Genomic DNA, 56,638 nt, shown 5'->3' with positions numbered 1-56,638 from the left:
CGAGATCCGGCTTCCCTTCCGGCAGGTCGGCCGCCTGCTGGTGGTCTCGGTCGGGTGCGCCGCCGCCTGGTACGTGATGATCATGCTGACCTCCGGGGCCGCCCTGGGCCCCGAGGAGCTGACCGCCTCCGACCTGGCCTCGGCCGACGCCATGGCGGCCCTGTGGGACAGCGCCGCTATGGGCAACGTGCTGGTCGTCGGGGGCCTGGCCGGGCTGCTCACCAGCTGGAACGCCTTCCTGATCGGGGGCAGCCGGCTGCTGTACGCGATGGCCGAGTCCCGCATGGTCCCCGCCTGGTTCGGACGTCTGCACCCCCGCTACCGCACCCCCGGCAACGCGCTGCTGTTCATCGGCGCGCTGTCGGTGCTCGCCCCGCTCTTCGGCCGGCCGATGCTGGTGTGGCTGGTCGACGCCGGCGGGGTGAACATCGTCATCGCCTACATCGTCGTCGCGGTCTGCTTCCTGGTGCTCCGACGCCGCGAGCCGGGCATGGAGCGCCCGTTCCGCACCCCGGCGGGTCCCGCGGTCGGCGCCGCGGCGCTGGTCCTGAGCGTCGGGCTGCTGGCGCTCTACCTGCCGGGCATGCCCGCCGCGCTGGTGTGGCCCTGGGAGTGGGCGATCGTCGGGGCGTGGTGGATCGCCGGACTGGCGATGATGGCCCGCCTGCCGAAGGTCGCCCCGGGCGAGGGCGCCGAGGAGCGCCTGATCGCCGAGATCGAGCGCCGGTCCCGGAGGGGGTAGGCGGAGAAGGAGTTCGACACTGTCGGCGAGGAAGCAGCACGTGCCGGCGGTCTCCCAGTCGCGAGAGCCCGGCCGTGTCCCGTGGACGTTCTCCATGTGCCCCCGCCCGCACTCAGGCGCGCCGGCGCTGTCAGGGCGTCAGCTCGGCAGTGTCAGCTCGTCAGCGTCAGCTCGAAGGAGTACCTCGACGCGCGGTAGACGTGCGAGCCGACCTCGGCCACGCGGCCGATGTCGTCGTAGGCCGTGCGGTCCATCGTCAGCAGCGGCGCCCCCTTCGCCTCGCCCAGTGACGTGGCCTCTGCGGCGGTCGCGCCGCGCGCCCCGATGCTCTGCGAGGCGATCTTCAGGGTCACCCCCGCCGCCCGCAGCACCCGGTACAGCCCCGTCTCGGCCAGGCCCTCGCGGGTCAGTTCCACCAGGCCCAGCGGCAGGTAGTTGTGCATCAGGGCCAGCGGCTCGTCGCCCACGTGGCGCAGGCGCTCCAGGAAGTACACCTCGGTCCCCGGCTCCACCTCCAGGGCGCGGGCGATCGACTCCGGTGCCGGCCGCACGCTCAGGTCCAGGATCCGTGTCCACGGGTGCTGGCCGGCCTGCACCAGGTCGTCGTAGAGGCTGGACAGCTCCACCGGCCGCCGCACCCGCGGGGTGACCACCTGGGTGCCGACGCCGCGCTTGCGCACCAGCAGCCCCTGGTCGACCAGGTACTCGATGGCGCGGCGCAGGGTCGGGCGGGACAGGCCGAGGCGGTCGGCGAGCACGATCTCGTTCTCCAGGCGGGTCCCCGGGGGCATCTCGCCCTCGCGGATGCGCCGCTCCAGCTCCTGGGCCAGCTGGAAGTACAGCGGCACCGGGCTGGTGCGGTCGAGCATCACCTGCAGGTGCGATTCGGCCACGCGGCTCCGATCTTCGGCGGACGGGGGCTCTCCGGTCGCGGGACGGCCCGCGCGCCCGCCGCGGGGCGGGTCCTCCCGTGCGTCCTCCCGAGTCTACGCCGCCGTCCTGTTGATGGAAGATTAAGAGGTGCATATGTCTAGACATAATGTTGACATGGGGTGCCCGGGAGCGTAGAAACGGTGTGATCCGGGCCACGCGGCCCGCCCCGTACGGAGGGAGGGCGCACCCCCCATGCGCATCGGACTCGTCGGCGCCGGACGGATCGGCGCCTCGCACGCCGCGGCCGTCGCGGCCCGCCCCGAGGTGGACGAACTCCTGGTCGCCGACGCCGACCCCGCACGGGCCGCCGCGGTCGCCGGCGACGCGGAGGGCCGCCCGGCCGGCGTCGAGGACCTGCTCGCCCCCGGAGCGGTGGACGCCCTGGTCGTCGCCTCCGCCACCGCCTCCCACCCCGACCTGATCCTGGCGGGCGTGCGGGCCGGGATCCCCGTCTTCTGCGAGAAGCCGGCGGCCCCCGACGTCCCCGGAACCGTCCGCGTGCTGCGCGAGGTGGAGAAGGCGGACGCGGCGGTGCACATCGGCTTCATGCGCCGCTTCGACGCCGGGTACGTGCGCGCACGGCAGGCGCTGCGCGGCGGCGAGCTGGGCGAACTCCACCGCGTGCACGCCGTGACCTGCGACGCCGCCCCGCCGCCCGCCGGGTACGTGCCGGCCTCCGGCGGCATCTTCCGGGACTGCCACGTCCACGACTTCGACATCCTGCGCTGGGTCACCGGCCGCGAGGCCGAGGAGGTCAGCGCCTACGGCGCCAACCGCGGCGCCGCCTACTTCGCCGAGGCCGGGGACGTGGACACCTCCGCCGCCCTGCTCCGCCTCGACGACGGCACCCTGGCCACCCTGCAGGGCTCCCGCTACAACGGCGGCGGCTACGACGTGCGGATGGAGCTGGCCGGGACCCGGGGCACCATCGCCGTCGGCCTGGACGACCGCGTCCCCCTCGTCTCGGCCGAGCCCGGAGCCGGCTTCCCCGGGGACGAACCCTGGCGGGAGTTCTGGACCCGCTTCACCCCGGCCTACGAGGCGGAGATCGCCGCCTTCCTGCGGATGGCCGCCGAGGGCGGACCCAGCCCGTGCACGGTGGCCGACGCCCTGGAGGCGGTGCTCATCGCCGACGCCGCCGACCGCGCGATGCGCCGGGGCCGACCGGTCCGCCTGTCCGAGGTGCGCGAGGACCTGCCGCTGTGACCCGGCTCATGACCGGGGAATACCGGAGCCCGCCCGACCCGGGCGGACGCGCCGGCGCCCGCCGCAACCGACGGAGGTCCGAGTTGAGCGCCACCGACCGCCGCCCCGATGACGGCCCCTCCGAGCGATCCGCGCCGTCCGCGCCCTTCGAGGTGGTCACCATGGGGCGCGTGGGCGTCGACGTCTACCCCGAGCAGACCGGCGCCGGCCTGGAGGACGTGCGCACCTTCGCCAAGTTCCTCGGGGGCAGCCCCACCAACGTCGCCGTGGCCGCCGCCCGGCACGGCCGGCGCACCGCCGTGGTCACCCGCACCGGGGACGACCCCTTCGGGCGCTTCGTCCGCACGGCGCTCGCCTCCTACGGCGTCGACCCCCGCTACGCCGCACCCGTCCCCGGCGCCGCCACACCGGTGGCCTTCTGCGAGATCTTCCCGCCGGACGACTTCCCCCTCTACTTCTACGGCCGCACCCCCAAGGCCCCCGACCTGGAGATCCGCCCCGAGGAGCTGGACCTGGAGGCGTTGTGCGGGGCCGACGTCCTGTGGGCGACGGTCACCGGCCTGTGCGCCGAGCCCAGCCGCACCGCCACCCTGGAGGCCTTGCGGGCCCGGGGCCGCCGCGGCGCCACCGTGCTCGACCTGGACTACCGCCCCGTGTTCTGGGAGTCCCGCGAAGAGGCCCGGCGCTGGACGGCCGAGGCGCTCGCGCACGCCACCGTCGCCGCGGGCAACCTCGACGAGTGGGAGACCGCGGTGGGCACCCGCGACCCCGAGGCCGCCGCCGACGCCGCGCACGACCGCTTCGGCGTCCGGACGGCCGTGGTCAAGCAGGGCCCGAAGGGCGTCATGGCCTCCGACGCCTCCGGCCGCACCACCGTCCCGCCGGTACCGGTGGAGGTCGTCAACGGCCTGGGCGCGGGCGACGCCTTCGGGGGCGCGCTCTGCCACGGCCTGCTGTCGGGCTGGGACACCGAGCGCACCATGCGCTTCGCCAACGCGGCCGGGGCCATCGTCGCCTCCCGCCTGGCCTGCTCGGACGCGATGCCCACCTCGGACGAGGTCGAGGCCCGCCTGGAGGAGGCGCGCCATGCGCTCTGAAGAGCTGCGCGAACTGACCGCCGTGCGGATCGAGCGCCCCGAGGCGATCGCCGAGGCCGCGGCCGCCCGCACGCGGCCGGCGTCCCTGCTGGGCGAGCACGGCAAGGCGATGATCATCGCCGCCGACCACCCCGCGCGCGGCGCCCTGCGCGCCGGGGACCGCCCCATGGCCATGGCCGACCGCGCCGACCTGCTCGACCGGCTGTGCACGGCCCTGGCCCGGCCCGGGGTGACCGGGGTGCTCGGCACCGCCGACATCCTGGAGGACCTGCTGCTGCTGGGCGCCCTGGAGGGCAGGACCGCCATCGGCTCCATGAACCGCGGCGGCCTGACCGGCGCCGCCTGGGAGGTCGACGACCGCTTCACCGGCTACGACGCCGCGGGCCTGAAGGCCATGGGTTTCGAGGGCGGAAAGATGCTGCTCCGCCTGCACTACTCCGACGGCCGCACCCCCGACGCCCTGGAGTCCTGTGCCCGCGCGGTCGACGAGCTGAACGCCGCCGGGCTGACGGCCATGGTGGAGCCGTTCATCGCGCACACCGCCGACGGGGCCGTGAAGAACGACCTGTCGACCGGGGCCGTCGCCCGATCGGTGGCCATCGGCTCCGGCCTGGGCCGCACCACCGCGCGCACCTGGCTCAAGCTGCCCGTCGTCGACGGCATGGAGCGGGTGGTGGCCGGGTCCACGCTGCCGGTGGTGCTGCTGGGCGGGGAGCTGCCCGCCGACCCCGGCGCCGCCTTCGCCCGCTGGGGCGAGGCGCTGAAGCTGCCCACGGTCAAGGGCCTGACCGTGGGGCGCTCCCTGCTGTACCCGGCCGACGACGACGTCGTCGGCGCCGTCGACACAGCCGTGGGGCTGCTGTGAGACCGCCCACGACCGAGGAGGCAGCACGGATGACCGCGAACCACCACGTCCCCGCGGGCTCGACCGCCCAGGGGCCCTACGCCGCCGTCGTCACCCCCGAGTCCGCCGGGTGGGGGTACTCCGGCCTGAAGGTGCTGGAGCTGGCCCCCGGCCACAGCGCCGAGGTCGCCACCGGCGACGCCGAGACCCTGGTCCTGCCGCTGAACGGCGCGTGCTCGGTGGAGTGCGGGGGCGAGCGGTTCGACCTGGCCGGCCGCCCGGACGTGTTCTCCCGGGTCACCGACTTCGCCTACGTGCCCCGCGACGCCGCGGCCACGGTCGTCAGTGCGGAGGGCGGCCGGTTCGCCCTGCCGTCGGCGCGCTGCGGCCGGCGGCTGCCGTTCCGCCACGGCAGGGCCGAGGACGTCCCCGTCGAGCTGCGCGGGGCCGGCGGGTCCAGCCGCCAGGTGAACAACTTCTGCACCCCGCAGGCCTTCAAGGCCGACCGGCTCATCGCCTGCGAGGTGCTCACCCCCGAGTCGAACTGGTCCTCCTACCCGCCGCACAAGCACGACGAGGCCACCGACACCGAGTGCGAGCTGGAGGAGATCTACTACTTCGAGGTCGGCTCGGGTCCCGCCGGGCCGGGCGTGGCCTACCAGCGGGTGTACGGCACCGAGGAGCGGCCGATCGACGTGCTCGCCGAGGTGCGCACAGGTGACGTGGTGACCGTCCCGCACGGGTGGCACGGCCCGTCCATGGCCGTCCCCGGCTACGACCTCTACTACCTCAACGTGATGGCCGGCCCCGGCGAGGAGCGGGCCTGGAGGATCTGCGACGACCCCCGCCACGGGTGGGTGCGCGAGACCTGGGAGAAGCAGGAGGTCGACCCCCGCCTGCCCCTGTACACCGCCGAGGGCCCGAGCGCAGCGCGCGCGGGGAAGGGGGAGTGGTCCCGATGACCTCTGAGCCCGCGACTGAGCCCCCGACGGCCGACGCGGCGCCCGCCGGAACCGTCCGGCTCACCGTCTCTCAGGCGCTGGTGCGCTTCCTGGCCGTCCAGTACACCGAGCGCGACGGCGAGCGGCAGCGGCTCGTCCCCGGCGTGTGGGGCATCTTCGGCCACGGCAACGTGGCCGGGCTGGGGCAGGCGCTGCTCCAGGCCGCCACCACCGGCGAGGCCGACCTCCCCTACTACCCGGCCCGCAACGAGCAGGCCATGGTGCACGCCTCGGCCGCCTTCGCCAAGATGCGCGACCGGCTGCAGACCTTCGCCTGCACCGCCTCCACCGGCCCCGGATCCACCAACATGGTCACCGGCGCCGCGCTGGCCACCACCAACCGGCTGCCGGTGCTGCTGCTGCCCGGCGACATGTTCGCCACCCGCGCGCCGGACCCGGCGCTGCAGCAGCTGGAGGACGCCCGCGGCGGCGACGCCACGGTCAACGACGCGCTGCGCCCGGTGTCGAAGTACTGGGACCGCCTCACCCGCCCGGAGCAGCTGGTCCCGGCCGCCATGGCCGCGATGCGGGTGCTCACCGACCCGGCCGAGACCGGGGCCGCCACCCTCTGCCTGCCCCAGGACGTGCAGGCCGAGGCGCACGACTGGCCCCTCGCGCTCTTCCGCGAGCGCACCTGGCACATCGACCGCCCGCAGCCCGACCCCGCCGCGCTGAAGCGCGCCGCCGAGGCGCTGCGCCGGGCCCGGCGGCCCCTCATCGTGGCCGGCGGCGGGGCGGTCTACTCCCGGGCGACCGAGGAGCTGCGCGCGTTCGCCGAGGAGACCGGCATCCCCGTCGCCGACACCCACGCCGGGAAGGGCGCGGTGCCGTGGGACCACCCCTGCGCGGTCGGCGGCGTCGGCTCCACGGGGACGTCGGCCGCCAACGCCCTGGCCCGAGAGGCCGACGTGGTCCTCGGCATCGGCACCCGCTACAGCGACTTCACCACCGCGAGCCGCACCGTGTTCGCCGACCCCGACGTGGAGTTCGTCAACCTGAACGTGGCGCGACCGGACGCCGCCAAGCACGCCGCCCACCAGCTCGTCGCCGACGCGCGCTCCGGCCTGCAGGCGCTGCGGCGGGAGCTGTCCGGCTGGCGGGTCGAAGCCCCCTACACCGAACGCGTCCGCGCGCTGGCCGCGGAATGGGCCCGAACCACCGATGCCTGCTACTCGGTGGACGACGGCGCCCTTCCGGCGCAGACCGCCGTCCTGGGCACCCTCAACGACGCCCTGGACGACCGCGACGTCGTCGTCAACGCCGCCGGGAGCCTGCCCGGCGACCTGCAGATGCTCTGGCGGGCGCGCGACCCTAAGGCCTACAACGTCGAGTACGCCTACTCGTGCATGGGCTACGAGGTCGCCGCCGGGCTGGGCACCAGGATGGCCGCGCCCGACCGCGAGGTGGTCGTCCTCGTCGGCGACGGCTCCTACCTGATGCTCTCCCAGGAGATCGCCACCATGGTCGCCGAGGGGATCAAGGTCGTCATCGTCGTCCTGCAGAACCACGGCTTCGCCTCCATCGGGGCCCTCTCCGAGGAGCTGGGGTCCCAGCGGTTCGGCACCCGCTACCGCTACCGCGACCCCGTCAGCGGCCGGCTCGACGGCGACCGGCTGCCCGTGGACCTGGCGGCCAACGCCGCCAGCCTCGGGGCGAGGGCCGTCCGCGCCGAGAACCTCGAGGAGCTGCGCGAGGCGCTTGAGGCCGCCAAGGCCGCCGACACCACCACGGTCGTGCACATCGAGACCGACCCGACCGGCCCCGCCCCGCCCTCCAACGGCTGGTGGGACGTTCCGGTGAGCGAGGTGTCCGAGCTGGAGAGCACCCGCGCGGCCCGCCGCGCCTATGCCGAGCACAAGCGCGAGCAGCGCCACCACCTGTGACGTCCCCTGGGGACGCCCCCGCCCTTCGGCTTCAGTAAAGGACGGCAGCGATGAGCACCGTGAAGGACAAGCTGGTCCTCGGATCCGCCCCCGACTCCTGGGGCGTGTGGTTCCCCGAGGACGAGTACCAGACCCCCTGGAACCGCTTCCTCGACGAGCTGGCCGAGGCCGGCTACACGTGGCTGGAACTGGGCCCGTACGGCTACCTGCCCACCGACCCGGACCGGCTCGCCGACGAGGTCGGCGGGCGCGGCCTGAAGGTCTCCGGCGGCACCGTCTTCGGCGCCCTGCACGACGACGACCGGTGGGACGGGATGCTCTCCACCGTGCGCAAGGTCGCCGGGCTGACCCGGGCCATGGGCGCCCGCCACCTGGTGTTCATCCCGCCCATGTTCCGCGACGAGAGGACGGGCGCCTTCACCGAGTCGCCCCATCTGGGGGACGGCCGGTGGCGGACCCTGCACCGCAATGCCGACCGGCTCGGCAGGCTCCTGCTGGAGGAGTACGGGGTGCGGCTGTGCCTGCACTCCCACGCCGACACCCACATCCAGACCCAGCCCGAGATCGAGCGGTTCCTGGACGGCACCGACCCCGAGTACGTGTCCCTGTGCCTGGACACCGGGCACGTCGCCTACGGGGGCGGCGACGCGGTCGACCTCATCCGCCGCTACTCCGAGCGCATCGGCTACGTGCACATCAAGCAGATGGACCCGCAGGTGCTGCGGGAGAAGGACGCCGAGGAGCTGTCCTTCGGCGAGGCGGTCAAGCGCGGCGTGTGCGTCGAGCCGCCCGCGGGCGAGCCGGTGCCCTCCAAGGTCCTCGACGCGCTCGGTGACGCGGACGCGCGCGTCTTCGTCATCGTCGAGCAGGACCTCTACCCCTGCGCGCCCGACGTCCCGCTGTCCATCGCCGTGCGCACCCGCCACTACCTGAACAGTTGCGGTCTCGGGGCCCGCTACCAGCGGGACTGACCCGTCCGCCCCCACCGCAGCACGCCCTGACAGCAGAGCAGAGGTACCGCCCATGAACCGAACCCCGAAGATCCCCGCCCTCGTGGCGGCGGCCTCGGCCCTGGCCCTGGCCGCGACCGCGTGCAGCTCCGGCGGCGGCGCACAGCAGGAAGACCGGGGCGGCCATGCCGAGGCCGCCGGCCTGACGATCGCGATGATCACGCACGAGGTCCCCGGTGACACCTTCTGGGACCGGATCCGGGCCGGCGCCGAGGACTCGGCCGCCAAGCACGGCATCACCCTGGACTACAACTCCGACCCCAACGCCTCCGAGCAGGCCACCCTGGTGCGGACCGCGATCGACAAGGGGGTGGACGGCATCGCCGTCACCCTCGCCAAACCCGACGAGCTCCAAGGGGCGGTCCAGGAGGCCCAGGACGCCGGCATCCCCGTGGTGGCGTTCAACTCCGGCATCGAGCAGTGGCAGGACATGGGCGTCACCGAGTACTTCGGCACCGACGAGTCCCTGGCCGGGGAGGCCTTCGGCGAACGGCTCGACGAGGCTGGGGCGCAGAGGGCGCTCTGTGTCATCCAGGAGCAGGGGCACGTGGCGCTGGAGACGCGCTGCTCGTCGCTGGAGGAGGCCTTCGACGGGGAGACCGAGACGCTCTACGTCGACGGTTCCAGCATGCCCGACGTCAAGTCCTCCCTCACCTCCAAGCTCCAGTCCGACGAGGACATCGACCACGTCGCCACCCTCGGCGGCCCCTACGCGATGGCGGCGCTGGACGCGGTGTCCGACGCCGGCAGCGACGCCCGGGTGGCCACGTTCGACCTGAACGAGGAGGTCGTGGCCTCCATCGAGGACGGGACCGTCGAATGGGCCGTCGACCAGCAGCCCTACCTGCAGGGCTACATGTCCCTGGAAGGCCTGTGGCTGTACAACGCCAACGGCAACGCGATGGGCGGCGGCACCGAGCCGGTGCTCACCGGGCCGAGCTTCGTGGACTCCGGCAACGTCGACCGGGTCGCAGAGTACGCCCAGAAGGGAACCCGGTGAGGCGCCATGGCGAGCACCGCCGCGCCGCGGCAGCAGCCCGCGGCCGCACGTGAGAAGGGACTGCGGGCCCGGCGCCGCCCCCTGCTCAACCGCCTGCTGAGCCGGCCCGAACTGGGCTCGCTCATCGGCGCCGTCGCGGTCTTCTGCGTGTTCTTCGCGCTGGCGCCCGCCTTCCGCCAGGGCGACTCCTTCGCCACCGTGCTCTACGCCTCCTCGGTGGTGGGCATCATGGCGGTCGGCGTGGCGCTGCTGATGATCGGCGGCGAGTTCGACCTGTCCGCCGGGGTCGCGGTGGTCACCGCCGCCCTGGTCGCCGGGATGGCCGGGTACTACCTCAACCTGAACGTGTGGGCGGCCGCCGGCATCGCGCTGGCCGCCTCCCTGGCCGTCGGGCTCGCCAACGGCGTGGTCCTGATCCGCACGCGGCTGCCGAGCTTCCTGGTCACCCTGTCGATGTTCCTGATGCTCCAGGGCCTGAACACCGCCGTGACCAAGCTCGTCACCGGCAGCGTGTCCGGGCCGAACATCGCCGACATGGACGGCTACGCCTCCGCGCGGGCGGTGTTCGCCTCCTTCGTCCCCGTGCCGGGGCTGGGCGATGTCCGCATCACCGTCCTGTGGTGGCTGGCCTTCGTCGCCCTGGCCACCTGGGTGCTGACGCGGACCCGGGTCGGAAACTGGATCTTCGCGGTGGGCGGCAGCGCCGAGAGCGCCCGCGCGGTCGGCGTCCCGGTGGCGCGGGTCAAGATCGGGCTGTTCATGGCGGTCGGCTTCTTCGCCTGGTTCAGCGGCATGCACCTGCTCACGGCCTCCGGCCGCCAGCAGTCCGGCGAGGGCGTGGGCATGGAGCTGCTCTACATCATGGCCGCGGTGGTCGGCGGGTGCCTGCTGACCGGCGGCTTCGGGTCCGTCATCGGCGCCGCGATCGGCGCCTTCATCTACGGCATGACCACCATGGGCATCGTCTACGCCGGCTGGGACAACAACTGGGTGATGTTCTTCGTCGGGGCGATGCTGCTGCTGGCCGTGGTCGTCAACGCCTGGGTCCGCCGCCAGGCGGGCAAGAGGTGAGCACCATGACCGGTACCGTGCTGCTGGAGCTGAGCGGCGTCGGCAAGTCCTTCGGCACCATCACCGCCCTGGCCGGCGTGGACCTGGCGGTCGGCGCGGGCGAGGTCACCTGCATCCTGGGCGACAACGGGGCGGGCAAGTCCACCCTGATCAAGATCCTCGCCGGGCTGCACGCCCCGACCGCCGGGGAGTACCGGGTGGACGGGGAGCCGGTGTCCTTCTCCTCGCCCCGCGACGCGCTGGACCGCGGCATCGCCACCGTCTACCAGGACCTGGCGCTGGCCCCGCTGATGCCGGTGTGGCGGAACTTCTTCCTCGGCTCGGAGATGCGCAAGGGGCGGGGTCCGCTCTCCCGCCTCGACGTGCGGGCGATGCGCCGCATCGCCGACGAGGAGCTGAAGAAGATGGGCATCGACCTGCCCGACATCGACGCCCCCGTGGCCAACCTGTCCGGCGGCCAGAAGCAGGTCGTGGCGATCGCCCGCGCCGTGTACTTCGGTGCCCGCGTGCTGATCCTGGACGAGCCCACCGCCGCGCTCGGCGTCAAGCAGTCGGGGGTGGTGCTGAAGTACATCACGGCTGCCCGGGACGCCGGGCTGGGCGTCGTCTTCATCACCCACAACCCGCACCACGCCTACATGGTCGGCGACCGCTTCGTCGTCCTGCGGCTGGGCGAGGCGGAGCTGGACGCCCCGCGCTCGGCCCTCGGCCTGGAGGACCTGACCCACCACATGGCGGGCGGGGCCGAGCTGGACGCCTTGGAGCACGAGCTGTCCCGGGGCGGGGGAGGCCCGGAGCCGTTCAGAGCCGGTCGACCTCGGTGAGGTCGATGTCGATCGGGAAGGGCCTGCCGAGCTTCAGCCGGTCGTGGTGGATGCCGGTCAGCGCGTACGAGGATGCGGACGGGTCGAGCTCGTAGACGTAGACGACGGGGCGCTCTTCGTCCGCCTCCACGCGCCAGAAGTGCCGGATGCCGGCCTGGGCGTAGAGCTGCGGCTTGCGTTCCCGGTCCCGGACCCGCGATTCGGGGGAGACCACCTCGACCACCAGCTCCAACGACTCGGGGGGGAACGACGTCTGCTCCCCGCCTGTGACCGCCGAGGCATGGACGACCATGACGTCGGGTTCAGGTCTCTGGCGGGGCCCGAGCGTGGTCGTCATCTCACGGCGGACCCTCAGGTGGTCCGGAGCGCATGCCCGCAGTGCCGCGACGAGGAGGTCCATCATGAGCGTGTGGAAGCTCTTCTGCGGACTCACGAGAACGAGGCTCCCGTCGATGAGCTCGGTGTGCGGAGGGAGGTCGGGAAGTCTGTCGAGGTCTTCGGCGTGGAACCCGTCCGAAGGCGGAATCATCCACTCGGGGACCGGCTGGGCGCACACGGCCGCCACCTCCTTAGCCATCGGCCTGGGAGTACAGGTTAGCCGCAGAGCGGCCCAGGCGCTCGGTGCCACCGCACGCTCTGGGCCACTCGTGGGGTCCCTCTCTACCTCGGCTCCCCGTTCTCCAGGTGCAGGCGGTCTCCCTCCCAGGTGCGGCGGAGCCACCGGTCGTGGCTGGCGACCGCCACCGCGCCCGGGGCCGTCTTCAGGGCCTCCTCCAATTCCTCGCTCAGTGCCAGCGAGATGTGGTTGGTCGGCTCGTCCAGCAGCAGCACGTGCGGGGCCGCGGCCACCATCAGGGCCAGGGCGAGCCTGCGCCGCTGGCCCACGCTCAGCTCGCCGACGGGACGGCGGACGTCGCGGCGGGCCATCAGCCCCAGCTCGTCCAGCGACGGCGCGTCCGCGCCCTTCAGGACGCCTTGGTCCGCCAGCCGGCCGACCGCCGCGGTGTAGATCTCCTGCGGGGTGCGCTCCGGGTCGGGGAACTCCACGTCCTGTTCCAGCAGCGCCACCCGGGCGCCGCCGTGGACGTGCACCTCGCCCGACGCAGGGGCGACCTTTCCGGCCAGGACGAGGAGCAGGGTCGACTTCCCGGCGCCGTTGGGACCCGTGACCAGGAGCCGCCCGTTCGACAGCAGGTCGAGGCGGTCGAGGCTCAGCCGGCCGGGGACCTCCAGCCCGCGCGCGCTTAGCGCCGGGCCCCCGCCGGCGGTCGCACCGCCGGTGAGCGTCCCTGAGAACGCCAAGGGCTTGGGAGGCCTGCGCACCTGGGTGCCCTCCAGCTCGTCGAGGCGCCGCTGGGCGTTGCGCACTCGGCGTGACAGCTGCTTCTGCACACGCGCGCCCTTGAAGTCGTAGAGCATCTTGCTGTTATTGCCCAAGGGGCGTCCCGGAGCGACCTGGCGTGCGGTCACGTCCACCGACACCCGCAGGGCGCGCAGCTCCTCCTGCTCGTCCCGGAAGCGCTGCTCCCAGCGCTGGCGGGCCTTGCGCTTCTCCTCCAGGTAATAGGTGTAGGCGCCTCCGTAATAGGTGGGCCCCCGGTCCGAGGAGGGGTCCAGGTCGAGCAGGCCGGTGCACACCGCGTCCAGGAAGGCGCGGTCGTGGCTGGCCAGCACCACTACTCCGGGGAGCTTCGACACGTACTCCTCCAGGAAGGCCACCGCGTCGTCGTCCAGGTGGTTGGTCGGCTCGTCCAGGAGCAGCGCGCGCGGGCGCCGGATCAGCAGCGCGGCCAAGGCCAGTCGGCGGCGCTGTCCGCCGGACATGGCCGACACCGGGCGGTCGGACTCCACCTGTGCGAGCCCCAGCCCGGAGAGCACCTGCCCGGCCCGGCGGTCGGCCTCCCACACGTCCAGGGCCTCCGCGCGCTCCAGCGCCTCCGCGTAGGCGCGCTGGGACGCCGCGCTCCCGTCCTCCAGGGCCTCCGCCCGGGCGGTCAGCTCCCGCTCGGCCGCGCGCGGCTCGGACAGGGCCTCCTCGACCGCCGCCCCCAGCGTGGTGTCCTCGCAGAAGGGCGGCTCCTGGGTGAGGTAGCCGGTCTCGGGAGGCCGTGAGACGGCCCCGGCGTCGGGGTCGGTGGCCCCGGCCAGCAGCGACAGCAGGGTCGACTTGCCGGCGCCGTTCTCGCCGACCAGGCCGAGGCGCTGCCCCGGGGCGACGTCGAGCCACAGCCCGTCCAGGACGGCGCGGGCGCCGTAGGCCTTGGACAGGTCGCGGGCGCTCAGCAGTGGTGTCGGCCCTTCGGCCACGCCCCCTTCAGCGGGGGACCGGTGGCCGCCGAGTCGCGGTTCGGTCGTACGAGAGGTCAAACGCCACCTCCGAAAGGGTTCGGGGCGGGCCGTGACGCCGGCGTCAGGGTGCCCGAAAGCGGGCCCGGGCGCAGAGAAGTGCGCCGGACACCGTCGTCGAGACCACGCCGGATGCAGGAATCACCGGACAGGAAAGCGCCGGGAGGGGGTCTGCTCCAGCCTCTGCGGGCGAGCTTCCGCTGCTCCCGGCGCGTGGTCTCGACGATCAGATGCGCACGGATACGACGCTACTCGCGCCCCCGCCCCGGGGCAACGGGTTTTCCGGCGGGCTGCGCGGCGCCCCGCCGGATGGCAGGCTGCAAGGGAGCCCACCGCCCGCAGGCGCACCGACCCCGGAGGAGCGAGAGCCATGGCCTGGCCTCCCACGGACCCGCTCGGCAGGATCCTCACGGACCTGGCCGGAGCCAAGGTCATCGAGTACCACGGCACCGAGCGCACCGACAGCGGCCGGCTGCACCGGATCACCACGGCGCACGGCTACGAGATCGCGCTGGCCGATGACGAGGTGCTGCCGTTCGCGGTGGGGGCGGGCGCCGCCGACTTCAACCGCACCCACGCCTACACCCTGGCGGCCGAGCTGGTGGACGAGGCGGTCTACCAGCGCTGGCAGAGCGGCCCCGAGCAGGACTGAGCACCCGCCCCGGAAAACCGAACCCGGTTCTAGTCCCCGCGGGGGCGGGTCTGTAGGGTTCCTCACATGGATCTCAACGGAATTTCCGCCGTCGTCACGGGCGGCGCGAGCGGGCTGGGTGAAGCGACCGTCCGGCAGCTGGCCGAGGCCGGGGCGACCGTGGTGGTGGCCGATCTCAACGCCGATCGCGGCGAGGCCGTCGCCAAGGAGGTCGGGGGGCGCTTCGTGGCCACCGACGTCTCCGACGAGGACCAGGTGAAGGCGGCCGTGCAGGCCGCGGTCGACACCGGGCGCCCGCTGCGCGCGGCGGTGGCCTGCGCCGGGATCGGCTGGGCGACCCGCACGGTGAACCGCGAGGGGCAGCCGCACGACCTGGCCAGCTACAAGAAGGTCATCGAGGTCAACCTCATCGGCACCTTCAACCTGCTGCGCCTGGCGGCGGCGGCGATGAGCGAGACCGAGCCGGTCGGCGAGGACGGCGAGCGCGGGGCCATCGTGAACACGGCCTCCCTCGCCGGCATCGAGGGCCAGATCGGGCAGATCGCCTACTCCTCCTCCAAGGGCGGCGTCATCGGCATGACGCTGCCGGCCGCGCGGGACCTGGCGGCGATCGGCGTCACCGTGAACACGGTCGCCCCCGGCATCCTGGACACCCCCATCTACGGGCAGGGCCCCGAGTCCGAGGCCTTCAAGGAGCGCCTGGCCGCGCCGGTGCCCTTCCCCAAGCGCCTGGGCACCGCCGATGAGTTCGGCCGCCTGGTGCGCTCGCTCCTGGAGATCAGCTACATCAACGGCGAGGTCGTGCGCATCGACGGCGGCCTGCGCATGCCGCCGAAGTAGGAGGGCGCATGGCAGCGGAAGAGGGGACCGGCCCCGAGGTCCGGTTCGAGGCGGCCGACGGGGTCGCCGTGATCACAATCGACCGGCCCAAGGCCAAGAACGCGGTGAACGCCGCGGTGGCCCAGGGCATCGCCGAGGCGCTCGACGAGCTGGACTCCCGCAAGGACCTGACGGTCGGGATCCTGACCGGCGCGGGCGGCACCTTCTGCTCGGGCATGGACCTCAAGGCGTTCATGAAGGGCGAGGTGCCGGTGGTGGAGGGGCGCGGCTTCGCGGGCTTCGCCCAGCGCCCGCCGCGCAAGCCGCTCATCGCCGCGGTGGAGGGCTACGCCCTGGCCGGGGGGTTCGAGGCGGTCCTTGCCTGCGACCTGGTGGTGGCGGCCGAGGACGCGCAGTTCGGCATCCCCGAGGCCAAGCGGGGACTGGTGGCCGCCGGCGGCGGGCTGCTCCGGCTGCACCGGCGCATCCCCCGCAACATCGCCATGGAGTTCGCGCTGACCGGCGACTTCGTCGGCGCCCCGCGCATGGGCGAGCTCGGCCTGGTGAACACGGTCGCGCCGAGCGGCGGCGCCCTGGAGGGCGCCCGCGCGCTGGCGGCGCGCATCGCCGCCAACGCGCCGATGGCGGTGGCCGTGTCCAAGGAGGTGATCACGGCCTCCGACGACTGGTCCACCGAGGAGATGTGGACCCGCCAGGACGCGATCACCGGCCCGGTGTTCGTCAGCCACGACGCCATGGAGGGCGCCGCGGCCTTCGCCGAGAAGCGCAAGCCGGACTGGAAGGGCGAGTGACGGTCGGATAGCACTGTGGAGCACGGGATCCGCGCCTGAAGAGCAGAGAGGTTCCGCCGAGACGGCGCCAATGGGCCGCACCGCGAGACGGGTGCGGCCCACCTTTCGTGCGCTTCCTAGCCGTGACCAGGCAAGAGTCGCGAATCGTGCATGTCTGGTAAACCTACTCCCTCCGGGTGGCATCCTACGTATGACGCTGGGGAAACGTTCGGTCCGTGTGGACTGGGCTCCGGAAGTGGGAGGGAGCGCCGAGTCACTCACGTGTGGCGGCAGCAGGGGGCGATGACCCCAGGTAACACGGAGAGGAACGAGGCGTGTCTCGTTGTGTGCGGTTTGGTTACATTGATCCATTACCGTTGATCCGGGATGTGAGCCGCCCATCCTGTCCCGTCGTGTCCTGCGGTGGAGTGCTGCCGCTCCCGGTGAAGAAGTACGTGCCCCAGGGCGGTCTGTTGCTTCGTGTGATCGACGAGGAGTGTGACCATCCTGGCGGCCGCCAGGTGGAGGGGTGATTCGCCGCATGAGGATCCTTCGGGACATCTTTGTCGGTGCGCGGCGCTTGCGCAGGCGGAGGTCGTCCCGGAGCGGCGGGTGGGTCGAGTGGGCAGGCGCCGGGGGCGCTCCCCTATCGCCGTCATCGCACTTCACAACCGCACAGGGTGGGTCGCTCCTTGTATCCAATTGAAAACGGAGATCGATGAAATGACATCAAATGGATTTACACTCGCGGATGTTCGCGAACGAACATATAAGCGTCGGGATTCCTGGTGGACGGTGTACCTGGTTGATCCTCTCGCTTCCCGCATGGTCAGAGCTGTGGCGAACCGGAGTTCCATCACCCCTGACCATTTGACGATCGGAGCGCTGCTCCTCGGGCTGGGGGCGGCGTGGTCGTTCAGTCGGGGGGACTCGATCGGCCTAGTGGTTGGCGCCGTGGTCTTCCACGTCAGTTTTCTGCTGGACTGTATGGATGGTAAAATTGCTCGGCTCAAGGGCAATGGAACTGTCTTCGGTTCGTGGCTGGATTACGTTTTTGATCGTGTTCGCGTCCTGATCTGTACCATCGGACTGATGTGGGGACAGTACGCGTCCACGGGCGACGCGGTGTTCGTGTGGTTCGCACTTGCCGTCGTCTTCACGGACATGTTCCGTTATCTGAACTCGCCTCAGATGGCGAAGGTCCGCAAGAAGATGCGCCGCTCTCAGAAGTCGCGTATCAAGTATGCGCTCATGGAGTTGGGGGTCGAGGAGAGCCGGATTCAGCAAGCCATTGGAGAAAAGCGTTTCAGCGAGCTCTGTCCGCGAATTGTGGCGGATGTCGACGCTGGTGGCGATGGTGATGGCGAGGCCGAAGGAAGAGATATCGAAGAGCACCAGGAGCAGGCTCGTAAGCAGTACCCTTCCGGTAGCCTCGCAGAGCGGTTCGTCTTCTATGCCCGGTTCCGAGAATTCCTGCTTCGTCATCGCGTCCGCCCGCATTTGTTCAGCGGTATCGAGTTCCAGATGGGCGTCTTTATCGTCGCTCCCCTGGTGGGGACGCTCTTCCCTGTGGCAATGCTCTGGATCATCGGTGCGTCGTGTGCCGGCCTCCTGCTCTTCGAAGCCTTCATCGTGACGAGGCTCTGGCAGGCTACCCGTAGGTATGAACGGGAGAAGAGAGCCCTGGACGAACTCATCATGAACGCCCCTGTGCCGACAGCGGAGGAGGCCGGGCGCTGATCGGAGTCCCACCGCAGCGGGGGGAGCCCGTCAGTATCCGGGGCGTGATCGTGCGAGTCTAGGCGTTCGCCTGCGATTGTCTCTATCGCTGAAATGCTGCGAGCGTCGGCGACGCCGCCCGCTCCTCTCCGCGGCAGCAGACGACACAGGCATATACGGAAACGCTGAGGTGTGGAGCGTCGCGAATGGTGATGGCCGCGCGCGTTCCTCCAGCAGCCCGGCTAGAGCTTCAAGGGTCTGTGCAGAACCTTCTTCGACCCATAGCCGTCTTGGCCTGAGCAGAAGCGTGCATGCCCGTGAAGCCAGGGCCGTTGTCGACGCACTATTCTGGCACCCGACCGCTCTACTCGACGGGCCTCCTGCCTCCCGCGTCACCGCCCTCTCAGAACGCCGCATCTCGAGGACGTCTGAAACGGGTCAGGGCGTCCCCGGCACATCGACCATGATGTGGTGCTTGTTCTCCGCCCCCTTCTTGGCGCCGTCGTATCCGTGCTCCCCGCCACGGTCGGCGGCCCGCACGCTCGGGGAGCCGATGGCGTCGGCCGAGGGCTCCGGATCGCGCCCGAGGCGCAATTGTTCGCGTCCGCGCAGGTGGTACAGGATCTGCTCCCTGCGGCCCGGGATCCTCCACAGCCTCCAGTGGTGGTAGAGCGTCTTCCAGGGCAGCAGGTCGTGAGGCAGCGGCCTCCAGGCGCACCCCGGCCTGACCCAGCAGGCCAGGGCGCCTGCGATGCAACGGCGCTCGTGCACCGGCGGGCGCCCGCCGGGCTTGGGGCCGGGGACCAGCGGGGCCATCAGTTGCTGGAGCTCGGTCACATCGAGGGACGTCCCGGGGGCCGGCCGATGGGCGGCAGACGCGGCTGGCCCCAGGGGAGGCCCAGGAGAATGCAGGATCCGAGCCGGTCATCCCTAAATCTGTCAGTCAGGCGTTCAGCGGTTCGCCGGAGGTACTCGGCAATGTAGGCCAATATTTTCTGGTGTGCGATGGCCTGCATGGATGCAGTGCCTCCGGAGGAAGTCACGGCCTCCACTTGCGTGGCCGGTCGATCGCGTGGCACGATATTTCGCAGCACCACAAGTGTGCCCAAGGCTCGGCGCCGCGCCGGGCCTTTTTTGTTGCCCTGGTCTCCTCCGCTCTTTCAGGGGGCGCATCCGACCACGGCCCCTCTTCGCGGAGGGGGCGCGTCTCATCAGCCGTCCGGACGGTCCGGGCGGCTTTTCTTATGGCCGAGGGCGGGGGGACGGAGAGGAGGACTATGGCGACGGCGGCCCAGTTGGATCTGGGCATCGACTTCGAAGCGGTGGGCGCGCAGGCGGGCGACGCGATCAAGAAGGGCTTGGAGAAGTTCTTCGAGAACGCCCAGATCACGGTGGGCGAGACGATCGGGGAGAGCTTGGGGGCCGGCCTTGAGGCCGGGTTCCAGGCCGGCCTCGAACGGCTTCCGGGGGCGGCCGACAAGGCCTTCGGGGCGGTGGGCAAGGCCCTGGACACCCTGGAGGACCGCGGGGCGATCGCCGCGAAGCTGCGGGACGGCCTGTCGAGCGGGGCCCAAGGGCTCGTCAGCGGACTGAAGGCGGCCCCGGGGGCGGTCAAGGGCGTTCCCGGCAGGATCGGCGCGGTGTTCTCGGGCGGGCTCCCCACGATCGGCCTGGAGCAGGGGAAAGCGCTGGGCAACCAGTTGGTGTCCGGGGCGGCGGTCAACGTCGCGGACGGCCTGGACGCCATCCCCAAGGCGCTGGGCGGGATCGGCACCAAGGCGCAGGCGTTCCTCGCCCCCGCGATCTCCGAGGCCGGGAAGGTGACCGGCCAGCAGGCGGGGGAGAAGCTCGCGGAAGAGGCCAATTCGGCCATCGAGAGCGGCCTGGAGAATGCGCCGCCGATCGTTCAGGCGATCGGTGGGAAGGTCGGTGAGGCGCTCACCGAGCACTTGCCGGAGGCCGGTGCCCAGGCCGGACAGATCCTCGCGGACAAGAGCTTCGAATTCTTCTCCGCGCGCGCTCAGAAGCGGTTCACTAAGGCGACGGAGAAACTCAACAACTTCACGACACGGCTGCGGGGCTTCGGCCAGGACGTCGGCAAGTCCGGCGGCGCCATGAAGAAGATGGGCCGCGCGGTCGTGAGCTATGGCAAGAGCACCAAGATCGCCTCGGTCGGGCAGAAGGCGCTCAACGTCGCGATGAAGGCCAATCCCATCGGACTGATCGTGACGGCGCTCACCGCCCTCGTGGCCGGTCTGGTCTACGCCTACAACAACAGCGAGACGTTCCGCGAGATCGTCCAGGCCGCGTTCGCGAAGGTCAAGGAGATCGCGGCCGGGGTCATGGAGTTCTTCACCGAGACCCTTCCCGCGATGTGGGACGTGCTCAAGGAGAAGGCCCAGGCCTTCTGGGACGGGCTGGTCGCGCTGATCCAGACCGCGTGGGAATGGATCAAGGAGCTCATCGCCAACCACCCGTTCGTCCTGCTGTTCACCCACTGGGAGCTGATCAAGGAGTTCATCGCCACGACCTGGGAGACCATCAAGGAGCTCACCGGGCAGGCGTGGCAGTTCCTCATCGGCCTCATCAGCAGCGCGGGGGAGACGATCGCGGGCTTCCTCACCGGGCTCTGGGAGCGGATCACCACCGCGTTCTCCACCGCCTGGCAGTGGATCAAGGAGACCGTCGGCGCCGGGGTGGAATGGGTGGTCGCCAAGGTCACCGGGTTCCGCGACCGGGCGGTGGCACTCTTCACGGCCGTGCGGGACCGGATCGCCGGGATCGTGTCCTCCGTCAAGGAGCGGATCACGTCCGCGTTCGGCCGGGCCAAGGACCTGGCCGTGGCGGCGTTCCAGCGGATGAAGGACGGCGTCAGCGGGAAGATCGGCGCGCTCATGGACTTCGTCCGGGGCATCCCTGGCAAGGTCAAGGGGGCGTTCTCCAACGCCAAGGACTTCCTCCTCCAGGCCGGCAAGAACATCATCAACGGCCTGATCGACGGCATCGGAGCGATGTGGGGGAGCCTGAAGAGCAAACTCGGCGAGGTCACGGACGTCATCCCGGACTGGAAGGGCCCGCGCCGGGTCGACATGGCGCTGCTCAAGCCCAACGGCCGGATGATCATGGACGGCCTCATGGACGGCCTCGACGACCGCCTGCCCCGGCTGCAGTCGCAGCTGTCGGGGATCACGGGCGACATCTCGGCCGGCGTCGCGCCGGTCCCCCCGTCCCCGGAGGTCGTCCGGCACGCGTGGGCCCAGAGGTCCGCGCCCGCCGCGGCGCGCCCGGGGCCCGCGGTCAACATCGAGCGGTTCGAGGCGACGGAGCGCATGTCGCCGCACCAGGTGGGCGAGCGGCTGATGTTCCTCGCCCGTTCGAGGGGGATGTGATGGCCCAGATCGCCGAAGGACAGATCCACTGGGACGGGAACCCGCTGTTCGACGGCCGGGTCCTCGCGCTCACCGAGATCGAGGGCTGGGACGACCTGCCCGACGTGGACTCGGGCAACGTCTCCCGGTCCTCGCGGCACGGCGCCTGGGCGGGGCGCTCTCTGGCCCAGCAGCGCACCGTCACCGCCACGGGCGTCGTGGTCGCGGGCGGGGGGCTGCACCGCCTGGACGACCACCTCGACCGCATCCGGCGGGCGACGGCGGTGCGGGACGACGCCCGCGAGCGTCCGCTGACCGCCCGCATCGGCGGCCGCACCCTGACCGCCTACGGGCAGGTGGCGGCGCGGTCCATCCCCGGAGGGGCCGCTTACCAGGCGGGGCGGCCGGTGGTCTCCCTGCAGTGGACGTGCGCGGACCCGCGCCGGTACGGGCGTGAGCGCACCGCGGTCGTCAAAGCGCCGGTGAGCATCGCGGGCGGACTGGAGTATCCCCTCGACTACCCGCTCGACTACGGTGCGGCGGCTGCAGGGGGTGCGGTGACCGTTCTCAACGCCGGCGACGCGGTCGCGCACCCGCGCATCGACATCAGCGGTCCCTGCGACCGCCCGCGCGTGGTGAACGCGGATTCCGGGCACGTGATGGAGTTCGCCATCGCCCTCACGGCAGGGGACGTCCTGACCGTGGACTGCGAGGCCGGGACGGTGCTTCTCAACGGCGCCGACCGCTTCTACACGCTCACCCCGCGCTCGGTCCCGCCGGAGGCGTGGACCGTCCCGCCAGGCCGGTCCGCGATCACCTTCCGCGGCGTCCCGGCGGGCCCGGAGGCCCGCCTGCGGATCGGTTGGCGGGACGCCTACATGTAGGCCCCGGCCGGAGAACGTATTTCACCGCCGTATTCGGGTCCGCTGGTCGGGCGGTCCGTACATCGATCCCCCCCCCGAAGTGCGACGGGGATGTGCGCCTGCTCCGAAGGCGTCTGAGAGAAAGAGGAGAGAATGACGATTCGTGCACTTGCTCTGACATCGGGAGAAACCGGGCTGGAGGACCACAGGCTGCTGATCGGTGCGCTGCTCGGGGCCACCGACGGTCAGTGGCCGCTCGACAGACGTGGGGGGATCTTCTACGCCCCTGGCGCCGCTGACCTCGCTGGCGAGGGGATGACGGCCCGCATCGCCCCGTTCGCCGCCGTCGTTCCTGGAGGCAGCTCCCCGCTGCAGGGCGCCTACGTCGTCGTCAACACCGACACCGTCGAGGTCGTGATCGATGATGGTGATGGCGACGGCACGCGTACCGACGTCATCGGCGTCGTCGTCAATGACGACCGCTTTGACGAATCCGGGAATACCGACGCTGCCGTGAGGGTCATCGACGAGGCGGTTGATGCCTCGTTCATCCCGCTCCACGCGGTGGACATCCCTCAGGGGGCGAGCGCCGGAACCGGCGGCATTCCCTGGGGAAGCGCGGTTCAGGACATGAGGACGTACACGGCTACGGCCGGTGGTGTCGTGGCGGTGCCGGATCTGGCAGCACGTGCGAGGCTCGACAGCGTTCCGGAGGGGATGCTCGTTCATGTCAATTCCGTCGGCGACCTCTACCAGCGAAATGGTGGGGATTGGAGAGGGGTAGTCGGGGCAGAGGCGAGGCGTGCGCTGCTGCAGGAGCTTGATGAGCGTTACCTAGGGCGTCCGGGGGAATGGCGAAGGGTCGAGATGACCGAGGGTGTTACACACAAACCTGATGACCCGGTCGAGATGCGTGCAACTCCGCAAGGTCTAGTGTTCATGCGGGGGACATTTGTGGTCGACGACGATAGGGAGGTCAATGCAAGCAAGATCGCCAGAGCTCCGAGTGGCTTTGAGCCCCCGGCGCTTGTCCGGTGGTCCACGGCATCCGGGCAGAATCGCGATGCGGGATTCAACTCCTCCCGGCTGGAAGTCAGGAGTGATGGGGATATCTATGCCTATAACCTCTACGACACGGGGTGGATCAGTGCGGACAACCTTGTTTACTGGGCGTCGTGATGACGGTTTATAGGTACCAGTTCTGCGACCTTCTCACCGACCGCCCCGTCGCCGAGCTCGACCTCTCCGGGGTCTCCTTCGACCGGAGGATCGGCCAGCCTGGTTCCTTCTCAGCGTCGTTTCCGATTACCAACCCCGACTCGGCCGAACTCGCGGCAAAGGTCGCCGGCCGGTACGACGGGCGCCTGCGCCGCGGCCCCGGGCGGACCATCGTGCACGTATGGCGGGGATCGGAGATCTGGGGCTCGTACATCATCTGGTCCGCCGAACCGTCCTGCGATGAACGTGGCAGGATCTCTCTGTCGCTCGACGGCGCTTCTCTCGAGAGCTACCTCTACCACCGGGAGATCCGCGAGGACCTGGAGTTCCGCAACGCCGACCAGCTCGACATCGCACGCGGACTCGCGGCCCACATGGAGCGCGAGCGCCCGATCGGACTGGAGCTCAGCGGGCCGGAGATCTCCGGCGTGTACCGCACCCGGCGCTACCGCTCGTCAGAGGCCGCGACCTACGGCGAGCGGCTGGAGGAGCTCGCCGAGGTCGTCGACGGCCCCGAGTGGATGATCCGCACCCGCCCCGAGCGGGACAGGAGGGTCCGGGAGTTCGTGGTGGACCTGCGCATGGGGCAGGACATCACCGAGCACGTCTTCGCCCAGCCGGGCAACGTCCTCTCGTGGTCGTACCCGGCGGATGCCGGCGACACGGCGACGTCGTGGCGTGCGCGGGGCGACACCCCCAACGACGACCTCAGTGAGGAATCCGAGCCGTCGCTCTCGGACACCTGGGAGGACCCCGCCTACCGGAAGGCGGGGTGGCCTCTGCTGGAGCGCACCGTCGACTACCAAGGCATCACTGACACCGATGTCTTGGACGACTACGCGCGCTGGCGGGCGAGCCGGACGCTCGGCGCGTCCCGGTTCCCGCAGGTGACCGTGCGCCTCGGTGAGGACACCTCCTTCTCCCCGGCGAACCTCGGTGACCGGGCCCGGCTCACGCTCGTCAACGACTGGTTCCCCCTGGTACGGGGGCGCCCGTCGTTCTCCAAGAGCTGGCGGGTCATCGGAATCGAGGTGACGCCGGTGTCTCGGGACGACGGGCAGGAGGCGGCGACGCTGATCTTCCAAGAGGAGACGGAGGCCGACCCCGAGCGGTTCGAGTCCGAGGACTCCGGGGCGACAGCCGTACTGAGCCCGGTGCATCCGGAGGCGGCCTGATGTCCCCCGCGTACCCGCCTGACTGGGAGAGGTCATGGAAGGACATCCGACGCCGCGCCCGCCAGGCCTATACGGCAGCGCAGTCCCGGGTCCGGTTCGCTGCCATCAAGGCGGCCAGGATCTTCGTGACCGGAGGCGGGGCGCTCACGGTCGAGGCTGAGCGCACAGGCAGTCGGACGCTGCATGTGGGCGCCGATGACGAGGGCGGTGGTTCGCGGTTGTGGTTGGGCCGTCCTAAGGACGGATCGGCGGTGTTGGACCTGCGTGAGCAGGAGGGCGAGACCGGTCAGTGGGCACTGCGCGACCAGGAGGGCAATGCCGTGGTGGCCGAGGGGCCCACGGGAGTCGGGCTGGCTCGGCCTGTCATGCCGGTCGTGACCCACTGGGTCGACGGCCTCGTGCAGACATGGCCGGCCACGGAATCCCGATCGTGGGAGCCGATACTCGCAGCCTGGGCGATCTTCCAACACACCGTGGTCACCTTCTACTTCCAGGCGGCTGCGCTGACCGGTGACTGCCAGATCCGGTTGCGTATGGACGGAGACACCATCGGTACCCGAACCATCAAGGCGCGGGTTCCGGCGGAAACGGTGACGGAACGCTTCGTCGTCGACGGGAGGCCTTTCCTGAACCGGGAAGGCCCGGTGCCGGTCGTGCTCGAGGGCCGGGTGGTCGGCGAGAACGCCGGGTTGTACGCGATCCACTTCTACAACGAGGGTGCCGGTTCGGTTCCTGAAGCGGAGCCGCCGGCGTGACCAGGCCGCTGACCGTGCGGGTGGGACCGATTCCAGAACATCTGCGGCAATACAGGCAATACATAGGGCGAGGGGCGGCGCACCGGCGCCGCCCCTCGCGCCGTCCTGCCCCTGACCCAGAGGTTGCAGGACGGGGATGAATGAAAGGAGAGCGTAATGCCCCTCCCCGCCTACCCTCCGGACTGGGGTACCTCATGGACGAGCCTCCAACGCCGCGTGCGAAAGGCCTACACGGCGGCGCAGTCGCGGGTTCGGTTCGCCGCCATTCGGGCAGGCGGAATCCTGGTCGGTGGCGGGGGCGCACTGCGTGTTGCCGGACGCCGCGAGACCGACCGGATGATGCACGTGGGCGCCGACGACGAGGGCGGTGGTTCGCGGCTGTGGTTGGGCCGTCCTAAGGACGGATCGGCGGTGCTGGACCTGCGTGAGCAGGAGAGTGAGAGCGGTCAGTGGGCGCTGCGCGACCAGGAGGGCAATGCGGTGGTGGCCGAGGGGCCCGACGGCGTCGGTCTGGCCCGCCCTGTCATGCCGGTCGCCACCCATTGGATCGTGGATGATCCCGACTCGTGGTTCCTGTGGAACCGCGACTTCTGGGGCCCGGTCATCTATGCCTGGGCCGTCTTCCAGCACACCGCGGTGACCTTCTACTTCAAGACGAGGGGCACCTACGGCGGCGGGGACGTCCGCTTCCTCGTCGACGGTGAACTCATCGACACCCGCCCGGTCGAGGAGGGACGGACCCGTACCGAGCGGTTCGAGGTGGACGGTCGACGTTTCCTCAATTTCGACGGCCCGGTCCGCGTCGAACTGCAGGGGCGCTGCCAGAACGACCCCGGGGCCATGCGGGTCGCCCCCTTCTACAACGAGGGCGCCGGCACCCCGCCCGCCCCGCCGGAGTAGCGCGGCTCCGGATCCACGCGCGCGAAGACGCGCACGCGCGCACTCCCACACGCACACACGAGAGGAGAAGTGTGTCCACGATCGGAAACAGACACGACGCGCGGACGGTCGCGCTCCGCTCCCTGGGGCAGGGCACGGCCGTCGCCGCGCTGACCGGTGCCGCCGCGGCGGTCGCCGAGCTGGCGGGCCCCGTGGAGGCCATCGGTGCGGGGACGGTCGCCACGACCGCCCTGGCCGGTGCCGCCTACGCGGTGACCGCCTACCTCCACAAACGGCTCGATGGCGTCCTAGGACGGCGGCGCCGTGGGAAGGAGGACCACTGATGGCCGAGTCCGAACTGAGCGGGGTCTGGACGGCCGGCGACGTGCTGGGGGTCCCCGGCGGCCTGGCGACCCTGGACGAGGACGGCCTGCTCGATCCCGAGCAGCGCCCCCTCGGCGGTACCGAGTACGGCATCATCGACGTTCTCGACCACGGTGCCGCAGGTGACGGGGAGCAGGACGACACCGCCGCCGTCCAGTCCGCCCTGGACGAGGCCCGCGCGGCCGGCGGCGGGACCGTCCGGATCCCTTCCGGCACCTACTCCGTGCAGAACCCGCCGCTGAGGGTCTACTCCGGCACCCGCGTCGTTCTCGCGCACGACGCCGTCGTGCGCCGCGACCGGGCGGACACCCTGCTCACCAACGGTGATCCGGACCAGGACCACCCCGGCCACACCGGACACGGCGGGATCGTGCTCGAAGGCGGCACCTGGGACGGCAACGGCTCGGTGGTCACCTCCTACAACAACATCCTCTCCTTCGGCCACGCCGACGGCGTCACCGTCAAGGACACGGTGGTCCGGGACGTTCCCGGCTACCACGCGATCGAGTTCAATTCCACGCGCCGGGCGCGCGTGCGCAACGTCGCCTTCCTCGGGTTCTTCGATGCCGAGGGCGACCGGTACTTCAGCGAGGCGATCCAGCTCGACCTGGCCAAGGGGAGCGCGTACTTCGGCGAGTTCGGGCCTTACGACGACACCCCGTGCACCGACGTCGCCATCTCCGGTTGCGTCTTCGCCCGCTCCGGCACCCCGGGCGCGGAGCCGTGGCCGCGGGGCGTCGGGTCGCACTCGGCGACGCGCGGCCGCGCCCATACGCGGGTGCGGATCACCGACTGCCACTTCGAGGAGTGCACCCGGGAAGGGGTGCACGCGTACGCATGGAGCCAGGTCGCCGTTTCGGGCAACACCTTCTCCGGCTGCCAGGGCGGGGTCACGGTGGCCGCCATCGACGACACGAAGGAGAACGACACCCGCCCGCCCGAGTGGGGCGCCCCCACCGGGCTGTCACAGGTGCAGAGCGGTATCGCGATCTCCGGCAACACCTTCCTCGATTCGGGAAGCCTCAGCCCGGTCGCGCTGCTCGGCAGGCCCAACGGGGGATGGATCGAGGGGACCGCGATCACCGGGAACGCGATCGACGGGACCGGCGGGCCCGGGAGCTACGGCGTCCGGGCCGAGCGCGCCCGCTGCTCGGTCTTCTCCGACAACGCGGTCCGCCGCACGGCCATCTCCGGGATCCACTACCAGGACTCCGCTTGGGTGGTGATCGCCGGCAACAGCGTCGCGAACGCGGGCACGACCGGCATCTTCCTGCACAGAACCGACGAGGTCCAGGTGTGCGGGAACACTGTGAGCGACGCTGAGAACAACGGGATCCACACGATCGGGGGCGTCTGCGTCACGGTCGACGCCAACCGCGTGGCGCGTGCCCACAATTTCGGGCTGCGCGCTTCGACGGGCGCCGAGAAGCTGCGCATCACGGGCAATCAGCTCGTGGCCGAGAACGTCGGACTCTCCGTCACCGAAACCTGTCGCGATGTCGTGCGCTACGGCAACGACGCCCGAGGGTCGGGCGGCATCGACGATCTCAGCCCCGATCCGCACACTGACGCCGGCGACCTGGCCTGAGTCCTCGGACCGGCCGGGCCGGCATGGGCCTGGCCCGCTGAGCCGGTCTGACCCGGAGGTCATTGCAGGACCTCCGCACACACGTGTCCCTGCCCCCTGCCCTGTGCGGGGTGCGGTCACCTCCCGCCTCAGCGCTCGGCAGGCCCCGACCATGTGAGCCGAGCCCGGTCCCGGTACCCCATCACCACTAGAACACCGCTAGAACCAAGGAGGAACGGTGTGATCGTCCAGCCTTTCGCGGACGCCGAAGGACTCGTTGCGGACTATCTCCGCGGGCGGGTTCCCGATTTCCCGGAGGAATGGTCCTCCGTGGAGGTCGCAGAGGAGTCCTTCCCCGACCGCGACCCCGGGGAGCCGCCGCGGCTGAGCGTCCGCTGTGAGGACGCCGGCGGCGAGTACCCCATCACCCAGACGAGCCTGGTCCGGGTCTCGGCATGGACCGATGACCGGGACGGGGCCAAGGCGCTGGCGCAGCTGGCCCACGCCGCGCTGCTGGAGCACGCGGGCGACGCGGACGTCATCGCCGTCCGCCAGGAGGCCGCTGTGGTGGCCGGGTTCGACCCCGAGGTCCCCGAACCCAACGCGGCCTTCAGCGTGCTGGTCACCCAGCGCCCCCGCTGAGGGCCCGCCCCTGAGGCTCTGTTCTCGACGGATCCCGCGGCCGGGCCTGCAGAGCCCGGCCGCCCACCGACCATGCCTCCGGCCGCGCCGCGTGCCGGGGGCCTTCCTGGGCCGCCGATGCGGCCCGAACGCCGGACGCCCGCCCCGTGTAGGCGCCGGCCGACTCCGCCCGACAAGGGCGAGATGACGAACACGATCAAAGACACGACGGAAAGGACGCTCCGAGTATGGGCAACGCGAAGAACGCCAACGTTTGGGCCTACGCCGACGTCTACATCGCCCCCGTGGACGCGACGATTCCCGAGGGCGGCGCCGACTTCAGCAACGAGTGGGAGCAGGTCGGCCTGCTCGACGGCGAGGAGGGCATCACCGAGGCGGTGGAGGTCGAGACCGAGGACCTCTACGCCTGGGGCGGTGTGCTGGTGGCGACCACGCACAACAACTTCAAGCTGACCCGCACCTTCCTGCCCTTCGAGGACAACAAGGCCGTCTACGACCTGATCTACCCGGGGCACGACGTGACCTTCGGCGACGACGGCACCTTCGAGGGCGACGTCAACCTGCCGGATCTGCAGGCCAAGTTCAAGATCGCCTTCGAGACCCGCAGCGGCGACACCATCAAGCGGACGATCTCGGCCAACTACGCTCAGGTCGCCGAGCGCGGTGAGGCCACCGAGAACGCCACCGAGCTGGCCAAGCGCGAGATCACCGTCGCCATCTACCCGACCGACCCCGACTCGGACGGCAAGTCCGTGCTGTTCAAGACCTACAAGGGCAAGGCCGGCGCTCCGGCCGACGGCACCACCTGAGCCCTCTCCTGAACGGCCGGGCCGGGGAGTTCACGCGGTTCGCCCCGGTCCGGTCGGCCCCGTGGGCCCGATGAGCACAGATGAGCAGAACCGCGCAGCAGGCGGGGGTCGGACGGCCCCCGCCGAGGACCGAGCACAGCACCGGCCGCAGTGCCGCCCGCCGCACCGGCGGCACGGGCGACCGCATTTCGAAGGGAACCGCGCGATGAACGACGACCGCACCACGACGACCGCAGGGGTGCTCGCCTCCTCGGAGGCGGCGGCCGCCGTCCGGAACGAGGCCCTGGCCGGGAGCGGGGCCGTGGACAAGCGCCTCGCCCTGGGCGGACGCGAGTACCGCATCCCCGCCACCTCGGACGCCTGGCCGCTGGAGGCCGCGGAGGCGTTCGAGGAGGGGAAGGTGCTGGCCGCCCTTCGCGCCCTGCTCGGAGCCGAGCAGTGGGGTGCGCTCAAGGCGTCGGGGGCCACCCTGAGCGACCTCAACGCCCTGGCCGAGCAGATCGCGGAGGCCTACGGGTTCGATTCCACGGGGGAATAGTGCGCCTCCTCCGCCTCATCCGGGACGCCCCGGGCGCGGTGGAGGCCGACCTCGCGCGCTTCTACGCGCTGGACCTCGCCGGTCTCTGGCGAGGGGACATGAGCCTTCGACGTCTCGCGGTACTGGTCCGGCACCTGCCCCAGGAGGCGGCGGTGCACGGTGTCGGGGGAACGGGCGGCGGCTGGTCGGTGGGGGACTACCTGGCCGCCGACCTGGTGCACGCCATGACCGGGCACCCCCACCCGGCCGACCCGCGCGTGCGCCGGGCCGAGGAGGAGAAGAGGGCGCGCCTGGCCGAAGCCCAGGCTCGGGCCGAGCGCAGGCGCGCCCGCATCGCTCAGGACGCGCCGACGCGGGACCCGGCGGGCCGGGAACAGGAGAGGAAAGGGGATACGGGGGAGGAATGACGGATCCGTTCGCCTCGGTCGTCTCGGCGCGCGACGTCTACGACGCCACGCGCGAGACGCAGTCCGAGGTCCGGGCCGCCGTCGCGCGCATGGACCGCATCGAACAGGCCCAGGAGTCGCTCCGCAGGGAGCAGGAGCGCCATCGTGCGCGCTTGGACGCCATCGACCGCTGGCGCTACGCGCTGCCGGTCAGCGCGCTGTCTGCGGTTGTCGCCGCGTCCGCGGCGATCGTCACCGCCTTGCTCGGTTGAGAGGGGGGCGGGCCGGTCCTGATGACCGGCTGACAGGGCCAGGAGGGGCGGTGGCGAGGAGCCCGCATGGAGAACACACGAACGTACACAACCAGCGGAACGGAGGACAGGGGCCGCAAGCCCGAGGACTCGTTGTGACAGCCGATCAGCCACCGCACGGCGTACCTCACCCGCATCGGAACCGGGAGCACCGGAGGACTCGCTCCCCCTGTCGGTGGAGACCGCGTACGGGCCGTGACCGAGGACGACATCGACCGCGCGGTCCGTGCCTTCTGCGCAGATCCGGACCGGTTCAACCCGGTCGGAGTGACCAGGCAGCAGCCGGTGCTGGCCCGCCGCCCCGGCCTGTTCTACTCGTGAGGCCGACCGCGGAAGCCGTGTACGGCGCGTACGGCCGGTGATCGTCGGCGGGGCCCCTGAGACGGGGCCCTCCCCGGAGCGCCGTGTCAGGTCGGCCGTTCAGCGTAGACGGGTCGACGACCATCGGGCCCGCCCTTAGGGGCGGGCCCTTTTTCTGTTTCTCCAGTTCCTTTTCTTTTGCAAGCGTTTTTTGAATACGGGAGTTATTCATGGTCCATATCATCGGGCGATCGCAATGGGGAGCTCGCTCCCCGCGCTCTCGAGCCACGACGGACTGGTCGCGGCGCACCGAATTCACCGTCCACTACTCGGCCGGCCCGCCGACCCAGTCCGTCCGTTCGATCCAGGACTTCCACATGGACGGCAACGGATGGGCCGACATCGGCTACAACTTCCTCGTCGACCGAGACGGCACCGTCTACGAGGGACGGGGGTGGATGGTGGTCGGGGCGCACGCCGCACCACGCAACACGCAGGGCATCGGGGTGTGCTTCATCGGTCGCGACGGCGACGCCACGCCGAAGGCCGAGGCTGCGATCCGGGCACTGTACGAGGAGGCCAACCGCCGGGCGGGCCGTGTGCTGGCGCGCAAGGGGCACCGCGACATCAACTCCACCTCCTGTCCTGGAGACCAGCTCTATGCGTGGATCAGGGCGGGCATGGACGCCGCCGAAGGAGCGGAGGCCGGCGACGGCGGAGGGGGCGCCCAGGCGGCGCCCGCCTTCCCGCTTCCGCGCGGATGGTACTTCGGCCCCCGCAGCGGGCCGGTGTCCTCGGTATCGGGGTACTTCTCGCACCGCTCGGGCCTGAGGCGCTGGCAGCGGCGGATGGCGGAGCGCGGCTGGAGCATCGCGGCGGACGGGCTGTACGGCTCGCGGACCGCCGGTGTCGCGCGGGCCTTCCAGGCGGAGAAGGGGCTGTCCGTCGACGGGCTCATCGGCCCCCGGACGTGGTCGGCGGCCTGGACGGAGCCGGTCACCTGAACCGCTCGTCCGGGTGAGGCCGCCTTCCGGCGACATTGTCCCCGCGCGCCCCGGGGGCGGCGGAAGGTGTTGATGACAGCCGCGTGCGCTGCACTGTTACAACAAGTGACCGATAGGAGTCTTTGTCGTTTTATGGGGCTCTTACTATAGAGCGGTCGCTTGTGTCCTGACGGCACGCGTGGAGACCGCAGGTACGGCGCCCGCTCCGCATGCCCGTGATGAGTCCACCACGTCTATGAGCGCTTCCCGTTCCCCCACGACAGGAAGTAGGAGACCAGTGCTCGGTGACCCCGAAAGCTGGGACGTGATCGAGGAGGACGATGACCTCCTGGTCGGAGAAGAGAACGACTACCAGGAGGGGGAGGAATTCTCTTACGACGACGAAGGGGCCTTCGGCGTCAGCCCGCCTCCGCGCAGGTAGGCGACGCAAGGCGCGTACACCGACTACGGTGGTCGTCCTCGCAGGGAGATAGGCGGGGCCCGGTTCAGGCCGGGCCCCGCCTCCTCTTTTTCGTCCTCTCTGCTCCTTCGCTCCCCGGGCTCGTGGTCTCCGAGGTCTGTCGGGGCTTGAGAGCGGCCCTCCGTGCCGACCCGGTCAGGCGGCCCCGTCGATCCTGGAGGACGTGTCGTGCGCGGCGGAGGCGTCCCTTCCGCCGGCCGCCCGGCCCTCGGCGACCGCGAAGACGTCGCCCAGCCGGTAGAGGGGCCGGTCGGCGCTGCCCGTCCCCGAGGCGCGTACGTGGCCGCGCCGGGCGTAGCCGCGGACCATCGCGGGCGTGATCTCCCTGCCGACCGCGCGCAGCGCGCGGGCCGCCTCCGCCGCGGTGACCAGGCGGTCGGCGGCGTCCCGAAGGAGCCGTTCGCGCTCCTCGGGCGGCCGGATCAGGGCCCCGCACCCCGAGCACGCGGTGCTCTCGACTCCGGGCCGGGTGTAACAGGCCGTGCCGCAGCCGCGGCACCGCCCCGCGAACGCCGTCGGCCGGGGGAGGTCGACCGCCTCCTCGGCCGCCTGGACCGCGGCCGGTACGTCCTGTGCGCATTCGGGCCCGTAGGGCAGCATCCGGAGCCAGTCGGAACGGCGGTCCAGCCAGGCGGCCATGTCGGTGAGCGTGTCGCGCGGCGGACGCCCGCCGATGTCCTCGTGCAGCAGGCGGACCCAGGTCGACAGGGTGGCGCGCAGGTGGTCGGCGGCCCGCGAGGCGGCCTGGTCGTACGGGAGCGGGGTGGAGGCCGAGCGGCGGCCCATGCTGCCGGGGCCGGAACGGGTCTGCCGGGCCAGGGAGGTGTCGAGTTCGCCGGCCAGCGCGGGGACCGACACGAGTGCTCCGGACAGCCGGTGCGCGCAGGCGGGGCACACGGGGGCGCCGTCGGGCGAGGACCGCGCACAGTCGGGGACGAGGCAGGCGGAGGAGCGATCACTCATCGTGCGCTCCCCTGCGACCGGGGCGCGCTCGCCAGAGCCGCTCGCGAGGGAGGGGCGTCGGCGCGCAGCAGTGCGCCTTCCGGGAGGTCGAGGGCGGTCAGGAGGGCGTGGTAGAGGGCCGGTGACGGCTGGCGGCGGCCCCACTCGATCCGGTAGAGGTGCTGGCTGCTGGCGCCGACCTTCCGGGCCAGGGCGGGAACGCTGAATCCGCGGCGCTCCCGCGTCGAGCGCAGCGCCGGACCGTCGACGGTGTGACTGAACATGCAGCCAAAGTTAGCCACAATTTGGCTTGGATGCAACCAGTAACCCAAAGTTGAGCAAAATCTAATCGGACATACGGGGCGTGAGCAGTAGAATCAGGCAAAGAAAGAAGCAAATGGCGCTACTTTGGCCTAGAGTGAGGCCATGGTGAACACTCCCGCTCCCGATGACGCCGCCGCCCGCCTCTTGGACGCCGCCATGGATCGGCGCCGACTCGAACTGGGGCTGCGCTGGAGGGACGTCGCGCTCAGGGCGGGCGCTTCCGACCAGGCGCTCAGGGACATCAGGCGCGGCCGGACCAGTCCGCGTGCGCTCACGGTGCGCAGGCTCGAAGAGGCCCTGGAGTGGCGGGCGGGTTCGGTGAGCGCCGTTCTCGACGGCGGACAGCCGGTTCCGGGCGATGGTGCGGCCGCCGACGACGATGCCCCGGCCGGGGAGTCGGCCGAGGGAGGGGGGCTGGTTCTGGCGATCCAGGACGGCCATCCCGTCTACAGGCTCACCCGTGTCGTCGACGGCAACCCGCTCACGGTCTCCCAGGTCGTCCGGGACGGACGCTCGCGTGAGCAGGTCGAGCGCGAACTCAACCGCCTGCTCGACATGGCCGAGATCGTCATGGGGGAGTGACCCGTACCGGCCGGCCTTCCGGCCGGTACGGGTCACCGGCTCCGGGCGGGGTGGTGCAGAGCCGATCGGCTCTGCACCACCCCGCCCGGAGCCGTTTCGGCGTACCCTTCCCGCCACGCCGGCGTTCGACCGGAAGGGGCCGGCCGGCGCGTCCCCAGGGGATCCGCCGCGCGCATCGCCGTCCTCCAGGGGGGCGCTCTCGGTGTTCCCTCGGTACGGCTCAAGACCCTCCAGGAGGGTTTACGCAAGCGGGTGACCTGATGTGGCCACGCGCTGCAGATTATGCATCACTCCTGGCTATCGGTGTCCCCGGTGCGGCGACATGGATGACGGTCATCGAAATTATGTTCGAAAAGCGCGAGAATCCTTGCGCGGCGGGGGATTTCGATGATCATCTTTGAATCGGGCGCCCCCGGAGCGGTGGTGCGAAGCGACCGAAAGATAGGGATCGGCAGTGGAGGCAGGTGGCGTGCGCGAATCGGTGGACGGCGACGGGGGTCCGGAGGGTCCCGGCGGGGTGCGGGTGCGTGCCGACAGGGACGCGACGGCCCCGCTGACGGTCGTGCGCGGGTCTGAGGGTGTGGTCGTCCTGGTGCACGCCGATGCCGCTCCCGAGGCCGTCCTCGGTGACGGCCGGGTCCTGCTCGCGTCCGAGGAGCTCGTGGTGGTGGAGCGCTGGTTGCGCGGCCGCCCCCGGGGCGGAGCGGCCGGACGGGCGGCGTGACGTCGGGGGTGCGTGCGGCGCGGTAGTGGGCCGGAGCCTCCTCTGTGGTCGAGGATGGAGGGAGGGGGAAGGAAACAGTGGTGGACGCCGTCGCCCCCTTAGGGATCGATGGCGAAACTGGATTTTTACAACGGAATCCCTTGTAGCGGATCAGTGTGCTCTGTCAAGGTACGCAGGACAGTGAATGTGCCCTGCATCACCTTCGTCAGGAGTGCCACGCATGACCGAGCAGTCCAGGCCGCGGCAGCTGCGGAACTTCGTCAACGGGGGGTACGCCGACACCGCCGACGGGCGCACCAGTGACGTCGTCGACCCCGCGACCGGGCAGGTCATCGCGCAGGCCCCCGTCTCCTCGGCGGCCGACGTGGACGCGGCCTACCGGGCCGCCCGGGACGCCTTCGAGGGGGGATGGCGGGACACCACCCCCGCCGAGCGCCAGATCGCCCTCAACCGGTTCGCCGACGCCGTGGAGGAGCGCGCCGAGGACCTGGTCGCCGCCGAGGTCGCCGACTGCGGCAAGCCCGTGCGGACCACCCGGGACGAGGAGCTCTGGCAGGTCACCGACGCCCTGCGGTTCTTCGCCGGCGCCGCCCGCACCCTGGAGGGCAAGGCCGCCGCCGAGTACATGGCCGACCACACCTCCTGGGTCCGCCGCGAGCCGATCGGGGTGGTCGGGCAGATCACCCCCTGGAACTACCCGATGGCGATGGCCGCCTGGAAGATCGGCCCCGCCCTGGCGGCCGGCGACACCGTCGTGCTCAAGCCCTCCGACACCACCCCCACCTCCACCCTGCTGCTGGCCGAGATCGCCGCGGAGTTCCTGCCCGACGGCGTGTTCAACGTGGTCTGCGGCGACCGCGACACCGGACGGGCCCTGGTGGAGAACCCGCTGCCCCGGCTCATCTCGCTCACCGGCTCCACCCGGGCCGGGTTCGAGGTCGCCCGGAGCGCCTCCACCGACCTCAAGCGGCTCCACCTGGAGCTGGGCGGCAAGGCCCCGGTGATCGTCTTCGACGACGCCGACGTGGCCAAGGCCGCCGAGGGCATCGCCGGGGCCGGGTACTTCAACGCCGGCCAGGACTGCACCGCCGCCACCCGGGTGCTCGCCGCGCCGGGGATCCACGACGACCTCGCCGCCGCCCTCGCCGAGCAGGCGCGCGCCACCCGCACCGGCGGCCCGCAGGACACCGGAGCCGACTTCGGGCCGCTGAACAACGCCGACCAGCTCGCCCGCGTCTCCGGCTTCTTCGACCGGGTCCCCGGGCACGCCGAGGTGCTCGCGGGCGGCAGGCGCTCCGGCGACACCGGCTACTTCTTCGAGCCCACCGTCGTCGCCGGCCTGCGCCAGGGCGATGAGATGGTCACCGACGAGATCTTCGGCCCGGTCGTCACCGTCCAGCGCTTCGACGACGAGGACACCGCCGTCGAATGGGCCGACTCGGTCCGCTACGGACTGGCCTCCAGCGTGTGGACCCGCGACCACGCCCGCGCGCTGCGTGTCTCCCGCCGTCTGGACTTCGGGTGCGTGTGGATCAACACCCACATCCCGCTCATCGCCGAGATGCCGCACGGCGGCTTCAAGCACTCCGGGTACGGCAAGGACCTCTCGCTCTACAGCCTTGAGGAGTACACCCGGGTGAAGCACGTCATGAGCTACATCGGCCGGGACTAGGGGAGTGCACGATGGACAGCATGACCGAGTCCGCCCCCGCCTCCGTCGGCGCCGCCGAAGAGGCGCCCCCGTCGGCCGACGTCCCCGCGATCGCCTTGGAGGGCGTCGCCAAGACCTTCCGCACCGGGCGCGAGGAGGTCGCCGCCGTCGCCCGGACGGACCTGGAGATCGCGCAGGGCGAGTTCTTCTCCCTGCTCGGCCCCTCCGGGTGCGGCAAGACCACCACGATGCGCATGGTCGCCGGGTTCGAGGACCCCACCGAGGGCACCGTCCGCCTCAAGGGCGCCGATGTCACCCGTGTGGCGCCCGACCGCCGCGACGTGAACATGGTCTTCCAGAGCTACGCGCTCTTCCCGCACATGACCGTCTTCGACAACATCGCCTTCGGCCTGCGCCGCAAGGGCGTCCCCCGGGACGAGGTCCGCCGCCGGGTCGGCGAGATGCTGGAACTGGTGGAGCTCTCCGGGCGCGGGAGGACCAAGCCCGGGCGGATGTCCGGCGGCCAACAGCAGCGCGTCGCCCTGGCGCGGGCACTGGTCAACCGCCCCAGCGCGCTGCTGCTCGACGAACCGCTGGGCGCCTTGGACCTCAAGCTCCGCCAGGCCATGCAGATCGAGCTCAAGCGCATCCAACGGGACGTGGGCATCACCTTCGTCTACGTCACGCACGATCAGGGCGAGGCGCTGACCATGTCGGACCGCATCGCCGTGATGAACAAGGGCGCCGTCGAACAGCTCGGCCCGCCCCGGGAGATCTACGAGCGCCCGGCCTCGCGGTTCGTGGCCGGCTTCATCGGCACCTCCAACCTGCTTTCGGGGACGGTCTCCGACGCCTCGGGCGGTCTGGCCGCCTTCCCCGCAGGGGAGGAGGGCACGGTGCGCGCCGCCACCGGGGCCGCGGTGGGCGCGACGGTGGAGATCACCGTCCGCCCGGAGAAGATCGCCCTGCACACCGCCCGGCCGGACGGCGCCGGCACCCGCTCCCGGGTCCCGGGGACCGTCTCCGAGGTGGTCTACCTCGGCTCGGCCACGCACTACACGGTGGCCGTCGACACCGGTGCCCAGGGCGGCACCGAGCTGACCGTCTACACCCAGAACTCGGCCGGGACCGACGACGGGCCTGCCCGCGGGGACCGGGTCTGGCTGGAGTGGAGCCCGGAGCACTCCTATGTGCTGCCCGCCTGAGCACGGGGCCGCCGGGAAGCACCATCCCCCGACACGGAAGAGAGTCCTGCCATGAGCGGAATCGACCGCGCCCTCCTGCGAGGGGTGACGCGTGCACGCATGAGCCGCCGGGGCCTGCTGGCGGCGGCCGGGGCGGCCGCCGCAGGGGCGGCGCTGTCCGGCTGCGGCGTCGGCGGGCAAGGGGGGTCGGCCCCCGAGTCCGAGGACTTCTGGGCGGGCAAGGAGAGCAACGGCGAACTGGGCTTCGCCAACTGGCCGCTGTACATGGACGCCGACCGCACCCAGCTCAAGGAGTTCACCGAGGCCACCGGCATCACGGTCGACTACGACGAGGCGGTGCAGGAGAACCACTCGTTCTTCGGCAAGATCCAGCCCAAGCTGGCCAAGGGCGAGTCGATCGGCTACGACCTCATGGTGCTGTCCACCGGCATCGAGCTGGCCAAGCTCGTCGAACTCGGCTACCTGGCGCCCCTGGACCACGACAAGCTGCCCAACTTCGCCGACTACGCCGGGTCCACGTACCAGGACCCCGGCTACGACCCCGGCAACCGGTTCACCGTCCCCTACACCTCCGGGATCACCGGCATCGCCTACAACCCCGAGTACGTGGACCGCGAGATCACCGGCATCGCCGACCTGTGGCGGCCCGAGTTCGAGGGCAAGGTCGGGATGATGGCCGACCCCCAGGAGATCGCCAACTTCGGGCTGCTGCTCAACGGTACGGCGCCGGCCGACTCCACCGAGGATGACTGGGAGAAGGCCGCCGACAGGCTCAAGGAGCAGCGCGACAAGGGCATCGTGCGCCGCTACTACCAGCAGGACTACATCCAGCCGCTCACCAACGGCGACGTGTGGCTGTCCATGGCCTGGTCGGGCGACGTGTTCCAGCAGAACGCCGAGGAGGGCGCCGGGCTGGAGTTCATCGTCCCCGAGGAGGGCGGCACGCTCTGGAGCGACCTGATGATGATCCCCGCCACGGCCGCCAACCCGGTCGACGCCCTCATGCTCATGGACTTCCTCTACGAGCCCGACGTGGCCGCTGGGCTGTGCGAGTACATCAACTACATCCCGCCGGTGCCCGAGGTGCAGAACATCCTCAAGGAGAAGGCCGCGGAGGCCTCAGGCGACGACAAGGCCTTCCTGGAGGACCTGGTCGGCAGCCCGCTGGTCTTCCCCACCGAGGACGACTACTCCCAGCTGCACAACTACGTCCCGCTGTCGGTGGAACAGGAGGAGACGTTCTCCCCGCTGTTCCTGTCGGTGACCCAGTCCTAGGACGGCGCTCATGACCGACGAACGCAGACCGCGGCTCACCGCCCGGGCCGCCCCCTACCTCCTGGTCGCCCCCGCCTGGCTGTGGCTGGCGGTGTTCTTCGTGGTGCCGATCGCCACGGTCCTGTCGATGTCCCTGATGAGCGGGAACCTCTACGACGGCTACTCGCTCACCTGGGAGTTCGGCAACTACGCGGCGGCGGTGGGCGCCTACTGGGAGCAGATCGCCCGCTCGCTGGTGTACGGCGCCTGCGCGACCGTGCTGTGCATCCTGATCGGCTACCCGTGCGCCTACTGGATCGCCTTCCGGGGCGGCGCCTACAAGAACGCCTACCTCCTGCTGCTCCTGCTGCCGATGTTCGTGTCCTTCGTGCTGCGGACGATCTCCTGGAAGGCGCTCCTGGCCGACCAGGGCATCATCCTGGGCACGCTCAAGGGCATCGGCCTGCTGCCGGAGGACGCCTACGTGCTCAACAGCGCGCCGGCGGTGGTGTTCGGGCTGGCCTACAACTTCCTGCCGTTCATGGTGCTGCCGATCTACGCGGTGCTGGAGCGCATGGACCACCGTGTGGTGGAGGCCGCCCGCGACCTGTACGCCGGACCGGTGCGCGCCTTCACCCGTGTGGTGCTGCCGATGTCGCTGCCGGGCGTGTTCGCCGGGGTGATCATGACCTTCATCCCGACCTCGGCCGACTACGTCAACGCCACGGTGCTCGGCGGCGCGCACAACACCATGGTCGGCAAGGTCATCGAGAACCAGTACCTGGTGAACAACGCCTACCCGATGGCGGCCTCGATCACCTTCGTGCTGATGGCGGTGCTGCTGCTGGGCATCTTCGGCTACGCACGGGCGCTGGGGACCGACCGCGTGATGGAGGCGAGTGCGCGATGACCGCGACGAGCGCGATGAGCGCGATGAGCGCACCGACGGCCCCGGCCCGCCGGGCACGGCGGCGGATCGACTGGGGCAAGTACCTCACCTGGGCGGTCATCGTCTGGCTGCTGTCCCCGATCGCCTTCATGATCGTGTTCAGCTTCAACGACATCAAGGGCCGCCACAACGTGGCCTGGCAGGGCTTCACCCTGCACTGGTACCGGGACGCCTTCGCCTACCCCGACCTCACCCAGGCGCTGGTGAACTCGCTGCTGATCGCGGTGCTGACGATGGCGGCCGCCGGGGTGCTGGGCGGGCTGCTCGGCCTGGCCCTGGGCCGGTACACCTTCCGCGGGCAGGGCGCGACCGACCTGGTGATGTTCTCGGCGATCTCGGCGCCCGAGGTGGTCATGGGCGCCGGGCTGCTTTCGATGTTCCTGACCATGAACATCGCCACCGGGTTCTGGACGATCGTGATCAGCCACGTGATGTTCTCGGTGTCCTTCGTGGCGATCACCGTGCGGGCCCGGGTGCTGGCGCTGGACCCGTCCCTGGAGGAGGCCGCCCGCGACCTGGGCGCCTCGGCCTGGACCACGTTCCGCCTGGTCACCCTGCCGATGCTGGCCCCGGCGCTGATGGCGGGCGGGCTGATCGCCTTCGTGCTGTCCATCGACGACTACATCATCACCACCTTCGTCAGCGGCAACACCACCACCTTCCCGCTGTGGATCTGGGGCACCACGCGGGTGGGCACCCCGCCGCAGGTGAACGTGATGGGCACGCTGATCTTCGCGGTCGGCGTGCTGCTCGCGGTGGTGAACGCGGTGATGGCCCGGCGCCGGAGCTGACCCCGCCCGACCCATCGACCGATCGACCCATCGACCGGACGACGGAACCGACAGGAGTGAGAATGTGACCGCGTCGTCGCGACCAACGGCGTCCCAGGTGGAGGAGTCCCTGTCCGGGGCGCGCCCGCAGACCTTCTGGCTCGACCCCTCTGTGCCGGGGCACGAGGCGCCCGAGGCCGCCCCGCCGGTCGGCGGCGAGTCCGCCGCCGACCTGGCCGTGGTCGGCGGCGGCTACGCCGGGCTGTGGACCGCCCTGCTGGCCAAGGAGCGCGACCCCGGCCGGGACGTGGTGCTCATCGAGGCGCGCACCTGCGGGTGGGCGGCCTCCGGGCGCAACGGCGGCTTCTGCTCCTCCAGCCTCACCCACGGCTTCGGCAACGGCGCCGAGCGCTGGCCCGGGGAGATCGCCGCGCTGGAGCGGATGGGCCGGGAGAACCTCGACGGCATCGAGGAGGCGGTGCGGCGGTACGGCATCGACTGCGAATTCGAGCGCACCGGCGAGATGGCGGTGGCCACCGAGTACTGGCAGCTGGAGGAGCTGGAGGAGGAGGCCGCGGCGCTGGAGGGGCTGGGCCTGGCGCCCGAGGTGCTCACCGCCTCCCAGGTGCGGGCCGAGGTCGACTCGCCCACCTACGTCGGAGGCACGATCGACCGGTCGGCCTGCGCCATGGTGCACCCGGCCAAGCTGGCCCGGGGCCTGCGCGCGGCCTGCCTGCGCTTGGGCGTGCGCATCCACGAGAACTCCCCGGTGCGCTCCGTGCGCCCCTCCCGCGGCGGGCTGCGCCTGGCCGGCGACGGGGGCGCCGTCACCGCCCGCCGCACCGCCTGGGCCACCGGGCCCTTCCCCGGGCCGCTGCGCCGTCTGCGGCACTTCGTGGCCCCGGTCTACGACTACGCCCTGGCGACCGAGCCGCTCACCGCCGAGCAGAAGGCCTCCATCGGCTGGAAGGGGCGGCAGGGGATCGGGGACGCGGCCAACCTGTTCCACTACTACCGGCTCACCGCCGACGACCGGATCCTGTGGGGCGGCCACGACGTGGTCTACCGCTACGGCGGCCGCATCCGCCCCGAGCACGACCAGCGGCCGCAGACCTTCCGCCGCCTGGCCGAGAACTTCTTCACCACCTTCCCGCAGCTGGAGGGGGTGCGGTTCGGGCACTCCTGGGGCGGGGTGATCGACACCTGCAGCCGGTTCTGCGCCTTCTTCGGCACCGCCTACCAGGGGCGGCTGGCCTACACCGCCGGCTACACCGGGCTGGGGGCGGGCGCCACCCGCTTCGGCGCCCAGGTGCTGCTGGACCGGCTGGAGGGAGCCGACACCGAGCGGACCCGGCTGTCGATGGTCCGCGGCAAGCCGATCCCCTTCCCGCCCGAACCCGCCCGATATGCGGGGATCGGGCTGACCCTGCGCGCGACCGCGGCGGCCGACCGCGACCGCGGCCGACGGAACCTGTGGCTGCGCACCCTCGACCGCTTCGGAATGGGCTTCAACAGCTGATCGGGGCGGCGGCCCGCACTCTTGGCAGGTCGCGGGCGGGTGTGCTTCGATTCACACCGGTACTTGCTCGGGGGAGGGGCGAGGACGGTGATGGCTTCGGAGTATCGGACCGGGCGCACACGCAGGACGACCCGAACGGAGGGGGCCGCCGTCGCCGAGGGGGCGGGGCGGGGCGACGGGGGCGGCTGCAGCGTGACGCTGACCCTGCCGCGGGGCTTCGCCTCGTGGCTGACGGGGAGCGATGCGATCCGGGCCCAGGGCGGGGACCCGTTCCACGCCTCGGCCCGCCGCGCGGTCGCCGCGGCGCGCGCCCGGCCCACCGGCGATGTCGACGTCACCTGCGACGTCGGGGGGATCTGCGTGATCGGCGAACAGGCCTACAAGCTCGCGCACACCCCCGGCATCCCGGAGGCGCTCCTGGACGAGGCCCTGGTGACGCTGGAGCGGTTCCATTCGGCGATGGACACCTGGGCCGCCAAGGAGGGCATGTGCGTGGACTGCGGCGGGAGCGGCCGCGCGCCGGACGGCGCCCCGTGCCCCCAGTGCAAGGGCACGGGGCGCATCCCGACGGGGTGGTGACCGTACACGGGTGACCGCGGCCGGTCGTCCCCTCACCCCTCGGCGTCCATGAGGGTGACGAGGCGGGCGAAGGAGCTCTCGGCGAACCCCGCGTCCAAGCCCCGGCGGAACAGGGACAGGACGGCCTCGGGCAGCGCAGTGTCCACCCCGGCGTCGCGGGAGGTCTGCACGACGTGCTCCATGCTGGCGGCGTCCATCGAGATCCGGTCCTCGTCACCGGGGAAGCGGCCCTCGGCGACCGCCGCGGAGGTCCCCTCGAAGAACATCGCCATGTCGTTGCCCTCGATCAGGTACGGCGTGATGGTCTCCACCGGGACGCCTTCGGCGCGGGCGACGGCCAGGGCGTGCAGGTAGCCGGTCATCGTGGTCCAGAACAGGTCGAGCAGGATCTGGTAGTAGACCTGGGCCAGCCCGGGGTCCTCGCCCCGGAAGTCGGTGGCGGTCAGGACCTCCAGGAGCGCCTTGTTCTCCTCGAAGGCGGCACGGTCGCCGCTGTAGAAGCTGAACACGGACGAGGAGCCGATGCCCGGGGCGGGGGACATGACCCCGCCGGTGACGTAACGGGCCCCGTGCCCCTCGGCCCATGCGGCGGCCGCCCGGGACGCCGCCGGGGTGTCCGATCCCAGGTTGAGAATCGTCCGGCCCTTGAGGTCGGACTCCGCCCCCTCCAGCACGCGGTACATGACGGCGTGCTCGGTGAGGCTGAGCAGGACCGGGCCGCCCGCCCGCAGCGCTTCGGCGGGGGAGTCGGCGACGGCCGCCCCGCGCTCGGCGAGCGCCTCGGCCTTGGCCCTGGTGCGGTTCCAGACCGTCAGCTCGTACCCCGCTTCCAGGAGGGCCCCGGCCATGGCCTGTCCCATGGGGCCCAGGCCGATGAGGGTGACGGGGGACTTCTTCGCCTGCGTGTTCGTCATCGTGGTCTCCTCTGCTGCTCCGGGGGTCGGCCCGGTCCGTTGCGATGGGTCCACGTTCGCGGCGGGCGCTACGTATCCGCCGTCAAGGCGCTACCGGTGGCGCTACCGGTCCGCCGGTCGGCCGATACCTTTGCGCCATGCGCTTCGGGGTGCTCGGTCCGGTCACGCTGTGGGACGACGACGGCGGGCGCGTCCTGCTGCCCGGCGCGAAGGTGCGGGCGCTCCTGGCCTCCCTGCTGATCAGGAGGGGCGGGCTCGTGCCGGTCGACACCCTCGTCGACGACGTGTGGGGCGACTCCCCGCCCTCCGACCCCTCCGGGGTGCTCCAGGCCCGGGTGTCGCAGCTGCGCAAGGCGCTGAAGGCCGCGCGCGCGGACATGGGCGGGGACCAGGGGCCCGATCGGGGGCCCGAGGTGGTCTTCCAGGCCCCGGGATACCTTCTCCGGGGCGGAGGGGAGGTCGACGCCGATGTCTTCGAGAGGGAGGCGGACCGTGCGGCGAAGCTGCTGAGGGGGGCCGACGGAGCGGACCCCCGCTCCGCGCTGCGATCGGCGGTACGGGTCCTCGACGATGCGCTGGGGCTGTGGCGGGGGCAGGCCCTGGCGGAGTTCGCCGACGAGCCGTTCGCGCGCGCCGTCGCCGCCCGCCTGGAGGAGCGCAGGCTGACCGCCGTCGAAGACCGGGCCGAGGCGCGGCTGGCCCTGGGGGAGGACGCCGCGCTGGTCGGGGAGTTGCGGTCGCTGTTGGACGCGCACCCGTTCCGCGAACGCCTGCGCGCGGTGCACATGAGGGCGCTGTACCGGTCCGGGCGCCAGAGCGAGGCGCTGGCCTCGTACGAGGAGCTGCGGTCGGCGCTGGCGGAGGAACTGGGGGCCGACCCCGGGCCGGACCTCGCCCACCTGCACGGGGCGGTCCTGCGCCACGATCCGGCGTTGGGGAGACCGGGAAGACCCGAGAAGGGGGAGTCGGGGGGCGCCGTCCCCTCCTCGCCGGGGCCGCGGCTGCGCGGACGGCTGCCCGTGCCGGTCGGCCCGCTCATCGGGCGGGACGGGGAGGCGGCCCGCGTCCGGGCCATGACCGAGTCCGGGCGGCTGACCACGCTGACCGGCCCGGGCGGCGTGGGCAAGACGCGGCTGGCGGTCGAGGCGGCGTCGCAGGTGCGCGGCAGCCGCTTTCCCGGCGGGGCCGTCATGGTGGACCTGGCGCCGCTGGAGCGCGGCGGCGACCCGGCCGTGGCGGCCGCCGCTGCGCTGGGGCTGCGCGATGAGGCGGCCGCCTCCGGCGAGGCCCCCGCCGACCGCGTCGCCGCCGCCCTCGCCGGCGAGCGCGTCCTGGTGCTGCTGGACAACTGCGAACACGTCGCCGACGGGGCCGCGGCGCTGGCCGCGCGGCTGCTGGAGGAGGCGCCGGGCGTGCACCTGCTGGCGACCGGCCGGGAGCCCCTGGGCGTCCCCGGGGAGCGGGTGCGCCCGGTCGCCCCGCTCGGGCTGCCCGCCGCCGGGGCCGCGCCGGACGCCGGGGCGATGGGCAGGACGGGGGCGGTGCGCCTGTTCGCCGAGCGGGCGGCCGCCGCCGTGCCCGACTGGGAGCTGACCGATGGAAACGCCGAGGCCGTGGCCGCGGTCTGCCGCCGCCTGGACGGGATCCCGCTGGCGCTGGAGCTGGCCGCCACCCGCGTTCGGGCGATGAGCGTTCACGAGCTGGCCGAGCGCTTGGACGACCGCTTCCGCGTGCTGTCGGGCGGGCGGCGGGGCGTCCCCGGGCGCCAGCGGACCCTGCGCGCGGTCATCGACTGGAGCTGGGACATGCTCGACGCCGGAGAGCGCGCGCTGCTGCGCCGCCTGTCGGTGTTCCGGGGAGGTTGGACGTTGGCCGCCGCCGAGGAGGTGTGCGGGGATGAGGCGGTGCTCCTCCCGGCGCTGGTGGACCGCTCGCTGGTCACCGCCGACCAGGAGGAGGGGAGGACGCGCTACCGGCTCCTGGAGACGGTGGCGGCCTACGCTCGCGAACGGCTGGTGGAAGCGGGCGAGGACGACCTCTACCGCGTCCGGCACGCGGCCTGCTTCATGCGCTTCGCCGAGCGTGCGGACGCGGAGGTCCGCGGTCCTGAGCAGGGCCGGTGGCTGGGGCTCATGGACGCCGAGGCGGCGAACATCCGCGCGGCGGTCGGTGCGGCGGCGGGGGCGGGCGACGCCGACACGGCGCTGCGCACGGCTGCGGCGACGGCCTGGTACGGGGTGCTGCGCGGCCGGTTGTGTGAGGCACGGGCGCTCTTGGCCTGGGCCCTTGAACCGGTGCCCGCCCCGGAACCCGAGCTGCTGTACGCGGAGGCAATGCACGCCGGCCTCGACCTCCTGAGCGGCGTGTCCGGCGGCCGTGACCCCGCGGCCCTCCGGGTGCGCTTGGAGGGCGCGGTTGAGGCGGCCGACGGGGAGGACGCCCTCCGCCTTCGGAGGGCGCTGTGGTTCCTGGTCTATGCCGAGTGGGGGATGGGTGACCTGGAGGAGGGGGACCGGCGCGCGGAGGCGCTCCTGGCGTCCTTCCGTTCGGCGGGCGACCGGTGGGGGACTGCGGCCGCCCTGGTGGTCGACGCCTGGTGCGCCCAGATCCGGGGAGACCTGGAGCGCCACCGCCGCTCCGCCGAACAGAGCGAACGCCTGTTCCAGGCTGAGGGGGACGGCTGGGGCGTGCTCCAGGCGTCCGACCTTCTGGCGCAGGCGGCCGAGATGCAGGGCGTGTACGGGGAGGCCGAGCACCGCCACCATGAGGACCTGGAGGCCGCCGAGCGCCTGGGGCTGTGGGGCGCGGTCGTGGCACGCCTGTCAGGGCTGGGCAGGATCGCGATGCTGCGTGGGGACCTGGTCGGGGCGCGGCGGTCGCTTGAGCGTGCGCACGCCCTCGCCCTGGAGTGCGGCGACGAGGGCGGACGGGAGTTCGCCGACGCCGGCCTCGCGCTGGTGGCCCGCAGGGACGGGCTGCTTGAGGAGGCGGAGCGCAGGGCCCAGGCGTCCATCGCGCGCAATCGTGAGGCCCAGGGGGCGATCGGGCTGGCGTTCATCGAGGCCCAGCTGGGGTACGCGGCCGAGCAGCGCGGGGACGCGCAGGCGGCGCTGGCCCATCAGCGGCAGGGACTGGAGCGGGCCCAGGAGACCCGGGACCCGCGCGCGGTCGCCCTTGCACTGGAGGGGCTGGCGGGGGCGCTCTCGCTGTCCGGGGAGTACCAGGAGGCGGGCGCCCTGCTGGGCGAGGCCGAAGCCCACAGGCTGTGGACGGGCGTCCCGCTTCCCGAACCGGAGCGCTTCGACGTACGGCGGGCCGAAGAACGCATCCGGTCCGCCCTCGGTGACACCGGCTTCGCCCGAGCGCTGGCCCGGGGGCGTTCCCGCGGGGCCGACCGCGGGACGGCGGGGAGCGCCACAGGGGTAGCGGGAACCTCAGCAAAAGGAAGCCTCCACGCCTCGGACGGTGCCGTCTGACATCCGTCACCATCGTTCCGATCGTGAGAGTCAGCCGGGGCGGGTGACATCGGTCTCTAGTCATTTCGAGGCGTCGACGGCGACCATGGGTGTTCTGCCGTACACGGCGACGTGCGGCGGGTCCTGCCGGGCCGACTGCCGGAACACGCCGGCCCGGAATCGGCGGGGCCGGGAGGACGGCCCGGTCCCGCCGCGGAGTTCCCGGCGGTGTCCTGAACGAGGCGAACTGCGTGGGCCCGCTCCGAAGCCCCCGAGGAGACGTACCCCTGACAAGCCGTCCCAGGAGACCGGCGGCCCCTCACCGACGGGGAACGGCCGTCGCAGGAGCCATGCCCCGATTTCTCCTTTCCGCCCCTGGGGATGGAACATCGGACCATGCTCGGAACCCGTGAGGCCCGCCGCGACGGCCGCGGGGCGGAAACGGCCTCCCCACGGCTCGACCGGCGTGTGCGGACCGCCCAATGGGTGGCCTTCTCCATGCTGTGCTTCACCTCGATCCAGATCCTGCTGTACGCGGCGATCGCCCTCACCGTCCCCGCCTTCCTCGCGGACACCGACATCCGGTGGCAGGACGTCGCGGGCATCGCAGGGTCGGTGGCCCTGGCCGGGCTCACCCTCTGGAAGCTGGTGGTGAGGGTCTTCTCCGGGGCCCTTCCCTCCCCCTGGCTCTACTGGTCCTCCTTCGCGCTGCTCCTCTTCGTGATGTGGGCCCTCGGGCTCTGGTTCTGGACCCTGATGCTGATGGGCGCCTGGTGGGCGGCGGCCTACCTGTGCGCGCGGCGAAAGGCGCTGTGGTCGACCACGGCGGTGCTCCTCGTGGCGCCGTGGGCGCTGGCGGCCTGGTACGAGTACTCCGCCGGCGGGGTGGCCTGGGGGGAGGTCGCCCTGGTGTGGGGACTCGCGGTCGTCTACGCGCCGCTCGCGATGAGCGGCAACCTCGCCTCCGTCTGGCTGTACGAGCTGGCCCGCGACGCCTTCGCCGGCCGGGAGGCGCAGGCGCGGCTGGCGGTGAGCGAGGAGCGGCTGCGCTTCGCCCGGGACATGCACGACCTACTGGGCCACAGCCTGTCCGGCATGACGGTCAAGAGCGAGCTGGCGGCCCGGCTGACCGACAGGGGCGACCCGTCCGCCGCCGCCGGGCAGATGCGCGAGGTGCAGTCGGCGGCGCGAACCGCGCTGCGCGAGATGCGCGGAGCCGTGTCCGGGTACCGCGAACTGGACCTGGCCCAGGAGCTGGACACCGTCCGCGGAGTGCTGGCGGCCTCCGGGATCGCGGTGACGGTGCGGGGCGGCCCGGAGGCGGTCCCGGACAACGTGCGCGGACCCGCCGCGTGGGTGGTGCGGGAAGGGGCGACGAACGTGGTCCGGCACAGTGAGGCCGAGCGGTGCACCGTCGTGCTGCGGCGCGAAGGGGCACAGGTGGTCGTAGAGGTGCGCAACGACGGCGCGCCCCGGGCGGTCGAAGGGGCAGGCCCGGCCGGGACCCCGCAGGGCAACGGGATCACCGGCCTGACCGAACGCGTCGCGGCGGTCGGCGGCACCCTGGAGGCCGGGCCGAGCGGCGGGGACGGGTTCCTGCTGAGGGCCGTCCTGCCGGTGGCCGAGACGGAGGCCCCGTCGGGGCAGGCCGCGCCGGTCCGCGGCTGACGGCGGGCGAACGGGAAGGGGTGGCGCCGTGGGCGCCCGGAGAGACGTGGTGGACGACCCCCGCTGGAGGACGGCGCGGTGGATCGTCTTCGGCACGCTCGCGTTCGTCGCCTTGACCATCGCGGTATTCACCTTCCGTACGGCGATCGCGGTCGGGGACGACATCGCCCTGTGGCGGCGGATCGCGGCGGTGGTGCTGTGCGTGCCGCTGGCCGCCCTGTCGATCCTCATGGTGTGGCGGCGGGTGAGCGGTGAGGGGCCGGTGAAGGCCCTGTTCTGGACCACGGCGCTTCTCCTGGCCGCAGAACTGGCCGCCCTCGACATGTGGGTCGGCACGGCCATGGTCGCCGGGGCATGGTGGGCGGCGGCGGGGGTGGCCAACCCCGCCGCGCGCATGGCCGCCCCCACTGCGGTGCTGCTGGCCGCGCCCTGGGTGCGGGCCCTGTTCTTCGACGAGCCCGACTGGGGCCTGGTGGCGGCGCTGGCCGTCCTCGGGGTCGCCATGGCGCTGCTCCTGCTCAGCGGCCACGTCGCCCTGCTGTTCCTCTGGGATCTGGCGGGTGCGGCGGCCGCGGGGACCCGGGCGCGGGCGCGGCTGGCGGTGAGCGAGGAGCGGCTGCGCTTCGCCCGGGACATGCACGACCTGCTGGGGCACCGCCTGACCGGCATCGCCGTCAGCAGTGAGCTGGCGGCGCGACTGGCCGAGCGCGCGCCCGAGCAGGCGGCCGACCGTATGCGCGAGGTGCAGGCGGCGTCCCGGGAGGCGCTGCGCGAGATGCGTGGCGCCGTGTCCGGGTACCGCGAGCTGGACCTGGCCCAGGAGCTGGACGCCGCCCGGGGCGTCCTGTCCTCCTCGGGGACCCGGTGCACGGTGGAGGGGGCGCCGCAGGACGTGCCCGAGGCGCTGCGCCCGCTCGCCGCGTGGGTGGTGCGGGAAGGGGCGACGAACGTGGTCCGGCACAGTGAGGCCGAGCGGTGCACGGTCGTTCTGCGGCGCGAGGACGGGCGGTCGGTCGTGGAGGTGCGCAACGACGGCGTACCGGGAACGCCTTGGGGAGAGGGATCGGCCGCCCCGGCACCGGGCAACGGGATCACCGGTCTGACCGAACGCGTCGCGGCGGCGGGCGGTACCCTGACCGCGGCACGCGCCGGGGACGGGGACTTTCTGCTTCGCGCCGTCCTCCCGGACCCTGCGGACGGCACGGACTGTGCAGGCGGTGCAGAGGGTGCGGACGCGGCGGGCCCAGCCGCGGCCGAGGACGGGGACGGGGACAGGGAGTGAACACGTGATCCGCATCGTTCTGGCCGACGACGAGCACCTGGTGCGCGGGGCCATCGCCGCGCTGCTCGGCCTGGAGGAGGATCTGGAGATCGTCGCCCAGGTGGGCCGCGGCGACGAGGTGGAGGCCGCCGTCGCCGAGCACGCCGCCGACATCGCGGTGCTCGACATCGAGATGCCCGGGGCGACCGGGCTGGAGGTCGCAGGGCGGCTGGCTCGGTCCGCGCCCCGCTGCGGTGTGCTGGTGCTGACCAGCTTCGGCCGCCCGGGCTACCTGCGCCGGGCCCTGGACGCGGGCGCCCGCGGGTTCGTGGCCAAGGACGCTCCCGTCGACGAGCTGGCCGGGGCGATCCGCAAGGTGCACGCCGGGGGCCGCTACATCGACACCGAGCTCGCCGCCGCCGCGATGACCAGCGGGGACAACCCGCTGACGCCCCGGGAGGCCGAGGTGCTGAACGCAGCGGCGGGCGGTCTGCAGGTCGCCGAGATCGCCGCGAGCATCCACCTGACCGAGGGGACGGTGCGCAACTACCTCTCGTCGGCCATCACCAAGACGGGCGCCAACAACCGCCTCGGGGCCATCCGCAAGGCCCAGGAGATGGGCTGGCTCTAGCGTCCTCAGCGCCCCGCTCCGCTGCACCGCCCGACGTTCCTGTTCGGCTCGGCCTTGGGAGCGGCGGCGCCGACCGGACAGGGGCCGCCACCTTCCCGACGTGGCCGGGACTCTGCCTTGCGCTGCGAGGGGCCTTCACAGCCTCTGCCTCGCCACGCCGTCCGCGCCCAGACGCCCGGTAGGGCCGTGCCTCACGGCTCGTAGCGGACGAAGCGGGCCGCCCCCGCCGCCAGGGCCGCCGCCGTGTAGGCGGCCAGGACGGCGAACCCGACCAGGGCCGACCCCTCCTCTCCGTAGGAGCTCCCTCCGGCCATCAGGTTGCCCGCCCCTCCCGGCAGGTAGGCCGATGCCTCGGGCAGGTCGGCGGTGTTCAGCACGATCCCCGCGATCGGCTCCACCAGCAGCGTGAACACCAGCGCCAAGGTCACGGCCAACGCCTGGTTCCGCAGCAGCGCGCCCAGGCTCACGCCGATCAGGCCCCACAGGGCCAGCGCCCCGAACGACCCGGCCAGCGTGGCCACCACGTCCCCGTCGGTCAGGAACGGGCCGTCCCCGTTGGCCGCGAACACCGCCGCGCCCACCGCGACCGTGACCGCCATGGCGGCCGCCGCCCCCACCGCCGACACCGCGGCGCCGCCCAGCACCTTGGCCGCGTACACCGCGCCCCGGCGCGGCTCGGCCAGGAGCGTCTGCACGATGGTGCGCGTGTGGTACTCCCGCGTCACCAGCAGCGTCCCCACCACCATCGGGATGACGTACACGGTCGCCGCCGGCTGCCGGTAGAGCATCTGCGCGCTCTCCGCCGCCCCCGGCGCCATGCCCGGGTAGTCCAGGCCGTAGCCCGCGAACAGCAGCGCCGCCGCCAGACCCGCGCACAGCGCCACGAGCACGGCCATCAGCCACCACGTCGAGCGGGTGGTCGTCAGCTTCCGGATCTCCGATCCGATCAGGGCGGTCATGCCGAGCCTCCGTCCGCGTCGCCGGTGAGCATCAGAAAGGCGGACTCCAGGGTGCACCGGTCGGACCGGACCCCCTCCGCCGCGGCCTCCGCCCCCTCCAGGGCGGCCACCGCCTCGCGCTCGGGGGCGCCGACCCACACCCGCTCGTCGGGCAGCACCCGCGCCCGGTGGCCGGCCGCCTCGACCGCCGCGCGCACCCGCCCGTGGTCGCCGGGGCGCGCGGTCAGCACGCACTGCCCCTCGTGCAGCAGCCCCTCCAGCGGCCCCTCGTGCACGAGGCGCCCGCCGTCCAGCAGCACCACGTCGTCCACGGTCTGCTCCATCTCCCCGAGCAGGTGGCTGGAGAGCAGCACCGCCCCGCCCTGCGCGGCGAACTCCCGCAGGAAGCGGCGCAGCCACAGCATCCCCGCCGGGTCCAGGCCGTTCGCGGGCTCGTCGAGCACCAGCAGCTCCGGCTCTCCCAGCAGGGCCGTCGCCAGCGCCAGCCGCTGCCGCATCCCCGTGGAGTAGCCGCCGACGCGGCGCCGCGCCGCCTCGGCGAGCCCCACCAGCTCCAGCACCTCCTCCACCCGCTCCGGGGCGCACCCCGCCGGCCCGGCGCTGCACCGCAGGTGGTCGCGGCCGGTCCGGCCGGGGACGAACGCCCCCTCCTCCAGGGCGGCGCCGACCCGCCGCGCCGGGGCGCGCAGCTCCCGGTAGGGGCGCCCGAACACCCCGGCGCCGCCCGCGTCCGGGCGGACCAGCCCGAAGACCATGCGCAGGGTGGTGCTCTTACCGGCGCCGTTGGGGCCGAGGAACCCGGTCACCCGGCCCCGCGCCACCGTGAACGACACCCCGTCCACCACGCGGCGGCCCCCGTAGGACTTGGCGAGCCCCCGCACGGTGACCACCTCCTCCTCCGGGCGCGTGTCCGCTCCCCGGTCCGGCTCCCGCTCCGGGGCCCGTGCTCCCACCGCCACCGCGGCCTCCTCTCCTCGCGGCCCTCGCAGGCCGCGTCCGTCGAACGGCAGGACCCTACGGCCGGGTCCAGCGGAGGGCCCCGGCCCGGCTCCGGCGCCCGGCGGAGGGAGCCGGAACGGCGGTGCAGGTCAGGCGCGGGCGGTCGGCGGAACCCGGGACATCTGTCACGGGCGGGGCGGTGACGCGTCTCAGACCGGGCCGGTGACGCAGGGGACTGGGCGCCTTCCGGAGCGCGGGGCCCCGTGCGGCACCTCCCGTGCCAATTGTCACGACCGCCCGGTGACACCGGCGACTACCTGCGACGGACCGCCGGGCGGGAGAGTGGGGCCGTGTCGACGGGACGACGCTGCGAGGACGAGGGAGGACCGATGGCGGCGCTGGACGACAAGGCCTTGCGCCGGGCGAGGGGGATCCTGCTCGGGATCTACGGGGCCGTGGTCCCCGGACTGCCCGTGGTGCTGCTGTTCGGCGTCCACAACGCCTACGACGGCTTCGACAAGGGCTTCCCCGAGCTGTGGCGCTACATCGCCGCCGCAGCCCTGAGCGCGGTCCTCGGTGTGTACGTGCTGCTCCTGGGCGCGATCAGGTTCGGGCGCCGCGGGCGGGGTTCCGACGGGCGCACCTACTACACGGCCTATGCCCTGCTGTCGGGCGTCTTCCTGCTGGCCGCCCCGTACCACGTGCGGGACCCGCAGTTCTTCACCGGAATGCTCCTGGGCATCTGGTGGTCGGCGGTCGCCCTGTCGCTGCCGCGGCGGCGCGTGCACGCCGCGTTCATGGCCGCGCCCCTCGTCCTGGTCCCCGTCGCCGCCGCCCCGTTCACCACCGACGGCGAGTGGGGCGTCATGGCCGCCCAGGCGGTGGGGCTCGTGTGGGCGGCCCTCCTGGGGGCCGTGTTTTTCTACGGCCTGAACTCCGGGCTGATGACGCTGTGGGACCTGTTCGAGCAGGCGGTCGAGGGCCGGGAGATGCGCGCGCGGCTTGCGGCCAGCGAGGAGCGCCTGCGGATCGCCCGGGACATGCACGACATCCTCGGGCACAGCCTGTCGGGGATCGCGGTCAAGAGCCAGCTGGCGTCCCGCCTGGTCGACCGCGACCCGGGGGCCGCCAAGGAGGAGATGGCGTCGGTGCAGACGGCGGCCCGGCAGGCGCTGGCCGAGGTGCGGTCCGCCGTCGCCGGCTACCGGGAGGCGGACCTGGCGGCCGAGGCGCGGTCGGTGTGCGAGGCACTGCGGGCGGCGGGCGCCGACTGCTCGGTGGACATCGCCGAGGACGTGCCCGCCCGGCTCACCGGACCGGCGGCCTGGGTGGTGCGGGAGGCGGGAACCAACGCCCTTCGGCACAGCGACGCCCGCCGGTTCAGCGTCGCGGTGCGGCGCGAGGGCGGGGCGCTGGTGGTGGAGGCGGCCAACGACGGCGTGCCGCGCGGGGCGGGCGCGCCCGGCGGCGGCAGCGGGCTGGCCGGGATGCGCGAACGCGTGGCCGAGGCCGGGGGCGCCCTGGCCGCCGGCCCCGACGGCGCCGGCGGCTTCCTGGTCCGCGCCGAGTTCCCGGACGGGACCGGGGCGGACGGGGCCCCGGCCACGGGCACGGCGGAGAGGGGCCTCGCGTGATCAGGATCGTTCTGGCCGACGACGAGCACCTGGTGCGCGGGGCGGTCGCCGCGCTGCTCGGCATGGAGGAGGACCTGCAGGTCGTCGCCCAGGTGGGGCGCGGCGACGAGGTCGCGGGCGCGGTCGCCGAGCACGGGGCCGACGTCGCCGTGGTGGACATCGAGATGCCGGGCGTCACCGGGATCGAGGCCGCCGCGCAGGTGGCCGGGCGCAGCCCCGGCTGCGGGGTGCTGGTGCTGACGGGCTTCGGCCGCCCGGGCCACCTGCGCCGGGCCCTGGACGCGGGTGTGCGGGGGTTCCTGGGCAAGGACGCCCCGGTGGACGAGCTGGCCGACGCGGTCCGCGCGGTCCACGCGGGCGGCAGGAGCATCGACGCGGCCCTGGCCGCCACGGCGCTGATGGCGGGCGACAACCCCCTGACCCCGCGCGAGGCCGACGTGCTCCGGGCCGCGGCCGACGGCCGCACGGTGGCGGACATGGCCGCCGAACTGGGCCTGGCCCGCGGGACGGTGCGCAACCACCTGTCCTCCGCCATCGGGAAGACCGGAGCGGCCACCCGCCACGAGGCGGTGCATCGGGCCGACGAGATGGGCTGGCTGTGAGCCGGACAGATCAGGGGAGGTCGTCCTCGTCCAGCCCGGCTTCCGCGAGGATCGATTTCTGAGTGCCGATACGAAGCGGGTCGCGTCCGAGCGGCACGACGACCGTCCGCCCGGCACGCCGCATCTTGTAGTGGTCGCCTCGAGTGGACACGTGGTCGAACCCCGCCTTTTACAGCAGCTTGATCAGCTCCTTGCTGGACAGGCGCTTCGCGCGAGGGCTCATGCGCTCAGCCGGATGGCGAACGGGACGACCGCGGCCTCGGGGTGGATGAGGTCGAAATCGACGTCCTCGTCTTCGTAGTAGAGTTCGACGGCCTCTTGGATGTTCTTCAGGGCCTCTTCGTAGGTGTCGCCCTCGGTCGTCACACCGTTCTCGACACCTTGGATGACGAAGCCGTCCTCCTCCGGCCAGATCCTCGCCGTAAGTCGCAACGTCCCTGGCGGTGGCATGGAGCCTCCTCGATCAGGTGGACGAATTCCAGGATAGGAGCTACTCGGCTCTGGCAAGGGGTGAACATGGAGCCCATCGACATCGAGCGTCTGGCCGAGGAGTTCGACACGAGCGACCAGAGCGCCTCGATCCTGCGGTCCGAGCCTGGGACGCCGTCCGATGTGATCCCCACGGTGAGCATCCCGGTCGCCTTTCCCGAACCCCTGCTCGACGAGATCCGGCGGCTCGCCGACCGGCGGCAGGTCGGCGTCGATCGGCTTCTGCGCGAATGGGCTGAGGCCGGTCTCCGGCGGCAGGGCACAGGCGCCTGACCGGAAGAGGGGCGGGAGACCTCCGGCCGCCCCCTACCTATGAGTCGCGAGAGTACTACCGGCTTCAGCCGGTAGGTGAATCGCCCCACCACCCTCCCGGAACCGGCCCGGGTCGCTGCTGCTGGATGTAGCGCTTGACCACGGCTAGCGGAGCACCACCGCACGATCCCGCGAAGTACGACCCCGACCAGAACCGCCCGTGCATGATGTTGCGGTTCACCTGGTAGGTGAACTCCCGCCGAAGATAGCGAGAGCTAACGCCCTTCAAGCTGTTCACCAGCCTCGAAAGGGCAATCTTCGGCGGGTAGTGCACCAGGAGGTGGACGTGGTCGCGCTCGCCGTTGAACCGCTTCAGCTCCGCATCGAAGTCGGTGCACACGTCGCGCATGATCTCCTCGCAGCGCGTCAGCATCTCGGGCGTGAACACCTCGCGCCGGTACTTCGTGACGAAAACCAAGTGAGCGTGAAGGTTGTAGGCAACGTGTGCGCCCCGGCGTACATCGGGACTCTGTTCCCATCGTGGTGACATGAACCAAAGGCACGATGCGCCTTGGGTATGAGGAGGTGGCACGTGAAGCGCGAACGCGGCCACAAGGCACGTCTGTACCCCGACTCTGACCAGCTCTTGGCGCTGGAAGGCCAGGGGCATGCGTCGCGTGCCGTGTGGAACTGTTTCGTTCCGGGTGTGATGGAGGCTCTCAACCCTGGGAAGGATGA

The 56,638-nt window shown here is 72.0% G+C and carries 58 protein-coding genes and 1 pseudogene (1 of these 59 cut by a window edge); 47 read left to right on the top strand and 12 right to left on the bottom strand.

The window, feature by feature from the left end:
* Positions 1-742: the final stretch of an APC family permease gene (locus C892_RS0103835; RefSeq protein ID WP_017556146.1), read on the top strand. Its footprint begins 776 nt before the window's first position; the window shows 742 of its 1,518 coding nt (coding positions 777-1,518); its start codon lies off the left edge, out of view; its stop codon occupies positions 740-742.
* Between the two features lie 152 nt (positions 743-894).
* Here the strand turns inward: C892_RS0103835 and C892_RS0103830 are convergent, their stop codons facing one another.
* The gene (locus C892_RS0103830; protein WP_017538717.1) at positions 895-1,635 is read right to left on the bottom strand and encodes a GntR family transcriptional regulator; all 741 of its coding nucleotides are present in this window, start codon (positions 1,633-1,635) and stop codon (positions 895-897) included.
* A 232-nt stretch (positions 1,636-1,867) separates the two neighbouring features.
* On the opposite strand from C892_RS0103830, the gene C892_RS0103825 reads away from it, so the two are divergent.
* From C892_RS0103825 to C892_RS0103785, 9 genes are all read left to right on the top strand, one after another.
* Positions 1,868-2,881: a Gfo/Idh/MocA family protein gene (locus C892_RS0103825; RefSeq protein WP_017556145.1), complete on the top strand. Its 1,014-nt coding sequence runs from the start codon at positions 1,868-1,870 to the stop codon at positions 2,879-2,881.
* Between the two features lie 83 nt (positions 2,882-2,964).
* Positions 2,965-3,978 (top strand): 5-dehydro-2-deoxygluconokinase, encoded by a 1,014-nt coding sequence (iolC, locus tag C892_RS0103820; protein ID WP_040685285.1) that lies wholly within the window; start codon positions 2,965-2,967, stop codon positions 3,976-3,978.
* Positions 3,968-4,843: a Cgl0159 family (beta/alpha)8-fold protein gene (locus C892_RS0103815; protein ID WP_017538720.1), complete on the top strand. Its 876-nt coding sequence runs from the start codon at positions 3,968-3,970 to the stop codon at positions 4,841-4,843. Before iolC ends, C892_RS0103815 begins: the two co-directional genes overlap by 11 nt.
* 29 nt (positions 4,844-4,872) lie before the next feature.
* Positions 4,873-5,784: a 5-deoxy-glucuronate isomerase gene (gene iolB, locus C892_RS0103810; protein WP_017556143.1), complete on the top strand. Its 912-nt coding sequence runs from the start codon at positions 4,873-4,875 to the stop codon at positions 5,782-5,784.
* On the top strand, positions 5,781-7,706 hold the full coding sequence (gene iolD / locus C892_RS0103805) for a 3D-(3,5/4)-trihydroxycyclohexane-1,2-dione acylhydrolase (decyclizing) (protein ID WP_040685283.1): 1,926 nt from the start codon (positions 5,781-5,783) through the stop codon (positions 7,704-7,706). Before iolB ends, iolD begins: the two co-directional genes overlap by 4 nt.
* 50 nt (positions 7,707-7,756) lie before the next feature.
* On the top strand, positions 7,757-8,677 hold the full coding sequence (locus C892_RS0103800) for a TIM barrel protein (protein ID WP_017556141.1): 921 nt from the start codon (positions 7,757-7,759) through the stop codon (positions 8,675-8,677).
* Between the two features lie 52 nt (positions 8,678-8,729).
* Entirely contained in the window at positions 8,730-9,716 is a 987-nt protein-coding gene (locus tag C892_RS0103795; protein ID WP_017556140.1) for a substrate-binding domain-containing protein, read from the top strand.
* A gap of 6 nt (positions 9,717-9,722) precedes the next feature.
* Positions 9,723-10,787, top strand: a complete 1,065-nt coding sequence (locus C892_RS0103790; RefSeq protein WP_017556139.1) for an ABC transporter permease — start codon at positions 9,723-9,725, stop codon at positions 10,785-10,787.
* A gap of 5 nt (positions 10,788-10,792) precedes the next feature.
* Entirely contained in the window at positions 10,793-11,611 is an 819-nt protein-coding gene (locus tag C892_RS0103785; RefSeq protein WP_017556138.1) for an ATP-binding cassette domain-containing protein, read from the top strand.
* Here C892_RS0103785 and C892_RS0103780 read toward each other — a convergent pair.
* Positions 11,589-12,167: a Uma2 family endonuclease gene (locus tag C892_RS0103780; protein WP_017556137.1), complete on the bottom strand. Its 579-nt coding sequence runs from the start codon at positions 12,165-12,167 to the stop codon at positions 11,589-11,591. The two genes, C892_RS0103785 and C892_RS0103780, sit on opposite strands and share 23 nt — an antisense overlap.
* A gap of 104 nt (positions 12,168-12,271) precedes the next feature.
* Entirely contained in the window at positions 12,272-13,918 is a 1,647-nt protein-coding gene (locus C892_RS0103775; protein ID WP_017556136.1) for an ABC-F family ATP-binding cassette domain-containing protein, read from the bottom strand.
* A gap of 409 nt (positions 13,919-14,327) precedes the next feature.
* Between C892_RS0103775 and C892_RS0103770 the strand changes: the two genes are divergently transcribed.
* The 4 genes from C892_RS0103770 to C892_RS0103755 all read left to right on the top strand — a co-directional run bounded on the left by C892_RS0103770 (position 14,328) and on the right by C892_RS0103755 (position 17,959).
* Positions 14,328-14,609: a hypothetical protein gene (locus tag C892_RS0103770; protein WP_017538728.1), complete on the top strand. Its 282-nt coding sequence runs from the start codon at positions 14,328-14,330 to the stop codon at positions 14,607-14,609.
* Positions 14,610-14,675: 66 nt separating this feature from the next.
* Positions 14,676-15,449, top strand: coding sequence for an SDR family NAD(P)-dependent oxidoreductase (locus C892_RS0103765; RefSeq protein WP_017538729.1), 774 nt, complete (start codon positions 14,676-14,678; stop codon positions 15,447-15,449).
* A gap of 8 nt (positions 15,450-15,457) precedes the next feature.
* Positions 15,458-16,240: a crotonase/enoyl-CoA hydratase family protein gene (locus C892_RS0103760; RefSeq protein WP_017538730.1), complete on the top strand. Its 783-nt coding sequence runs from the start codon at positions 15,458-15,460 to the stop codon at positions 16,238-16,240.
* Between the two features lie 774 nt (positions 16,241-17,014).
* Positions 17,015-17,959, top strand: coding sequence for a CDP-alcohol phosphatidyltransferase family protein (locus C892_RS0103755; protein ID WP_017556135.1), 945 nt, complete (start codon positions 17,015-17,017; stop codon positions 17,957-17,959).
* Positions 17,960-18,376: 417 nt separating this feature from the next.
* Here C892_RS0103755 and C892_RS28550 read toward each other — a convergent pair whose 3' ends face one another.
* Complete coding sequence (locus C892_RS28550) at positions 18,377-18,775, bottom strand: transposase (RefSeq protein WP_017556134.1); 399 nt, start codon at positions 18,773-18,775, stop codon at positions 18,377-18,379.
* 440 nt (positions 18,776-19,215) lie between these two features.
* Between C892_RS28550 and C892_RS28545 the strand changes: the two genes are divergently transcribed.
* From C892_RS28545 to C892_RS31715, 16 genes are all read left to right on the top strand, one after another.
* Positions 19,216-21,327: a phage tail protein gene (locus C892_RS28545; protein ID WP_017556133.1), complete on the top strand. Its 2,112-nt coding sequence runs from the start codon at positions 19,216-19,218 to the stop codon at positions 21,325-21,327.
* The gene (locus tag C892_RS0103740; protein ID WP_017556132.1) at positions 21,327-22,190 is read left to right on the top strand and encodes a phage distal tail protein; all 864 of its coding nucleotides are present in this window, start codon (positions 21,327-21,329) and stop codon (positions 22,188-22,190) included. The genes C892_RS28545 and C892_RS0103740 overlap by 1 nt, the downstream gene beginning before the upstream one ends.
* A gap of 132 nt (positions 22,191-22,322) precedes the next feature.
* Entirely contained in the window at positions 22,323-23,348 is a 1,026-nt protein-coding gene (locus C892_RS29905) for a hypothetical protein (protein WP_017556131.1), read from the top strand.
* On the top strand, positions 23,348-24,562 hold the full coding sequence (locus C892_RS0103730; RefSeq protein WP_017556130.1) for a hypothetical protein: 1,215 nt from the start codon (positions 23,348-23,350) through the stop codon (positions 24,560-24,562). The genes C892_RS29905 and C892_RS0103730 overlap by 1 nt, the downstream gene beginning before the upstream one ends.
* Positions 24,562-25,317, top strand: a complete 756-nt coding sequence (locus tag C892_RS0103725) for a hypothetical protein (RefSeq protein WP_017556129.1) — start codon at positions 24,562-24,564, stop codon at positions 25,315-25,317. The genes C892_RS0103730 and C892_RS0103725 overlap by 1 nt, the downstream gene beginning before the upstream one ends.
* A gap of 336 nt (positions 25,318-25,653) precedes the next feature.
* Complete coding sequence (locus C892_RS0103720) at positions 25,654-26,217, top strand: hypothetical protein (protein ID WP_152513335.1); 564 nt, start codon at positions 25,654-25,656, stop codon at positions 26,215-26,217.
* A 71-nt stretch (positions 26,218-26,288) separates the two neighbouring features.
* The gene (locus C892_RS0103715) at positions 26,289-26,540 is read left to right on the top strand and encodes a hypothetical protein (protein WP_017556127.1); all 252 of its coding nucleotides are present in this window, start codon (positions 26,289-26,291) and stop codon (positions 26,538-26,540) included.
* A complete protein-coding gene (locus C892_RS0103710; RefSeq protein WP_017556126.1) occupies positions 26,540-28,168 on the top strand; it encodes a right-handed parallel beta-helix repeat-containing protein in 1,629 nt (542 codons plus the stop codon). Before C892_RS0103715 ends, C892_RS0103710 begins: the two co-directional genes overlap by 1 nt.
* A gap of 309 nt (positions 28,169-28,477) precedes the next feature.
* Positions 28,478-28,789, top strand: coding sequence for a hypothetical protein (locus C892_RS0103705; RefSeq protein WP_239647252.1), 312 nt, complete (start codon positions 28,478-28,480; stop codon positions 28,787-28,789).
* Between the two features lie 227 nt (positions 28,790-29,016).
* On the top strand, positions 29,017-29,598 hold the full coding sequence (locus C892_RS0103700; protein ID WP_017556124.1) for a hypothetical protein: 582 nt from the start codon (positions 29,017-29,019) through the stop codon (positions 29,596-29,598).
* Positions 29,599-29,803: 205 nt separating this feature from the next.
* Positions 29,804-30,136, top strand: coding sequence for a hypothetical protein (locus C892_RS0103695; RefSeq protein ID WP_017556123.1), 333 nt, complete (start codon positions 29,804-29,806; stop codon positions 30,134-30,136).
* Positions 30,136-30,543, top strand: a complete 408-nt coding sequence (locus tag C892_RS28535) for a hypothetical protein (RefSeq protein WP_017556122.1) — start codon at positions 30,136-30,138, stop codon at positions 30,541-30,543. The genes C892_RS0103695 and C892_RS28535 overlap by 1 nt, the downstream gene beginning before the upstream one ends.
* Positions 30,540-30,794, top strand: coding sequence for a hypothetical protein (locus tag C892_RS0103685; protein ID WP_017556121.1), 255 nt, complete (start codon positions 30,540-30,542; stop codon positions 30,792-30,794). Before C892_RS28535 ends, C892_RS0103685 begins: the two co-directional genes overlap by 4 nt.
* A 234-nt stretch (positions 30,795-31,028) precedes the next feature.
* A complete protein-coding gene (locus C892_RS32530; RefSeq protein WP_017556120.1) occupies positions 31,029-31,154 on the top strand; it encodes a hypothetical protein in 126 nt (41 codons plus the stop codon).
* A 209-nt stretch (positions 31,155-31,363) separates the two neighbouring features.
* Entirely contained in the window at positions 31,364-32,137 is a 774-nt protein-coding gene (locus C892_RS0103675; protein WP_026124121.1) for a peptidoglycan recognition protein family protein, read from the top strand.
* Positions 32,138-32,414: 277 nt separating this feature from the next.
* Positions 32,415-32,558 (top strand): hypothetical protein, encoded by a 144-nt coding sequence (locus C892_RS31715; RefSeq protein WP_017556118.1) that lies wholly within the window; start codon positions 32,415-32,417, stop codon positions 32,556-32,558.
* A 174-nt stretch (positions 32,559-32,732) separates the two neighbouring features.
* On the opposite strand, the gene C892_RS28530 is transcribed toward C892_RS31715, so the two are convergent.
* Both C892_RS28530 and C892_RS28525 read right to left on the bottom strand, forming a co-directional pair.
* Positions 32,733-33,560: a hypothetical protein gene (locus C892_RS28530; RefSeq protein ID WP_083934312.1), complete on the bottom strand. Its 828-nt coding sequence runs from the start codon at positions 33,558-33,560 to the stop codon at positions 32,733-32,735.
* Positions 33,557-33,823, bottom strand: a complete 267-nt coding sequence (locus tag C892_RS28525; protein ID WP_017556116.1) for a helix-turn-helix domain-containing protein — start codon at positions 33,821-33,823, stop codon at positions 33,557-33,559. Before C892_RS28525 ends, C892_RS28530 begins: the two co-directional genes overlap by 4 nt.
* Before the next feature lie 142 nt (positions 33,824-33,965).
* Here C892_RS28525 and C892_RS28520 point away from each other — a divergent pair, with 142 nt between their 5' ends.
* The 9 genes from C892_RS28520 to C892_RS0103615 all read left to right on the top strand — a co-directional run bounded on the left by C892_RS28520 (position 33,966) and on the right by C892_RS0103615 (position 43,096).
* Positions 33,966-34,445, top strand: a complete 480-nt coding sequence (locus tag C892_RS28520) for a helix-turn-helix domain-containing protein (RefSeq protein WP_017556115.1) — start codon at positions 33,966-33,968, stop codon at positions 34,443-34,445.
* Positions 34,446-34,899: 454 nt separating this feature from the next.
* Positions 34,900-35,169, top strand: a complete 270-nt coding sequence (locus C892_RS0103650) for a hypothetical protein (protein ID WP_161631978.1) — start codon at positions 34,900-34,902, stop codon at positions 35,167-35,169.
* A gap of 220 nt (positions 35,170-35,389) precedes the next feature.
* On the top strand, positions 35,390-36,841 hold the full coding sequence (locus C892_RS0103645) for a gamma-aminobutyraldehyde dehydrogenase (RefSeq protein WP_017556113.1): 1,452 nt from the start codon (positions 35,390-35,392) through the stop codon (positions 36,839-36,841).
* A gap of 11 nt (positions 36,842-36,852) precedes the next feature.
* Positions 36,853-38,025, top strand: coding sequence for an ABC transporter ATP-binding protein (locus C892_RS0103640; RefSeq protein ID WP_017556112.1), 1,173 nt, complete (start codon positions 36,853-36,855; stop codon positions 38,023-38,025).
* 51 nt (positions 38,026-38,076) lie between these two features.
* Entirely contained in the window at positions 38,077-39,300 is a 1,224-nt protein-coding gene (locus C892_RS0103635; RefSeq protein ID WP_017556111.1) for an ABC transporter substrate-binding protein, read from the top strand.
* Between the two features lie 10 nt (positions 39,301-39,310).
* Positions 39,311-40,189: an ABC transporter permease gene (locus C892_RS0103630; protein ID WP_017556110.1), complete on the top strand. Its 879-nt coding sequence runs from the start codon at positions 39,311-39,313 to the stop codon at positions 40,187-40,189.
* Positions 40,186-41,019, top strand: a complete 834-nt coding sequence (locus tag C892_RS0103625) for an ABC transporter permease (protein WP_017556109.1) — start codon at positions 40,186-40,188, stop codon at positions 41,017-41,019. The genes C892_RS0103630 and C892_RS0103625 overlap by 4 nt, the downstream gene beginning before the upstream one ends.
* A 97-nt stretch (positions 41,020-41,116) precedes the next feature.
* On the top strand, positions 41,117-42,517 hold the full coding sequence (locus tag C892_RS0103620) for an NAD(P)/FAD-dependent oxidoreductase (protein ID WP_017556108.1): 1,401 nt from the start codon (positions 41,117-41,119) through the stop codon (positions 42,515-42,517).
* 90 nt (positions 42,518-42,607) lie between these two features.
* On the top strand, positions 42,608-43,096 hold the full coding sequence (locus C892_RS0103615; protein ID WP_017538738.1) for a hypothetical protein: 489 nt from the start codon (positions 42,608-42,610) through the stop codon (positions 43,094-43,096).
* A gap of 32 nt (positions 43,097-43,128) precedes the next feature.
* Here the strand turns inward: C892_RS0103615 and C892_RS0103610 are convergent, their stop codons facing one another.
* Entirely contained in the window at positions 43,129-44,010 is an 882-nt protein-coding gene (locus C892_RS0103610; protein ID WP_017556106.1) for an NAD(P)-dependent oxidoreductase, read from the bottom strand.
* A gap of 137 nt (positions 44,011-44,147) precedes the next feature.
* On the opposite strand from C892_RS0103610, the gene C892_RS28515 reads away from it, so the two are divergent.
* From C892_RS28515 to C892_RS0103590, 4 genes are all read left to right on the top strand, one after another.
* Positions 44,148-47,486 carry an AfsR/SARP family transcriptional regulator gene (locus tag C892_RS28515; RefSeq protein WP_017556105.1) on the top strand — a complete coding sequence of 1,113 codons (3,339 nt, stop codon included), beginning with the start codon at positions 44,148-44,150 and terminating at the stop codon, positions 47,484-47,486.
* 375 nt (positions 47,487-47,861) lie between these two features.
* Positions 47,862-49,133 (top strand): sensor histidine kinase, encoded by a 1,272-nt coding sequence (locus C892_RS0103600; protein WP_017556104.1) that lies wholly within the window; start codon positions 47,862-47,864, stop codon positions 49,131-49,133.
* A gap of 28 nt (positions 49,134-49,161) precedes the next feature.
* A complete protein-coding gene (locus C892_RS0103595; RefSeq protein WP_040685260.1) occupies positions 49,162-50,415 on the top strand; it encodes a sensor histidine kinase in 1,254 nt (417 codons plus the stop codon).
* A gap of 4 nt (positions 50,416-50,419) precedes the next feature.
* Complete coding sequence (locus C892_RS0103590) at positions 50,420-51,025, top strand: response regulator transcription factor (RefSeq protein WP_017556102.1); 606 nt, start codon at positions 50,420-50,422, stop codon at positions 51,023-51,025.
* Positions 51,026-51,216: 191 nt separating this feature from the next.
* Here the strand turns inward: C892_RS0103590 and C892_RS0103585 are convergent, their stop codons facing one another.
* On the bottom strand, positions 51,217-51,984 hold the full coding sequence (locus tag C892_RS0103585; protein WP_017556101.1) for an ABC transporter permease subunit: 768 nt from the start codon (positions 51,982-51,984) through the stop codon (positions 51,217-51,219).
* The gene (locus tag C892_RS0103580) at positions 51,981-52,943 is read right to left on the bottom strand and encodes an ABC transporter ATP-binding protein (RefSeq protein ID WP_017556100.1); all 963 of its coding nucleotides are present in this window, start codon (positions 52,941-52,943) and stop codon (positions 51,981-51,983) included. The genes C892_RS0103585 and C892_RS0103580 overlap by 4 nt, the downstream gene beginning before the upstream one ends.
* A 330-nt stretch (positions 52,944-53,273) precedes the next feature.
* Here C892_RS0103580 and C892_RS0103575 point away from each other — a divergent pair, with 330 nt between their 5' ends.
* A complete protein-coding gene (locus tag C892_RS0103575) occupies positions 53,274-54,557 on the top strand; it encodes a sensor histidine kinase (protein ID WP_239647251.1) in 1,284 nt (427 codons plus the stop codon).
* Entirely contained in the window at positions 54,554-55,159 is a 606-nt protein-coding gene (locus C892_RS0103570) for a response regulator transcription factor (protein WP_017556098.1), read from the top strand. The genes C892_RS0103575 and C892_RS0103570 overlap by 4 nt, the downstream gene beginning before the upstream one ends.
* Positions 55,160-55,169: 10 nt before the next feature.
* Here the strand turns inward: C892_RS0103570 and C892_RS32770 are convergent.
* Together C892_RS32770 and C892_RS32840 are read right to left on the bottom strand one after the other, a co-directional pair.
* A pseudogene (locus C892_RS32770) lies at positions 55,170-55,316 on the bottom strand (type II toxin-antitoxin system HicA family toxin); the annotation flags it as partial.
* Between the two features lie 62 nt (positions 55,317-55,378).
* On the bottom strand, positions 55,379-55,609 hold the full coding sequence (locus tag C892_RS32840) for a type II toxin-antitoxin system HicB family antitoxin (RefSeq protein ID WP_449406513.1): 231 nt from the start codon (positions 55,607-55,609) through the stop codon (positions 55,379-55,381).
* A 66-nt stretch (positions 55,610-55,675) separates the two neighbouring features.
* On the opposite strand from C892_RS32840, the gene C892_RS0103560 reads away from it, so the two are divergent.
* Positions 55,676-55,921, top strand: coding sequence for a hypothetical protein (locus tag C892_RS0103560; protein ID WP_017556096.1), 246 nt, complete (start codon positions 55,676-55,678; stop codon positions 55,919-55,921).
* Between the two features lie 64 nt (positions 55,922-55,985).
* On the opposite strand, the gene tnpA is transcribed toward C892_RS0103560, so the two are convergent.
* A complete protein-coding gene (gene tnpA, locus C892_RS0103555; RefSeq protein ID WP_083934323.1) occupies positions 55,986-56,450 on the bottom strand; it encodes an IS200/IS605 family transposase in 465 nt (154 codons plus the stop codon).
* Positions 56,451-56,477: 27 nt separating this feature from the next.
* Between tnpA and C892_RS32720 the strand changes: the two genes are divergently transcribed.
* Positions 56,478-56,638, top strand: a 161-nt coding sequence (locus tag C892_RS32720; protein WP_338040834.1) for a helix-turn-helix domain-containing protein, incomplete at its 3' end; no start/stop codon positions are given.

The sequence above is a fragment of the Nocardiopsis baichengensis YIM 90130 genome (assembly GCF_000341205.1).
In the GTDB taxonomy this organism is placed as follows: Bacteria; Actinomycetota; Actinomycetes; order Streptosporangiales; family Streptosporangiaceae; genus Nocardiopsis_A; species Nocardiopsis_A halophila.
Note: the sequence above shows the minus strand (reverse complement) of the source record. Positions and strands in the feature narration are given on the sequence as shown.

Coding starts and splice junctions, on each gene's coding strand:
- C892_RS0103825 (WP_017556145.1), top strand. CDS start 1,868: ATGCGCATCGGACTCGTCGGCGCCGGACGGATCGGCGCCTCGCACGCC.
- C892_RS0103815 (WP_017538720.1), top strand. CDS start 3,968: ATGCGCTCTGAAGAGCTGCGCGAACTGACCGCCGTGCGGATCGAGCGC.
- iolB (WP_017556143.1), top strand. CDS start 4,873: ATGACCGCGAACCACCACGTCCCCGCGGGCTCGACCGCCCAGGGGCCC.
- iolD (WP_040685283.1), top strand. CDS start 5,781: ATGACCTCTGAGCCCGCGACTGAGCCCCCGACGGCCGACGCGGCGCCC.
- C892_RS0103800 (WP_017556141.1), top strand. CDS start 7,757: ATGAGCACCGTGAAGGACAAGCTGGTCCTCGGATCCGCCCCCGACTCC.
- C892_RS0103795 (WP_017556140.1), top strand. CDS start 8,730: ATGAACCGAACCCCGAAGATCCCCGCCCTCGTGGCGGCGGCCTCGGCC.
- C892_RS0103790 (WP_017556139.1), top strand. CDS start 9,723: ATGGCGAGCACCGCCGCGCCGCGGCAGCAGCCCGCGGCCGCACGTGAG.
- C892_RS0103785 (WP_017556138.1), top strand. CDS start 10,793: ATGACCGGTACCGTGCTGCTGGAGCTGAGCGGCGTCGGCAAGTCCTTC.
- C892_RS0103770 (WP_017538728.1), top strand. CDS start 14,328: ATGGCCTGGCCTCCCACGGACCCGCTCGGCAGGATCCTCACGGACCTG.
- C892_RS0103765 (WP_017538729.1), top strand. CDS start 14,676: ATGGATCTCAACGGAATTTCCGCCGTCGTCACGGGCGGCGCGAGCGGG.
- C892_RS0103760 (WP_017538730.1), top strand. CDS start 15,458: ATGGCAGCGGAAGAGGGGACCGGCCCCGAGGTCCGGTTCGAGGCGGCC.
- C892_RS28545 (WP_017556133.1), top strand. CDS start 19,216: ATGGCGACGGCGGCCCAGTTGGATCTGGGCATCGACTTCGAAGCGGTG.
- C892_RS0103740 (WP_017556132.1), top strand. CDS start 21,327: ATGGCCCAGATCGCCGAAGGACAGATCCACTGGGACGGGAACCCGCTG.
- C892_RS29905 (WP_017556131.1), top strand. CDS start 22,323: ATGACGATTCGTGCACTTGCTCTGACATCGGGAGAAACCGGGCTGGAG.
- C892_RS0103730 (WP_017556130.1), top strand. CDS start 23,348: ATGACGGTTTATAGGTACCAGTTCTGCGACCTTCTCACCGACCGCCCC.
- C892_RS0103725 (WP_017556129.1), top strand. CDS start 24,562: ATGTCCCCCGCGTACCCGCCTGACTGGGAGAGGTCATGGAAGGACATC.
- C892_RS0103720 (WP_152513335.1), top strand. CDS start 25,654: ATGATGCACGTGGGCGCCGACGACGAGGGCGGTGGTTCGCGGCTGTGG.
- C892_RS0103710 (WP_017556126.1), top strand. CDS start 26,540: ATGGCCGAGTCCGAACTGAGCGGGGTCTGGACGGCCGGCGACGTGCTG.
- C892_RS0103700 (WP_017556124.1), top strand. CDS start 29,017: ATGGGCAACGCGAAGAACGCCAACGTTTGGGCCTACGCCGACGTCTAC.
- C892_RS0103695 (WP_017556123.1), top strand. CDS start 29,804: ATGAACGACGACCGCACCACGACGACCGCAGGGGTGCTCGCCTCCTCG.
- C892_RS0103685 (WP_017556121.1), top strand. CDS start 30,540: ATGACGGATCCGTTCGCCTCGGTCGTCTCGGCGCGCGACGTCTACGAC.
- C892_RS0103675 (WP_026124121.1), top strand. CDS start 31,364: ATGGTCCATATCATCGGGCGATCGCAATGGGGAGCTCGCTCCCCGCGC.
- C892_RS28530 (WP_083934312.1), bottom strand. CDS start 33,560: ATGAGTGATCGCTCCTCCGCCTGCCTCGTCCCCGACTGTGCGCGGTCC.
- C892_RS28525 (WP_017556116.1), bottom strand. CDS start 33,823: ATGTTCAGTCACACCGTCGACGGTCCGGCGCTGCGCTCGACGCGGGAG.
- C892_RS28520 (WP_017556115.1), top strand. CDS start 33,966: ATGGTGAACACTCCCGCTCCCGATGACGCCGCCGCCCGCCTCTTGGAC.
- C892_RS0103645 (WP_017556113.1), top strand. CDS start 35,390: ATGACCGAGCAGTCCAGGCCGCGGCAGCTGCGGAACTTCGTCAACGGG.
- C892_RS0103640 (WP_017556112.1), top strand. CDS start 36,853: ATGGACAGCATGACCGAGTCCGCCCCCGCCTCCGTCGGCGCCGCCGAA.
- C892_RS0103635 (WP_017556111.1), top strand. CDS start 38,077: ATGAGCGGAATCGACCGCGCCCTCCTGCGAGGGGTGACGCGTGCACGC.
- C892_RS0103630 (WP_017556110.1), top strand. CDS start 39,311: ATGACCGACGAACGCAGACCGCGGCTCACCGCCCGGGCCGCCCCCTAC.
- C892_RS0103625 (WP_017556109.1), top strand. CDS start 40,186: ATGACCGCGACGAGCGCGATGAGCGCGATGAGCGCACCGACGGCCCCG.
- C892_RS0103615 (WP_017538738.1), top strand. CDS start 42,608: ATGGCTTCGGAGTATCGGACCGGGCGCACACGCAGGACGACCCGAACG.
- C892_RS0103610 (WP_017556106.1), bottom strand. CDS start 44,010: ATGACGAACACGCAGGCGAAGAAGTCCCCCGTCACCCTCATCGGCCTG.
- C892_RS28515 (WP_017556105.1), top strand. CDS start 44,148: ATGCGCTTCGGGGTGCTCGGTCCGGTCACGCTGTGGGACGACGACGGC.
- C892_RS0103600 (WP_017556104.1), top strand. CDS start 47,862: ATGCTCGGAACCCGTGAGGCCCGCCGCGACGGCCGCGGGGCGGAAACG.
- C892_RS0103585 (WP_017556101.1), bottom strand. CDS start 51,984: ATGACCGCCCTGATCGGATCGGAGATCCGGAAGCTGACGACCACCCGC.
- C892_RS32840 (WP_449406513.1), bottom strand. CDS start 55,609: ATGCCACCGCCAGGGACGTTGCGACTTACGGCGAGGATCTGGCCGGAG.
- C892_RS0103560 (WP_017556096.1), top strand. CDS start 55,676: ATGGAGCCCATCGACATCGAGCGTCTGGCCGAGGAGTTCGACACGAGC.
- tnpA (WP_083934323.1), bottom strand. CDS start 56,450: ATGTCACCACGATGGGAACAGAGTCCCGATGTACGCCGGGGCGCACAC.